This window comes from Mycobacterium sp. SM1, from assembly GCF_018361265.1.
In the GTDB taxonomy this organism is placed as follows: domain Bacteria; phylum Actinomycetota; class Actinomycetes; order Mycobacteriales; family Mycobacteriaceae; genus Mycobacterium.
In genome coordinates, this window is sequence record NZ_JAFLNH010000006.1 from 57,672 (window position 1) to 115,079 (window position 57,408).

Genomic DNA, 57,408 nt, shown 5'->3' on the forward strand with positions numbered 1-57,408 from the left:
AGTCCTTAAGCTACCCCCTGACGGACGTGGCTTGCAGCGCGGCACCATTTGACCCGCCCCTATGTCAACGACAACGCCGACGGCGTACTCAAGGGGTTGGTTTCGGCATTGTCGGCAGGATGGGTGGTTCTGGAGGGAGCTGACCGGGGGGAAGTTCGATGACCTTCTGTAACAGGCGACAGTCGCCGGTGATCTCCAGTGCGGCGAATTTGATTTGCCCCAGGCTGAAGTCGTAGCCGTTGCCCGACACGGTGTAGTCGCGTTTGGACGCCTCGTTGAACAGCGAGGACTGGTCGGTGGCGCCGTACTTGGCGGCTTCCTCACGCACGATGCCGGCGGCGGTTTTGAACTCGTTCGCTGTAAACGTGCGCCCGAACACGATGCCGTCCGCGATGGGGCGACGCGCAATGTCGGCCTCGAGTCTGTCACACGGCAACCCGGCCCGGGCGGACTCGATCAAGTTGGGGTCGTCGTCGAATTTCCAGGTCTGGCCAGGCACGGCAGCGCTGATCCGCTCGCCGATCACGCGGGCGGTGTTGTTGAGGCGCTGGCGCGCGGCCTCGTAGGAGCCCTTGGCGCGCATACTGTCGATCAGCGCGATCTCCTGCTGCTCGGTCAAGCGCTGGGTCTCATAGGGGTTGCCCAACTCCTTGCTCACCTTTCTTGCCTTCTCATACAGCGCGCAGCCGCCCGTCAACAGCCCTATCAGGGCGGCAGCGAGGACCGGGGCCAGGGCCGCAGCCGCCCGCGCACGCACCGGCGGGGCCATCATTGGTGGGGCTGCACCTGCACGGTGAGGTCGGGCCGGTTCAACAGCACCGCCGCCAGGTTGAAGCCGGTCATCTGCCGCATCGCGTCGTGAGGGTATCCGCCGTGCCCATGGGAGGCGCTCTTGTAGATGTCCCCATCGCCCAGGTGCACCCAGCCCGCCTCGGTCTGCAGGTGCGTGAATCGGTAGCGCGGCACGGGCGGGCCGTCGATGATGTCGTTGGGGTCGGCGCCCCAGCCGTGCAGCGGCGCGGTGGCCGCGATGAACCGGATCGGGTCATCGGGGGCGGTCATGACGAAAAAGTTGTGGTCGGTCATGCCCAGCTTGGCCGGGGAGGTCGCCTCAAAGCCCGGCGAGCCGTACATCACCGCGTTGGTCACCGCCGAGCTGGCGCCGTCTTTCAGCGCGATCCCCGAGACCAGCGACCCGTAAGAGTGCCCGAACAACGCCGTGCTGTGGTTCGGGTTGTGCGACGCGAATTCAGGTTCGCCAGGAACGACTCCAGCCTAAGCGCCCCGGCGTGCGCCAAATCGGTGGACGAGGTGTCCCCCGAGACCAGCGTCGGCGGGGGCTGATATCCGGTCCACGCGACCGTCGAGACATTCTGGCTCTCACCGACCCTCCAGGCCACGAATTGCGCTTCCTGTCGCAGCCCGGCAGCTTCCTTCGTCATGGTGGCGAGGGCTTCCCGGGTGGTGCCCGACACCCCGGGAACGGTCACCGACACGTGGTCGGCGGTGAACGGGTCGCCGATGGCGACAGCGGCCGGGATCATCTGCGAGGGGTCGTCGGGGCGGGCCAGATACAGCAGGTGCGAGTCGGGCACCTTAAGCGCCGAGCGGATGCCCGCGATGTCGGCCAGCCGGTCGGTTTTGACCTGGCCGTCGGGCAGCGCCCGGTATTCCCGCTCGAGTTGGTCGAGCAGGCCGCGGTTGGCGTTGTCGATGGCGGTGATGTCACCCGAGGACATGTCGGTCGCGCCGGACGCCGGGTCTGCGTGCTGGTTCCCGCCGGTGCCGGGCACGTCTTCGGGAAAGCCGAACTCGGCCAGCCCGGCCGACGCCGCGATGACCTGCTCACCGACCTCCCGTCGGCGGCCACCAGCAGCGCCACCCGGTGGCGGATGTCGGCCCGCAGCACCGCGCCCTGTTGCGCCCGGGCCGCGTGCTGCTGCTCGCTGCCGCCGCGGCGGGTGTCGGTGACGCTGTAGTCCTCACCGACCTCGAAGCCCTCGCGTTCCGCCTCATGGACCTTTTCCAGCGCGTACTTCTTGGCCGCCCTGATGCGCTCCGCGCCGCGGCGGGCCGTGCTCGCGGTCTCCCGCAGCTGATCAGCCGCCCCGTCCACCCGCGTCTTGGCGATCGCCGCGCGCTCGACGGTGGTGTCGCGGAAGGCGCCCTTCCAGCCGGGCGCCGACAGCACCGTGTAGGCCTCAGAAAAGCACGCCTCGCAGCGCTCTGCCCTCGCCTCCAAATCCGCGGCAAGCGAGAGCAAGGGGGAGACCGACCAGAACCGCACCTCCGAAAGCGGCGGCAGACCGCCCGGCACCGCGGGCACGCCTACCCCGCCTTCGGGTCCACTGCGCGCAGCTTCGCGGCGGACAGGGCCTCGCTGGCCAGCATCCGGTCGGTGTAGCCGCTGACCCCGCTGGCGGCGGCCCGCAGCCAGTCCACCATCGCCGTCGTGGCATGCTGGGCCGCCAAGCGGGCGGTGTGCGCCGCCGCCGCGCTCGCCTGTCCGGTGGTCAGCTGTCCCAGCGCGGTCTCCCCGCAGCTGCCCACCTCGGCGGCCAACGCCCCGCACCGCGACGCCCGCCCCCGCAGCTCGGCAGGGTCAAAGGCCAGCAGCGCGGGCATGGGGCAAGCCTAACCGGAAACCAGGCTCGGGTGTAACGGTGACGGTTACCCGGTGGTGTCCGGCCAGCGACGGCACGCCTTGATAGCAGCAAAGATAGCAGCAAAGAAAGTTCTCACACCGCAGGTGAGAACCGGTTTCCTCCGCAAGCCGACCTGTGGTGACCCTCGTCGTCGTGACGCCCCAGCGGTCGTCGCGGTCATCCGCTCGACACAAAGCCCCCACACGTCGCGCTGGATGACACCATTCGGCTGAACACGGCGGTCGGGCTGGCTGGGTCCGTGGCGGCGCACGGGAGCGCAGCGGACGGGAGCCGCCACGGCGTGGTCCTGAGATGCCCCGTGGTTTGGGACGTGGCCGGGTCGAGTGCCGGGGCTGTTGAAGCGTTCGTCTGCTGTTGGCTGCGCCAGGCGGCGACCTGTGACGAGCGCACGAGCAGCGTGAGCGCTGGGCGATCACCGGGTGGTCCAGCACAGCGCGGATGATGGCGTACTGGCGACTCAGGCCATTGCCGCGGAACGTGTCGCAGTCTTCTAATTGCCTTGCGCCACAGGGCATTTGCTCCTCATCTAAGCGGCGCAGGGGCATAGATCACCGCCGCGACCACTGGCACATCCACCGCCGTGTATGAGGGTAGATTCGCAACGGCGCTCACCTTCCACGGACCGCTATGTCACGATCCGCCCAGTATGACCAGCGAATTCCCGTGTGCGACACAAATACTTGGGGTTGGTTACGAGTCGTTAATCTACCTGCTGTTCGGCCAGATTCACGGCCCGGCGAACGGGCTGCGTGCGGGCGCCTCGGGTCTGTCGATATCACCTCACTCAGATCGGCAGCCGGCGAATCCGCATTGTCTCCTCGCCGAGCACAACGACGGACCCATCTTCCAGGCCGGCCTCCGCTACTGGAAGGTTGTCGATGAGTAGACGCGCCTGTTGGGCGGCTCGTCGACCGACTGCACGTCGTATCAGGACAATCGACGGCTCGGTGGTACCTGACCGGGCCAGCGAGGTGCCAAAATCCGTATCAGCGCTGATTAACACACGCCTTTCGGATGCGGCCAGCGCGAGGACCCATCATCGGCCGCGTTGGCGAGTCCGCGATCACGAACATGGACGACATCGTGACCAGCTTCGACGAGAAATGGGGATAGCGTCGGCGACAGGTTCGCGTCCAGCAACAGCCTCATGCGGTCGGACGCAACGGCAGCTCTCACTCCCGCACTGCCTCAGCCGCGTAGCGCAGAGCCTCGGCAATGTCTTCCTCAAGGTCAGGAAGCTCGGCAAGAATCTCAGCCGGGATCATCTGGTCAGCAACCATCGCGACCACGGTCGAAACAGGGATACGCAACCCCCGGATGGGGTTGACTCCTAATGGTGGACACCTGACTGGTGGGAGTGCTGGACCCGCGGGAAGGATGTCCGTATGTCGGGCAAGCGTGGCAAGTACACCCCGGAGTTTGGGGAGCAGGCTGCCCGCCTGGTGATTGAGACCGGCCGCCCGGTGGCTCATGTGGCCGCCGAGATCGGGGTCGGTGATCCAGTGCTGGGGCGTTGGGTGCGCCTGCAACGCCACGCGGCCGAAGCTGGCGATACTGGCGCGGTGTTCGATGCTGATGAGCGCGCTGAGTTGGAGCCTCTGCGTAAAAAGAACGCCGAATTACGTTTGGATCGTGAGTTTTTGAAAAAGCCGCGGCCTTGTTCGTCTGCGAGCAGCACCGGTAGCAGACTAGTGGGTGATCGAGGCGCAGCGGGCCACCGACACGGTTAAGCGGATGGGCGAGCTGCTGGAGGTGTCGCGCTCGGGCTACTACAAGTGGCGTAAATCCCCGATCGCGTACCGAGTCCAGGCTCAGCGGCGGCGCGCAGTTGGATGCCACGCTCGCCAAGGTCCACGCGGCCTCCGACGGTGGCTGCGGCGCCCCGCGTATCCTGGCCGATCTGCGCGATGAGGCTGAGCGGGTGTCGCGCAAGACGGTGGCGGCCGCACTGCGCCGGCGGGGTTTGGCCGGGATCTGTGCGCGCCGGTTCGCGCCGGCCACCACGGTGGTTGACCTGGATGCTGCGGTGCCTAAAGACCCGCTCACGCGCCGCTTCGACACCGCGATCCTCCACCGGGTGGGGACCAGCGATATCACCTATTTGGGCACGGGTGAGGGCTGGCTTTATCTGTGTGCCGTCCGCGACGGCTGCTCACGGCGGGTGATCGGCTGGGGCAGCCACGATTGCCTGCACACCGATCTGGTGCGGGCCGCCGTGCAGAGGGCTGTGGCGATGCGCGGCGAGCGCGCCCAGCGGGTCGTGGTGCACGCCGATCGCGGCTGCCAGTGCACCTCCGCGCAGCTGGCGCGGTTGGCCCGCGAGCACAACCTGGCTCGCTCGGTGGGCCGCACCGCGGTGTGCTGGGACCACGCCCAGCAGGAATCATTCTGAGCGACACTGAAAGTCGAGTTCTACGACCGATACCTGTGGCCGACCAAGACGGCCGCCAAGCTCGCCGCCGGCGATGGGATCGAGCGGGTCTACAACCGACGCAGACGTCATTCGGCCCTCGCTATGATGAGGCCGGTCGAGTTCGAAGACCGACTCACTCAGACGGCACAAGCCGCCCGACCCTGTGCCCACCAAACGGGGTCAAGCCCACGGATGCAGGGTATGCCCCCATCACGTCAGCAGTCGCTTGAACAGCCATTTTGTCGATGATGAAGGGCGAAACGACATAGCCACCCGACCGCTAGCCCCTCAGTAAGCGTGTCGGCTGGGGTGGATAGGGCAAAGGCCTTACCCTGACTGGGTTTGCGACATCAACGCAGCCCAGCAAGAAAGGCCTTTGTGGTGAAGAAGATACCGCATGAGCAGAGTCGGCGAAACATTGCGCGGCGGCGGCGTCGGGTGGCGGCGCGGCACGCGCGGGCGGGGCGTTGGGGCGCGCGGCCCAAGCCGATGCTGAACTCGGGTCCGGTGCGCTACGAGGTTGGCGCCAACATCGACGCCACCGCCTTCGGGGGGATCGCCGCAGTGCACCGGCTGGTGACCAAGCTGGGGCTGGTCGAGCGGATCGACGAGGATCTGCAGTTGTTGAAGGTGCACCTGCCCTATCACGAATCCGACCATGTGTTGAACTTGGCCTACAACGTGGCCTGTGGCGGCACCCGCCTTGAAGACATCGAGCGGCTGCGCCACGACAGCGCCTACATGAACGCTTTGGGCGCGCAGCTGATCCCGGATCCGACCACGGCCGGCGATTTCTGCCGCCGGTTCAGCGAGGCCGACGTGGCCACGTTGATGGAGGCCATCAACGCGGTGCGCCCGCAGCTGTGGGCGGGCCGGGGCGCTGAGCTGCTGGGCCCGATCGCCTACCTTGACGTGGACGGCACCATCGCACCCACCTACGGCCAACACAAGGCCGGGATGGACATGTCCTACAAGGGCATCTGGGGGTATGCGCCGCTGATCGTGTCGCTGGCCAACACCAAGGAAGTGCTCTACCTGGTCAACCGGCCCGGCAACGCGCCCAGCCACGCCGGGGCGGCGCAGTGGATCGACAAGGCCATCGAGCTGGTCACCCCGCACGCCGCACGGGTGTGTTTGCGCGGGGACACCGACTTCTCGTTGACCGCGCACTTCGACCGATGGGCCAAGCAGGTCGACTTCGTGTTCGCCATGGACGCCAGTGCCGCGCTGCGCTCGCGCGCCGAGGCGCTGGCCGAGGCCTGCTGGACACCGCTGCAGCGGCCCGCAGCCGCGCCGCCGCGCAGCGGGCAGCAGCGCCGGCGCGAGCCCAACCACAAGCGGCGCATCGTCGCCGAACGCGGCTATGTCAACCTTGAACTCAACGGCGAGGATGTCGCCGAGTTCACCTACCAGCCCGGCAAGTGTGGCCGACCCTACCGGGTGATCGCGCTGCGCAAGAACATCAGCAAGACCCGCGGTGAGCAGGCGCTCATCGACGAGGTCCGCTACTTCTTCTACATCACCACCCGCACCGATCTGACCCCCGCGCAGGTCGTGGCCTGCGCCAACGACCGCTGCGACCAGGAAAACGTCATCGAGCAGCTGAAAAACGGTGTCAACGCGCTGCGGGTGCCCCTTTATGACCTGGTCTCCAACTGGGCCCACATGGTCATCGCCGCCCTGGCCTGGAACATCAAGTCCTGGTTTGCGATGATGCTGCACCACAAGGCCGACCGGCGCGACTGGATCAACATGGAGTTCCGCCGCTTTTGCACCCAGGTGATCCTCATCCCCGCCATGATCATCCGCCGCGCCCGTGCCATTACCGTCCGGATCATCGGCTACCACCCCAGCCTGGACCGATTCTTCAGCGCCTACAACACCATTGAGCGCACTCGCTTCGGCTGACACCCACACCCGCCACTCGCCTACGGCCCTGCCGCACCCCACAGCACGCCAGCCCTGTCTCCGTTGCCCAAACCAGCGCACCTGGCGGCGTCCCCGCATGCCCTCACACCCGAACAACCCACGCAGAAGCAATAATCCAGCCAATCGACGACCGCTCACCCATCCGAAAACAGTCATCGACGCCCCAGACACCGCCCGACCGCCAAACCAAATCGAACTCCCGCACAATCCTGCAATCCGCTGGCAGCGACTCGCTTATTTAAGGGCTAGCGGCGTTGCTTTGCCAGGAACGCGCGGAGCCGGTCCAAAGGCCAGGTGTTGATCACTTCGCCGGGCGACACCCAGCCGCGCTGGGCGACGGCGATGCCGTAACGGATGTAGTCAAGATGCCGGATAGCATGTGCATCGGTGTCGATCGCGAAGACAACCCCGTAGTCGCGAGCGCGGCGCACCAGCTCGTCGTTGAGGTCTAGCCGGTCGGGGAAGGCGTTGATTTCCAACGCGGTACGGGTGCGTGCGGCGGCGGCGAACACGGCGTCGACGTCGAAATCAACGGGCGGACGGCGGCCGAGCAGGCGGGTGGTGGGGTGGCCGATGATGTTGACATAGGGGTGCTCGATGGCGGTGATCAGGCGCCGGGTCATCTCCTCGCGGGTTTGGTTGTAGTCGGAGTGCACCGAGGCGACCAAGACATCGAAACCGGCGAGAAAGTCGTCATCCCAATCCAGGGACCCGTCGGCGGCGATGTTGAGCTCGGAGCCGTGCAGCACCGCGATGCCGTAGCGGCGAGCCAGCCCGGGCAGCTCGCCGCGTTGGTGCAGGGCCTTGTCCCGGGTCATCCGTTGCATCGCCAGCAGCGGGGCGTGATCGGTGATGGCGCAGTAGCGGTAGGGGTGACGCGCCGCGGCGGCGACCATATCCTCTAAGCTGGCGAGGCCGTCGGTGAGGTTGGTGTGCAGGTGAAGGTCACCGAGGATGTCGGCCACCTGCACCAGATCGGGAAGCCGGCCCGCCAGCGCGGCTTCGATTTCCCCGCGGTCTTCCCGCAAAACCGGTGGAATCCAGGGCAACCCGAGTGCGGCATAGATTTCCGCTTCGTCGGCCGATGCCAATAACTGGTCGTTATCGACTCGAAACAGCCCATATTCGGATAGCTTCAGCCCGGCTCGCACAGCCAGTTTACGGATACGGATGTTGTGCGCTTTCGACCCGGTGAAATACAGCAGTGCCGCACCCCAGACCGCCGCAGGCACCACCCGCAGGTCCACCTGGATACCCTGTGTGGTCACCACCGATGACTTGGTGGGGCCGTGTGCCAGCACATGATCGACCACCGGCAGGGCGCAGAACTGCTCCATGACCGATTCGGGGTTCTCATCTGCCGCCGCCAGCAGGTCGATGTCACCGACGGTGTCGCGCATTCGCCGCAATGATCCGGCATAGCCAACCCGGTCCACCTGCGGCAATGCGGCCAGCCGCGCGACCAGGTCCTCGGCGATATCCAGCGCGACCGCCAGCGGCATGCGTTCACCCAGTTCCTGCATTCGGCGGATCGCCCGGGCCAGGTTGCGTTCGCTGGTCGCACCCCAGCCTTTCAGGTCGCGCAGCCGTCCGTCCTGCAGGGCGGCCAGTAGCTCCGGCATCGATGAAATGCCCAGCTCCACATAGATTTGGTGAGCTCGCTTAGGTCCCAGCCCGGGGATCCCCAGCAAAGCGCGCAGACCGGCGGGCAGCTGGGCGTGCAGTTCCTCCAGGGCACCGATGCGGCCGGTGCGCCGGAACTCGAGCAGCTTGTCGGCGGTGTGCGCGCCGACCGCCGGGATCGCCATCAACCCTTTGCGGTCCAGGGTGTCCAGGTCAACGGGGTAACCGGCGACCGCGCGGGCCGCCTTCTCATACGACCGCACCCGATATGGATCACCACCGGAGATGGCGGTCAAATCGGCTAACTCTTGAAGCGCCTGGGCCGCGGCATCATTGGAACGCATAAGGTACAGAATCGACCCTGTGCCGCGTGATCGGCAGCGGGCCTAAGACCTCGTTCTCGGGACTTCCGGCCATCGGTGGATGGGACCTCCGCACGTCTCGCCGTCGAGATCATGGTTGGCCGCCCTCGACGACCTTCGCGCAACAACGGATGCGCCGACGGCTCGAGCCCGCCGGGTGATCCATGCAGTCGACCGCCGTGAACAGCCACGGGAGGTGACAACTGCCCGTGGCAATGGTGTCTTTGCGCCCTACCGGCCGGTCGGGCGCCGGCGCAGCATCGAACACGTCCGTAGCGCGGTGGCACAGACGGGAGGTAACACCATGGAGTCGCTCGTTGTCCCGGGGTCGTGGACGTTCTTCGTGCGTGAAGTACCGTGGGTCGCCGGTTGCGGGGCTGCCTCCTGAGCGATGGCAGCCAAAGAGCCCGCCGACTCCGTTCTCGCTCTGGTGAGGGGCCTCGTCGCCGAGGTTCACCCCCGCGCCGCGCCGCCGGTGACACTGGATACCGCGTTCGACGACCTGGGCATCGGCAGCCTGGAGCTAGCGGAGCTGCTGCTGCGGATCCAAGACGAATTCGGAGTGGCGCTTCCCCCGCACATCCTGGCCAGCGCGGAGACGCCGCGTGACCTTGTGCAGGCCATCGGCCGCGGTCGTCCGCTCGCGGGCGAGGGCCTCGGCATAGCGCCATCGCCCGCCATCGCTCCGGGCGTTCTGGCTCCCGACGAGGCATCCACACTGAACGACACGATCGACTGGCACGTGCGCGCTACCCCGGATCGAACCCACATCCGTATCCTCGATGAGCCGGGCGGCCCCGTTGACATCACCTATGCGGCGCTACACCGGGAGGCGGTTGCCGCGGCGGCCGGGCTGCTGGCGCACGACATCATGCTTGGCGAAACGGTCGCGATCATGTTGCCGACCAGCCGGGCGTATTTCGTCACGTTCGCCGCCGTGCTCCTCGCCGGTGCCGTGCCGGTACCTCTCTACCCGCCGGCCCGGCGTTCTCAGCTGGCGGAGCACCTGCGCCGCACCGCCGGGATCCTGGCCAACGCCCGCGCCGCACTGCTCGTCACCGTGCCCGAGGCCGTGACGCTCGGCCGCCTACTGCGCTCCAACGTCGAAAGCCTGCGTCACGTCCTGGTCCCCGAATCCCTCACCGGCGCGGCCGGGGGTGCTCTTCCCCGGCCGCGGCCCGGCGACCTCGCGCTGGTGCAATACACCTCGGGCAGCACCGGTCAGCCCAAGGGGGTGGCGCTCACGCACCGGAACCTGCTGGCCAACATCCGGGCATTGGGCCAGGCCGCGGCGGTGTCAAGGGCGGACAGGTTCGTCAGTTGGCTGCCGCTGTATCACGACATGGGCCTGATCGGCGCATGGCTCGCGCCCCTCTATTTCGGCGTGCCGCTGGTGGTGATGACTCCCCAGGCTTTCCTGATCCACCCGTCGAGATGGCTCTGGGCTATCCACGAAAATCGGGCCACCATGTCGGCCGCCCCGAACTTCGCCTACGAGCTGTGCCTGGCCAAGATTCGCGACGCCGAGCTCGAAGGACTCGATCTGAGCTCGTGGCGGTTGGCTTTCAACGGCGCCGAGCCGGTCAGCCCCGCGACGATCGAGCGGTTCGTCGAGCGCTTCGCCCCCTACGGGTTTCGGCGGGAGGCGATGACGCCGGTGTACGGGCTGGCCGAATCCTCGGTGGGGCTGGCTTTCCCGCCTCTGGGCCGGGGCCCGCTCATCGACCGAATTGCCCGCGACGCATTCGTGCGTTCCGGGCGGGCCCAGCCGGCAAAACCGGACGGGCGCGACGAGCTTCGTTTCGTCGCCTGTGGCCAACCCCTGCCGGGTCATGAGATCCGGATCGTCGATGCCGCCGGCAACGAGCTGGGCGATCGCCGTGAAGGCCGCATCGAGTTCCGCGGCCCCTCGGCGACCGCCGGCTACTTCAACAACGCCCAGGCCACCCGGGCGCTGTTTCACGACGACTGGCTGGACACCGGAGACCTCGGCTATCGGGCCGGCCTCGACATTTACATCACCGGCCGGATCAAGGACGTGATCATCCGCGCAGGCCGCAACCTGCACCCGGTCGAGATCGAAGAGGCGGTGGGCAACCTCAACGGTGTCCGCAAGGGTTGTGTGGCCGTGTTCGCTTCTCCCGACCCCGCGGGGGGCTCCGAGCGACTCGTCGTCGTGGCCGAGACCCGAGTGACCGAGGATGCGCCTCGGGCCGTGTTGCGCTCCGAGATCGTCGCGACGACGGTGGACTTGCTGGGGGTGCCCCCCGACGACGTGGTCCTGGCACCGCCACGCACGATCCCGAAAACCTCGAGCGGCAAGATCCGGCGGGCCGCCAGCCGGCAGATCTACGAGACCGGGAAGATTGGTGCCCGACGGCGGGCATTGTGGTGGGAATTGGCCCGCTTTCGCCTGCACGGCTTGGTGCCGTCGGTGCGCCACGCCGGTCGCGCGGCAGCCGCTGTCGCGTTCGCGGCCTACGCGTGGACCGTGTATGCGGTCCTTGGGTTGGCGGTGGTCGTCCTACTGGCGCTGATACCCACCGAGCGGTGGCGCTGGCGGGTAGCTTCCGGGGCGGTCCGGCTGCTGGCCCGCTTCACCGGGACCGCGGTCACCGGGCACAATCTTGACCGCCTTACGCGCGGGCCTTCGATCGTTGTGGCCAACCACCCCAGCTGGATCGACCCGTTCGCCCTCGCCGCGGTGCTGCCACCCTCGTTTCACTTTGTTGCTGGCGAGGTATTTCGGCGTCAAGTGCTGAGCGGGTTCGTGCTCCGCCGGCTCGGTGGTCAGTTCGTCGAACGCTATGAACGCGAAGTCGGTGTCGCCGACACGGACCGCCTCGTCGGCCTCGTGCGAGCGGGGCGGTCACTCGTCATCTTCCCCGAAGGCCGCCTTGCCCGCGCCCCCGGGTTGCGGCCCTTCCATATGGGCGCATTCGTCGCGGCTGCCGAAGCCGGTGCGCCGGTCATTCCCATCGCCATCCGTGGGACGAGGGCGATACTGCGGCCCGAGCGCCACTTCCCACGGCGAGGAGCGATCGACATCGCCGTTGGTCAGCCGCTACAGCCTGAAGGCACAGGTTGGGCTGCGGCAGTTAAATTGCAGCGTGCCGCCCGGGAGGCCGTGCTGCGCCTTTCGGGTGAGCCGGACACCGCATGAAGGTGGTGATCAAGGCAGTTCGGCTCTATCACGGTGGAAGGCAAGCGTTTCGCGCTGGTGCTGCCCGGCCGGCCGATCACTCACGTCGCCGCTGTTGACCACGGCTGCCCGGGTCCGGCGACAAATGGCAGCTGCCGATGGGACTTCGGTCTCCCTACCGGCCGCCCGCACAGAGCTTGAAGAATCGTGACGGTACGTCACGCAGCACCCCGACAACGTAAGGATGATCATGGCCAATCTCCGTGCGCTGCGGCACCGCTGGCCGCGGCGCACCGCGAAGCAGAATGCCGGTCTCGGGGTCCCGGGTGAAAGCCGTTTCCGGGATCACGGGGTCGCCTCCTGCGTTACCTGCGATGCGCCGCCGTCGCGACCAAGCGCTGGCCGTTATCGGCGGGAGAAATTCGCATACGGGATTTCCGAGCGCTGTGGTGTCACAGTAGTTTAGGTAACGACAGGCAGACTCATGCCCAGCCAACGTTATTGGTGCGCGCCAGGTCACCAACGTGTGGGCGCACTCGTTGAACGGCTCCAGCTGATGTTCGAGTGGTACAAGGGAATGGCCGACCCGAGCACTGGACGGCTGCTCTACCTTTATGACGCCGAGAATGACGTGGCGATCAGCGACGGTGAGCCCATTCGCGACATCGCCGCGGTGTGGGATGTCGAGGTCTTGAGCGCATTTCTCGGGCGTGATGAACTGCGGGACGTGATCCGGGGTTCACTGGAGCATTTCGGCCGGCTGGTGATCCGTCAAGAAGGCTACGCGATGGTGGCACCCCAGGGAGAGCCTTCGTCCATCGCGCACAGCGCCTTTCTGATCCTTGCGTTGGCTTGGTCGGATCTCCCGGACAAAGTGCAGCGGCTCACACCGCTTGCCGAAGGCATCCTGCGGCAGCAGCGCCAGGATGGCTCGTATCAGGTATTTTTCGGCGCCTTGCCGGATCGCGGCGAGGAACTGTATCCCGCAGAGGCGATGCTCGCCCTTCTCGAGGCCCACCGCCTCACCGGAGAGATCCGCTATCTTGACAGCGCAGAGCGCGGGTTCGACCACTACAAGCGCGACTACTACGAGCGCGGGCGCCTCGACCCCGACGTGCTGGTTTTCTTCGCGAACTGGCAGTCACAAGCCGGCCGGGCGCTGTTCGCCGCCACGTCGAGACTCAAGGTCAAAGACCTTGTGCGCGGCTTTGTGTTCGAACTGCACGACCGGATCATCGCCAGCGGATTTTACGATTGCGTGGCCCGCAGCCCGGAACGACAGGCGGTCGTGGAAGTCGCCTGCGCACTCGAAGGCCTTGCCGACGCCTACGCGATAGCGGTTGCCGGCCGTGACCAGCGCACCGCCAATTATCGTCGATGCATCAAAACCGCGCTCGGCTTCCTGGCTCGCGCCCAGCGGGCAACCCACTGCACCGACCGAGAGCGGGGTGGATTCGCAAGCACGCTCGGCGGTCGTGAACAGCGCATCGACGTCACCGGACATGTCGCCAGCGGGTTTATCAAGTGCGTCGAGCACGGGATCGCTGAGCCGGGGTAGGTTCTGCGTTGTGGTCACCATTGATGGCGCGCGAATGTCTGGCAGCGGCACCATTATTCGCTATGCGGTGGCGCTGGCTGCGCTGAGTGGCCGACCCGTCCGGATCGTCAATGCCAGGCAGCGACGGCGGGTGCCGGGTCTGCGGCCTCAGCACGTGACGGCCGTTCGTGCGTGCGCGCAGCTGTGTGGAGCCACCATTGACGGTGTTGAAGTAGGGGGCCGAACAATCGATTTCGCTCCCGGATCGGATATCCAAGGCGGGAGCTTCGAATGGGACATTGGAACCGCGGGCTCAGCCACCATGTTGGCGTTGAGTGTACTTCCGCTGGCGTGCTTCGCCGCCGAGCCCGTGCGGGCGCGGATCACCGGCGGCTTATTTCAAGACTTTGCCCCGTCGGCGTTTCACATGCATCGCGTGCTCGCCCCGCTGCTGGGTTTAATGGGTGTCGAGGTGTCATTGGACGTCATCCGCCCCGGGTATGTGCCCGGCGGCGCGGGCGTCATCGAGTTGAACGTGGCGCCCAGGCCCCAGGGCCTCGACGCGTTAGTGCTCAGTGCCGCCGGTGGGGTCGCTGACGTGCATGGCATTGCCTTGTCGAGCCATCTGGCCCGGCAACGGGTCAGCGAGCGGATGGCGGTCGCCTGTGAGGCACGGCTTCGGGACGCTGGCATGGCCTGCGCCATCGAGCGGGTAAATGATGACACCGCGGTGCATCCGGGCGCATGCCTGGCGATTTGGGCGAAAAGCAGCACCGGGAGCTGGTTCGGCGCCGACCGCGCGGGAAAGCCCGGACGATCCTCCGAGCAGATCGGCCGCCTCGTGGCGGCGACGTTTCTTGAGGATCTGCGCAGTGGGGCGACGGTGGACCGCCACGCAGCCGATCAGCTTGTGCTGTTTTGTGCGTTGGCCCACGGGACATCGGTCTACTTCGTGCCATGTATAAGTGAGCACCTGCGGAGCAATCTTTGGCTCGTCGCCCAATTCGGGGCAGGGGCGAAGGTGAACGCCAAACGGGTGCAGATTCACGGGATAGGACTGACCCGGTGAAATCCACACCGTGGCTGGGGGTGGTGAGCTGCTGGGTGTGGGGTGTGGGTGACAACTAGTTCTTTATAAATCGGCGCTTCGCATGGGTGTCTGTATGGTAGGTGCTGCTATTTTTGGTGACGTTGTCGGAGTGTGTGGCCCGGAACGGGATCAAATACCGTGCTGCGTGATCGTCGGGTTGCGCACCCGGGCGCAGGCTGCGGACACCGACTCCACCGCCGCCCGGTGCACCCCGAAATCGTCACCCACATCGACATACCGCGACAACCCCGGTTTCCCATCGGGCTTCGGCTTACCAGCCAGATGCGCCCCATCGGTGGCCGCGGCCCTGTTCGGCCTTGATGGCGGTGACGCCGGGGGTTTCGCCCAGATGGGCTGCCCGGGTGCGCCGTTGCCGACCGGCTGGGCGGTGACGGCAGCGAAGTTCGAGGTGCGGTGGCCCTCCGACCCGGAGCGGGCGGGGTTGGTGCGTTCGCATTTCGGCGCTCGCCGCAAGGCGTTCAACTGGGGCCTGGCCCGGGTGAAAGCTGACCTGGACGCGAAAGCTGTTGATTCGGGCCGTGAGTCGGTGGGTTGGGATCTGGGGTCGCTGCGCTGGGCGTGGAACCGCGCCAAGGATGAGGTGGCGCCGTGGTGGGCGGACAATTCCAAGGAGGCCTACTCCTTAGGGCTGGCGGATCTGGCGCGGGCGCTGGAGAACTGGTCGGCCAGCCGCAACGGCACCAGGCGGGGCCGCCGGGTAGGGGTTCCGCGGTTCAAATCCGCGCGCCGCGACCCGGGGCGGGTGCGGTTCACCACCGGAACGATGCGGGTAGAAGCCGACCGTCGCAGCATCACCGTGCCGGTGATCGGCGCGCTAAGGAGAACACCCGCCGGGTGCAACGGCATGTCGCTTCTGGCCGCGCCCGCATTGTGAACATGACGCTCTTGCAGCGCTGGGGCCGGTTGTTCGTCTCGATCAGCTACGCACTGCGCACCCCGGCCACCGCGCCGACGGTGGTCGGGCCGACCACGGTCGCCGGGGTGGATCTTGGGGTGCGCACGTTGGCCACCGTGGCCACCCTCGACACCGCCACCGGCGCTGCAACTGTTGTCGAGTATCCAAATCCGGCTCCGTTGAAAGCCACGCTTGCTGCGCGGCGGCGGGCCGGACGTGAACTTTCTCGCCGCATTCCCGGATCGCGCGGGCACCGGGCAGCGAAAGCCAAGCTGTCCCGCCTAGACCGCCGATGCGTGTACCTGCGGCGAGAAGCCGCCCATCAGCTCACCACCGAGCTGGCAAGCGGTTATGGCCACATCGTGATCGACGACCTCCACGTGGCCGCGATGAAACGCAGGATGCGACGACGCGCCCACCGGCGCGCCGTCTCTGCTGCGGCGATGGGTGTGATCAGGCCGATGCTGGCCGCCAAGACCACCCGTTACGGCACAGTGTTGACGGTGGCGGATCGGTGGTTGCCGTCCAGCCAGATCCATCACGGCTGCACCACACCCGACGGCAGCCCGTGCCGGCTGATCGGCAAAGGACGCATCGACAACTTGCTGGTGTGTCCGCGCACTGGTGAGGTCGTCGACCGCGATCGCAACGCCGCGCGCAATCTCCGTGACTGGCCGGGTAACGCCGCCAGTTGTGGTCCAGTAGGGACGACGGCCCCATCGGTACCCCGGCCAACCACACCGGTTGGTACCGGCCATGGCGCAGACACCCGACCATCCGGTGCTCGCGGAGCATCCCTAAGACCCCGCCCACGCGGGACCGCAAGCGGAAAGGCCAAAACCCAAACCCCGCAAGGGGACGCCGCATCAGCATGCGCAACTTAAACACCGTCACCGGCAAGGTTCGCGGCCAAATGCTCGCTCAGGTACCCGAACACGGTATCCGGGGCTTCTTCGGCCAGAAAATGTCCGGCGGCGACGCTGGCCCCGGTGGCTTTGGGGAAGTGCTTTCGCCACCGTTGCAGCGGGTCGCATTTGGCCCCGACGACCCCGTTGGCTCCCCACAGCACCAACGCCGGTATGTCTAGCGTGCGGCTCAGGTCGGCGCGATCGTGGTCCAGGTCCTCCCCGGCCGCGCTGCGGTAGTCGGCGCACCAGGCGGCGACGACCTCCGGACGCTGGGCGGCACGCTCGTACTCCTGCAGGGCGGCGGGATCGAACACCACAAGCGAGCCGGAAAGCCCCCGCAGGGTGTGGTGCAGGAAGAAGATCGGGTCATTGCTGATCAATCGCTCCGGCAGCCCGCCCGGCTGCGCCAAAAAGGCCCAGTGGTAATAGCGCCGCACCAGCCAGGCGTCCATCAGCTCCCACACGTCCAGCGTGGGCAAAATGTCCAGCAAGGCGACCGACGCGACACGATGGGGGTGGTCGAAAGCCATCCGGTGCGCGACGCGAGCGCCCCGGTCGTGCCCGACGACATGAAACCGCTCATAGCCCAGCTCGTCCATCAGCAGGATCAAATCCCCCGCCATCGCCCGGAAGGTGAACTCGCCGCCGCCACGCGATGACCCGTATCCGCGAATATCGGCCGCCACCACCGTGTTTTTTTCAGCCAGCCGCGGCGCGACACGGTGCCACATGGCGTGGGTTTGCGGGAAGCCGTGCAACAGCAGCACGGGCGCCCCCCGGCCGCCGACCCGGGCATGCACAACACCCTGCCCGACCGGGTGGTCTACCGTGTCAAAACCGGTGAAGAGGTCGGCCACAATCCCTCCGTGTTTCGCTGCCATGGTCTGACGGCCGCAGCCAACTGCCCGCGGCCCGGCCTCGGGCCCAACCGTGCCACCCACCGGTCGGCGACGGCCCTCGGCCACCCCACTATGGCAAAACACGGCTCACTGCGACAGCAGAAAAACCCGCCGTCGCCACGGATGCGTCAACGGGTCGCCGAGGGCACCTCGCGGCGCGCGGCTAACCGGGGCTCGCTGGAGCCCACCGGGTCGCCAATGACACCATGGGAAGATGACGAGCATTCCTTCCGCGGGGTCGATCCCCGTCTCCACCATCACAGGCGACCCCGTGATTCGCGTCGCCGCCGACGCTACCGTCGCCGACGTCGCCGAGGCGCTCGTCACCGGCGAGGTCGGGGCGGTTGTGGTGGGCGAGGGCGAGCGGGCCACGGCGCTGGTGAGCGAGCGTGACATTGTCCGGTTGGTGGCCGCAGGAAAGGATCCGGCATCAGTCCCGGTCCTCGACATCGCCAGCACCAACCTGGTGTGGTGTGACGCCGAAGCCACGGTCGATGAGGTGGCGGTTCGGATGATGGACCGCTACATCCGCCACATTCTGATAGAACGCGACGGTGCCCTGGTCGGTATCGTCTCGGCCCGCGACCTGCTGGGTGTCTACAGTGCGGAAGCTGACCTGGGTTTCGGCTCGGCCTGAAGCCCTGCGCACCAAGACTGGCCGCCGCGACCTGCACGTCGACCTCGAGGCCCGCTGAGGACCAAAGCCTCTCGCGCCGGCGTTCGCGGGGCTCGATGCTAGTCCTCAACGGCATGCCAGGCCGGTGAGGCTAGCTAGATCGGTGAGGAGTGACGCGTGGGCCAACCGTTTCGAAGCACGCTTCGATGACCGTTCTTCGAATCGTCTCCGGGAGCGCCAATCCCGCCCTTGGCGCTGCGACCGCCAACCACCTCGGTGTCGAATCCGATGGCTGCCGCCTGGTGCGCTACCCCGATGGTGAGTTGCGCCCGACAATCGAGGAGGTCTGCGGCGCCGATGTTTACGTCATTCAACCGACAGCTCCCCCGGTGAATGACCATATCCTCGAGTTGTTGTTGCTGCTCGACGCCTGCCGGCGATCCCGTGCCGCGCGGGTGACCGCCGTGGTGCCGTACTTCGGCTACGCCCGCCAGGATCGCCGCACCGCGGTGGGTCAGGCGCTGGGCTCTACCGTGGTGGCCGATGCGATCGCCGCCGCCGGAGCCGATCGCCTGATGGTTGTCGACCCGCACACACCCAGCCTGGAAGCGGTGTCGCGGGTTCCGGTTGAAACGCTCACCGCCGTTCCCGCCTTATGCGATGCGCTCGCCGGCGAACTGCCGGCGCCACCGGTCATCGTCGCCCCCGATTTAGGCGCAGCCAAACTCGCTGCGCGCTACGCGGCGCTTCTGCACGGTCCGGTGGCGATCGTGCGCAAGCAACGCGAAAGCGGAACCGCGGTCATCGCTTTGGACATCGCCGGAGAGGTGCAGGGCCATCCGGTGCTGATCATCGACGACATGATCACCACCGGGGCAACCATCGAAGCCGCGGTCGGGCTGGTGCGGCTGCACGGTGCCGCGCCAGATGTCGTTGTCGCCGCAACGCACGGGCTGTTGGTCCATGGCGCCGCCAGCCGCCTACGTGACCTCGGCTTGCGGCGCATCATCGTCACCGACACCGTCGCGCCCAAGGATGGGGGCACCCTGATCCGGGTGTGCTCCATCGCGGCGACTCTCGCGAGGGCCATCGCCTGCCTGCACGCCGATAAGCCACTGCGCCAGTCAGGCGCCCTGAGCGCGGCATCCGACGGGTAATTCAGCGTGACTTCGGCCGACCGGCACCAGGCAGACAGGACAAGGCTGTGGCGTTTTTTCAGGTGGTAGCCCTCGATCTCGATGGCACGCTCACCTCGCGGGGCAAGGTATGCGCCAAGGCGTTGGACGCGATCGACCAAGTCCGGCGAAACGGGGTGGTGGTCGTCCTTGTGACCGGGCGCATCGCACGAGAATTAGAGGCCGCTTTCCCCCGGATCGCCGACCGTTTTGACGTGCTGATTCTCGAAAACGGCGCGGTCGCGGCAATTGACGGCAAGGCTCGCGCGCTCTCGGCGCCCGTCGATGCCGCGCTCGATGACGTGCTCGCCGCTCGGGGGGTGCCATACCGGCGGGGCACGGTGCTGATGGCCGTTGACGGAGACCACGCCGCAACCGTTGTCGGGGCGATCGGCGAACTGGGCTTGGACTGCCAGGTGATCCGCAACCGGGACGCGTTGATGGTGCTGCCGGCCGGTGTCACGAAAGGTACCGGGCTGGGTGCGGTGCTGGCCGAGCTGAACCTTTCACCGCACAACGCCATCGCGGTCGGTGATGCCGAGAACGACTTGTCGTTGTTCGGAATGGCCGAGATCGGCGCGGCCGTGGCCGATGCCGTCCCTTCGGTGCGAGAGCACGCCGATCTCATCCTCGAGGGTCCCGACGGGCTTGGTGTCGCCGGCCTGCTGACCGGCCCCTACCTGAGTGGGGCGCGACGTTACTGCCCGCCACGGCGGTGGATCCGCATCGGCACTTTCGACGACGGAACGCCGGCGCGAGTGCCGGGAAGCCAGGCCCGAATCCTGGTGACCGGCCCAGCGGGGGCGGGCAAGAGTTACCTCGTCGGACTCATGGCAGAAAAGTGGATCCTGGCGGGTTACTGCGTTCTTGCCGTCGACCCCGAGGGCGATCACGTGGAATTGCGCGAGCTAAGCCAAGTGCAGGCCGTCGATGCCCGGCACTACCTTCCCGAGCCGACGGAGCTGCTCGACACGATGCTGCGTCCAAACAACAGCATCGTGGTGGATTTGTCGGCGCTCGACGAGCCAGACAAGATCGACTATCTGCGCCGATTGCGATCCATCGCCGAAGCCCATCGGCAACAGCATGGGTTTCCGCACTGGGTGATCTACGATGAGGCCCATCTGCTCGGCACCGACCAGGTAGCCCGGTGGACGCGACGAGGCGGATATGTTTTGTGCTCGTTCGCACCGGCGTCACTGCCGGCCCGTGAGCTCGACAGCACTGACGTGGTGCTGGAGCTCACCCGTGACGACCTATCAGGGGCGGGGGCGTCTCAGACAAAGCAGTGGGCCACATTGCGTTTCGGGTCTCGCCCTGCTCGTCGGCTCACCCTCGCAGATCGCAGGACCACACATGTGCGACACCGCCACAAATACGCCGACATCTCGTTGCCCGACGAGCGACGGTTCTACTTTCATCCGGTAGACGGCCAGTATGTTGCTCCGGCGGCGACAATGCACGACTTCGGCACCGCGATTCGGCATCTGGACCCACAAGCGCTTCGCTTCCACCTGGAACGGGGGGACTTCTCCCGCTGGCTGGAAAGCACCATCGCCGACAAGGACTTCGCCGCGCATGTGGCGGCCTGGGAGGATGAGCTGCTCGCGCACCAAGCTGCGGAGCTAGAGCGCATTCGCCACCGCTTGGCTCAGGCGGTGGAGGAAAGGTATCTTGATACCCCAAAGCACGACTAAAACCGCGCGCAACGAGTCCTACTGCACTCGAGTATGTTTCGGCGGCAGAATATTATTCCCAGCGCCTTGGTGTCCCGAATGGCCTGCTGATCAGTCGATGCGCCAGGGGATCTCGGAAATCGCCAACCCCTCGAATAGCGCGTTGGCGTCACGTCGGCCTAATTCGATGGAGGCCCGGATGAATTCCTGGTCGAAATACAGGTAGCTGATCAGGTCGCCCCCGCGCGGTCCGTCGCCCTCGAAAGCACGTGCGAGCAGGCGCAGCTCATGCTGCCGCAGCCTCGCCAGCGGTCCACCCGAATACCCGGATTTACTGTGCAGTACCGCATGCGCCAACCGGCCCAGTGCTTCACGGTGCGGCGGGCCGACGAGCACGTAGGGGATTTTCCTGCGCAGCCGGCCCGTCGCGGTCACCACTACCTCATCTTCGGGCAACAGCGCATTGATTTTTGCCAGCGTCCGCAGGTCCTCAACCAACCGGCCGGTGAGGGCGACGTTGAAAAGTTCGACGAGAACGTCGCTAACATCGCGGGCGAGCCCACCGGGCTGCGGCGTTGTCGTGCTGTCGCGCATCGGGTGGGTGGCGACGATAACCAGAGCATCCGCCTCCAGCGCCAGCGCAGGTTTTAGGGGAGCGTCGAGCCGCAGCCCGCCGTCGAGATACCAGCCGGTCGCACCCGATGGTTTGCGGATCCGCACGGGCGGGAACACCACCGGCAGCGCGGCCGAGGCCAGCACGTGCTCGGGTCGCATCCGTACCGCGACGTAGTCGATCGGCCGCTCATCATCAGCGGCCGGTACCGGAACACCGTCCGCGCGCTCGACGAACACGACGCTGCGATCATCGTCGCCGGACGTCGTAACCACAGCTAACGTGAGACCCTTGCCGGCAATGTTGTCACGGAGCTGCTGGCTGTCGACTGCTGCGTGAATTTTGCGCCGCAGCGGTGCCGTATTCTGCAGCGGTGCCGTATTCAGCAGATGAGTGAGCCGCATACCGGGCAGGCGCAGGGTCTGGCCCACGAAGCGCGCGGTCGCACCCGGCACAGCGAAAAGCGGCGATCGGCGCACCTGTGTGATCGGCATGCTGTGCCACAGGGCGAGGACTCGACCGGCCTGCTCGGCCGGTTCGAGATGGGCGAACGCGGTCAACAGTGCGGCATTGACCGCGCCGGCGCCGAAGCCCAGATACACCTTGGGTTCACAGCCGGCCGCCCGTAGCCGCGGCACCAGCACCGACAACGCCCCCGCTTCATAGCCGCCGCGTGCCCCGGCGGCGCCGAGGACAACCGCGACTCGTTGACGCTGCCGCGGCATCAGCGTGCGCGGAGGTGAAGCCTGGACCGAGTTACGGGCACGTGCGCGACGACTTGTTCCGGGGGGCGGCTGCCGCGCGCGGACCACCCGGGGCGATCATCGGCGCACACATCGCGGCGGGGGGCGTGACGTCATCGTGGCTTCTGCTCGGGGCCGGGTTGTTGCGGTTTGCGCTCGTTGGCTTTCTCCCGCATCCGCAGATACGTCTCCGCGGAGAGCAGGCGCTTGATGACTTCGAGGTAGCGGTTGTTCGCCATATCAACTCCTAACCTGTCACTGGCAGCTGCAACCGTTGCACCACAAGTGTTCGCCTATCCGGGGTGGTGCCGAAAGACTATGTGCCTAATGGTGACTTTTGACAGTGGGCCAGGGACTTTCGGCCTTGGGTCGATGCCGGCATCGAGGCGGTGCCGGCGGCATCGTTACCGGCCTCGGCGCTGCGATCGCAGCGTCGCGCCGACACCGGCGCCGGCAAGGACCATAACCGCCATCCCCGGCACCCAGTCCCCGAACCGTTGGTAGCCGGTATCGAAGGAGCCCAGCGGCACCGCGACTACGGTGGCGCCGCGATATGTGGACGGGCACCAGGCAAGTTCGCTGCCCCCCGCGTCGAAGGCCGAGCTGTCACCGGATAGCCCGGCGTGGACCGCCGGATGGCCCACCTCGACCGCATGAACCGCGGCCTGGCTGGCCAGCTGGGGCTGCGCCCAGCTGCCCTGGAATGTGGAGGTGGAGCTCTGGTAGACGAGAAGCTGCGCGCCGAGCTGCACCTCGCGGCGGGCGAGATCGGAAAAGGTCGCTTCGTAACTGATCAATGGCCCGAGGGTCAGCCGGCCGGCATGCAACACCGCCGGCCCATTGCCGCGGCGCCGGTCTTGGGCCGCGGCTTTGGTGTGCCGGGTGACCCAGCCCAGCACCGCCCGGAACGGGACATACTCCCCGAACGGCACCAGCCGGAGTTTGCGGTAGGTCCCCAGCCGTCCGTTCGGTCCGATCAGGACAGCGGATTTGTAGATGCCCCCGCTCGGCGCGGGCGCGTCGACGTTGACAAGCAAGTCCGCGCCGATTCGCCGCGACAACCGCGTCAAATCCGCCATGACCGCGGAATCGCTGGAAAGATCGGACCCGACGCTGCTCTCTCCCCACACGACGAGGTCCAGATGCTGGCCAGCCAGGCTAGCGGTGATGGCCTCCCCGGCCGCCAGACGGGCGCCCGCGTCCGCGATGTTACCGGGCTGCACCAGCGCAACCCGCACCGTTGGGCCGGGCAGCGGAGCGGGCCGCAGCAGGTAATAACTCGGCCCGGCCGCCGCGCATGTCAGCGCCGCGCCCAGCGCGAGAGCCCGACGCGGCATTCCACGGCACAGAATCATCGCGGCGATCGCGGTGTTGGCCGCGACGAGCAGGAAGCTCGTCAGCCACACCCCTCCCAGTGAGGCCGAGGCCAGCGTGACGGGCTGGTTCCATTGCGAGGCGCCCAGCAGGGCCCACGGGCCGCCCAGGCTTTGCCAGGACCGCACCGCCTCGGCGAGCACCCAGGCGCTGGGCAACACGATCACGGCTGCCAACGCCCGCGCGGTGGTCGGCCGTCCCGACAGCAGCCGGTGGCTGGCCCAGCCCCACGGGATCCAGAACGCTCCCAGCAGGGCGGCCATCACCACCAGCAGCGGACCCGCGCTGGGCAGCAGCCAATACTGGGTCGTCACTACGAAGCCGCCAAGCCCGCACCATGCCCGCACACCGCCCTCACCGGGCGTCGGCGCGGCGCGCACGATCAGCAGCAGCGGCACCACACCGACCCAAGCCAGCCACCACCACGACGGCGCCGGAAAGGCCGGTGCGAGTAGCGCGCCCGCGGCCAGGGCCGCTAGCCGCCCGAGCGCCCGCCCACGGCCACGGGCTCGCATTCCCGCGCGCCATTTCCAGCCCAGCAGCAGTGCGCCGACCACGACCCAGCCGAGCAGGAAACCGATGGCGATCAGCCACAGCAGCCAGCGTTCGCGACCGGGTCCCCACAGCGGCACCAGGGCCAGCCCGGCCACGACGAACGCGACGTTGTAGAGCACGTCGTACACGGCGAACACCCGTCCGCGAACCACATCGGAGGCGGTGCCGCCGACCAACGCGTCCACCGAGATCTTGAGCACCTGGAAAGCGAACGCCACCACGCTCACGCAGCACACCAGCATCGCTAGCGACGGAACCAGGCCACCGACATATGCCGCCGCGGCGGCGGGCAGGAACGCGGCGGGCACCAGCGCTACGGCGGTGTAGCGTCGTGCCAGCGGCGGCGCGGCCAGGGTCCCGGCGAAGGCGGCCAGCCCGGTCGCCGCCAGCGCCACCCCATACCCCGAGATGCGCAGGTTGTACCGGGAGTCAGCGATCAGCACCAGCACCACGAAACCGGCTCCCAGAAGCGATCGATGCGCCGCGACAGCGAGCAGCGGCCAGCGGATCATGCTCACGTCGGCCGCCGCGCGCACCCCCTCGGCGAGTTCGGCGGCAAGCTGTCTCAACCGGGTCAGCAGCCCCGCACGCTGCCGGCCACCGACGTCGGGCAGCCGGGTGAACACGACGGCGGCGCCCAGGTAGCACCCCGCGGCCAGCAGAAAACCCGCCGCGGTAAAGCGGCCGACAATCAACGAACCCCCGACGGCTCCCAAAAACGATGAGGCCATCCCCCCTAACGAGGAGACGGCGTTTCCGGTGACCAGGTCGGCTAGCGGCACCGTCCGCGGCAGCGCTGCCCCTTTGGCCGCCAACACGAACCGCGAAAACGACAGCAGCACCAGCACCCCGGCGAACGCAGCACCAGTCGACCGGGTCACTAGGGTGCCGGCGCCGACCACGGTGAGCGTCGCGCGGAGCACCGAGACGGTGATCAGGGTGCGTCGCCGGTCCCACCGGTCGATGAGCACCCCCGCGACGGGCCCCACCACGCTGAACGGAAGCAGGGTCACGGCGAGCACCGCGGCGATCCGGGCCGGCGTCGCGCCGCGCCCGATGTCGAACAGCACGAACTGCGCGAAAGTGATCTGGGCCAGCCCATCGGCGAGCTGCCCCAGACATTGCCCGCCGACCAACCATCTCAGCGGGCCCGCCAGCAGTGTCCGCGCCCCGTGCCAGCTGTGCTCGGCACCGACGGCGCCATCCATGCCTACTGCGTCGGCCACCGTCGGCCGGTCAGCCACGGCCAGCCGGCAAAGGGCGTTCCAGCGCCGTCTTCGCAGTGACTTGAGCTGAGGCCCCGTGGATTTCATACGATTTATGCATCCATCGCGCCACCACGCAGACAAACCGCTGCAAGCAAGTCACCCAAAGCAAACTAGTTGCGGCTGGGCTGTGACACCAGAGCCCCGGATTCGCGGCCTCATGGCGGGCGGTCTCATCGGGTGCAACATCGCGATTTGCAACGGTTGCAACGTCGGTTGCAAAGGACGCCAGATGACAGCAAGCGTGAATCTGCGGGGTCGACTGCCGTTGCGTTGTAGCCGGATTGACGGACACGCTGAGGACCAAAGGCCCTGGCAGGACCGCCACCGGTTGCCCAGACTGACTTTCATGGGACCTGCCACAGCCGGATCGCGCCGGGTTTGCGGCGCCGCGCGGCGCGGTATGCCGCGCGATCGTATTACCGCAAGTGGGGTGCCACCACGGAGGAGTGCCGGCCCACGTTTTGACGGCCGATCAACGAGGAGAGCACGATGACGGATAGCGGTCGCGGTATCAAAGCCTGGCACATCGACGTGCTGGTCGACGAGCATGAAAAGCGCACCAGGGCCAAGGTGCGACTATCGTGGCACGGCAACGAGTTAGTGGGCGTGGGTTTGGCGCGGCTCGATCCGGCCGACGAACCGGTGGCGGCGATCGGCGACGAACTGGCGATCGCTCGGGCGTTGTCGGATTTGGCGCACCAGCTCCTCGAGCAGACGGTCAGCGACATCGAAGCCGTGACTCACAAACCCGCTACCGGTGTGCACCTTTAGACCTTTGGGTGTAGACCGTTGCCAGGGATACGTGCGATGCTTGGTCCCGTCGGCCAGGCTGCCGGGTTACCGCGTCGCCGCAAGGCGCCGGTGCCAGGCGGAGTCCGTCGCCGGCGCCTGCCACGTTAGGGTGAGGCGATGGCCATCAGCGATGAGCCGGTGACAATTCTCAGCGACGATGAAAGCTGGGAGCTGCTGAGCAGCGTGCAGCTTGGCCGATTGGTGACATGTGTGGGCTCCCGGCCCGATATCTTTCCGGTCAACTTCGTCGTCCAGCGTCCCACCGTGCTGTTTCGGACCGCCGAAGGCACCAAGCTGTTGAGCGTGGTGATCAACAAAAACGTTGCATTCGAGGCCGACGGGCACTCACTCGATGCCGGCTGGAGCGTCATAGTCCAGGGCACGGCCGAAGTGTTGTCGACCAGCGCGGAGATCGCCGAGGCCGATCGCGCGGGGCTGCGGCCCTGGGTGGCAACCCTAAAGCTCAACTATGTTCGTATCCACGCCTCGGCCATTAGCGGCCGGCGATTCCGTTTCGGTCCCGAGCCCGAACGGGAAGCCACCTTCGCCTAAAGCGCTTAAAGCGCGTCTAATCCCAATGCCGGGTAGTTAAGGCGTTGCCGGAGTTGTCAAGGTGACTCGCGGTGCCGCATTCCGCCATGCCCGGATCCACCCTCGCCCGGTCCTCGCCTGATATGGGGCTAATCGGCTTTAATCTGCTTTAATCCGGATTTTGCAGTAGTTGAGTTGCACTCGAGGCAGAGGTGGACAACGGAAAGCCCTTACGTTGCAAGGGAAAGGTCCGCAGGCCTAGAACTGCAGGGCGGCCACCAGAGCCGCACGCCGCCTGCTCAGCCGAAAAAATTGCTCCCCCAGACGGATCCACAGAGATCCAGGGCTCGGTCCCCGGTGGCCGGCAACGGATAGGCGCCACCGACAAAGCGCCACCAACAATTAGCGCCCGTAAGCAACATCGGCCCGTTCGGACGCCAACTGGTACACATCGATCAGTCGGCTCAGATCGCTGGCGCTGACGATACCGGCCAGACGGCCCGCGTCGATAACCAGAGCGCGGTTTCCGACATCGGATCTGAGGCGCTCGAGCAGCGCGGTGAGCGGTTCGTCCGGAGTAGCGGTGGGCACCCGTGGCAGGGGTATGGCGGCCTCCCGAACCAGGGTGGCGGGTCGCTGGTTCGGCGGAATCCCGCGCAGCTGTGCCAGGGTGATGAGCCCGATGATCGAGCCGTCGCGGCCAGCGACCGGATACGCCGAATGGCGGTCGCCCAGCAGATAATGCTGAATGAAGTCCTCGATGGTGATGTCCGCGGGTGCGGTGTGCGGGTTGGCGGTCATGACGTCACCGACACGGACGTCGGCGATGGCCTGCCGGGCTGTGACCTGGGCCTCCTCTTCGTGGGACGCGGCGAAAATGAACCATCCGATGAACGCCAGCCACACGCCGCCGACCATGGCCCCTGCCAGGAACTCCACCAACCCGAGCGCGATGAGGATAAAGGCAAGGACGCGTCCGGCGTGCGCGGCGCCGATCGTGGCGCGCACACTGTCGCCGTAGCGGCGCCACAGGTAAGCCTTCAGCACCCGCCCGCCGTCCAAGGGGGCTCCCGGCAGCAGATTGAACACACCCAGCAGCAGGTTGATGCCGGAAAGCCACCACGCGACGCCGAGCACGATGGGCGCGATCCCCAGCGTGCCGAGCAGGTAAGCCGCGCCCCCGAAGGCCCCCGCGAGTGCCAGGCTCATGAGCGGGCCCGACACCGCGATCCGAAACGCTTCCTTGGGTGTCTTCGCTTCGCCCCCGAGGCGGGTGACGCCCCCGAACAGCCACAGCGTCACGTCGATCACCCGGACGCCGGCGCGGCGTGCCAGAATCGCGTGGGTCAGCTCGTGGGCCAGCAGCGAGCCGAGCAGTACCAGCGCGCCGCACGCCCCGGCCAGCCAGTAGGCCCCTTTCGAATAGTTCGGCACGGTGGTCGGCAACGTGGAGGCAAGGCTCCAGGTAAACAGCCAGAGGATGACCAGCACGCTCCAGTTGACGCTGACCGGAAATCCGGCGATGCGTCCTATCGGAATGCCCTTCATGTCAGATAACCTCCACAGATGGTGGTGGACAAGGTCTTAGTGTGATCGCAGGCGCCTCTGCGGCGCGCGGCGCGAGTTCCCTATGATTCCCCGCGCAATTCCCCAACAATTGCCTGATATCGTTGCCTGATATCGGCTGCGACCAGACATTGTGCCGTCCTTGTCAAGGGATGCCGGTATGACGGACGTGATGTCATCGACACTAGCCGCCCGGCGGTCTGCGGACAGGAGCCCTTGGTCCCGACGGGGGTGGCCCTAGGACCTTTGGCGTGGCAGCACCCGTCGACCGCGACCGGCGATTCGGATGGTGCACGGCGTGCCGGTTGGCCGTCGCCGACCAGCATGTGCAGCCGGGCGCGGTGTCCGGGAACCCGACCCCTTTAGATTCGAAAACCCGACCAGATCGGAAACCCGGCCAGATCGGAAACCAGCGAAAGAAGGCACCATGGCCGCCTCCCCCGCCCGCCTCGTCAGAGCACCCCGCGGGCCCGCGTTGTCTTGTCGGGGCTGGCCGCAGGAGGCCGCGCTGCGGATGCTGATGAACAACCTCGATCCCGAGGTCGCCGAGCATCCCGAAGATCTCGTGGTCTACGGCGGCACCGGGCGCGCCGCGCGCAGCTGGGACGCGTTCGACGCGATCGTGCGGACCTTGCGGCGCCTGGAAGCCGACGAGACGCTGCTGGTGCAGTCGGGCAAGCCGGTAGGTGTGCTCCGCACTCACGAATGGGCACCACGAGTGCTGATCGCTAACTCGAATCTTGTTGGTGATTGGGCGAATTGGGACTACTTTCGCAAGCTGGAGGCCGAGGGCCTCATGATGTACGGCCAAATGACCGCCGGTTCCTGGATCTATATTGGCACGCAGGGCATTCTGCAGGGCACCTACGAAACCTTCGGCGCGGTCGCCAAGAAGAGGTTCGGGGGCACGTTGGCCGGCACCATCACTTTGACCGCCGGCCTGGGCGGCATGGGTGGCGCGCAGCCACTGGCCGTGACGATGAACGAGGGCGTGGCGATCTGCGTGGACTGCGACGCGACCCGGATCGATCGCCGTCTCGCGCAGCACTACCTCGATGTCAAGGCCGCCGACATCGACGACGCGCTGCGGCTGGCGGTTACGGCCCGCGACGCCAGGCGGCCGCTGTCGGTCGGGGTGCTCGGCAACGCCGCGGAGGTCATTCCCGCGATGCTGCGCCGCGACGCCCCGATCGACATCGTCACCGACCAGACCTCGGCGCACGATCCGCTGTCGTACCTGCCGGTCGGTGTGGCATTCGAGGACATGAAGAAGACGGCCGAGAAGGATCCCGGCTATTTCACCGAGCAGGCCGAGCAGTCGATGGCCCGGCATGTCGCGGCGATGGTCGGCTTCATGGACCGTGGAGCCGAAGTCTTCGAGTACGGCAATTCCATCCGCAGCGGGGCACGTAACGGGGGATATCCGCGGGCTTTCGCCTTTCCCGGCTTCGTGACCGCCTACCTCAGGCCACAGTTCGAAGAGGGTCTCGGGCCGTTCCGCTGGGTGGCGCTGTCGGGTGATCCGAAGGACATCGCCGCCACCGACCGGGCGATCCTCGAGCTGTTTCCGGACAATAAGCACCTCGTCCGGTGGATCACCCTGGCCGGGGAGAAGGTCCCCTTCCAGGGGCTCCCCGCACGCATCTGCTGGCTGGGATACGGAGAGCGCCACCTGGCCGGGTTGAAGTTCAACGAGATGGTGTCCGCCGGCCAACTGGCCGCGCCTATCGTGATCGGCCGTGACCACCTGGATTCCGGGTCGGTGGCCTCCCCGTACCGGGAAACCGAGGCGATGCTCGACGGCTCCGACGCGGTCGCCGACTGGCCCCTGCTGAACGCTTTGGTCAACACCGCCTCGGGGGCGACCTGGGTATCGATTCACCACGGCGGCGGCGTCGGAATGGGCCGCTCGATTCACGCCGGCCAGGTTATCGTTGCCGATGGCACCGAACTTGCCGCGCAGAAGCTCGCCCGGGTGCTCACCAACGACCCGGGAATGGGCGTGATCCGCCATGTCGACGCCGGCTACCGGCGCGCTGCGCGCGTAGCGGCCGAGCGTGGGGTGCGTATTCCGATGCAGGAAAGCGCATCAGCGCCCACGACCAGGTAGCGGCACGGTGACAGCAACCTGGTGGTGTGAACACGCCTGGCGCGGCGGGGATTTGGTAGATGACGGGGTGCTGTTTACCGTCACCGACGGCCGGATCACCGCGATCGACACCGGCACCGCCCCGCCGTCGCATTCGAACCGGCTGCGGGGACTGGTTATTCCGGGCCTAGCCAATGCGCATTCCCATGCGTTTCACCGGGCACTGCGCTCGCGCGCCGAGCGCGAGCGCGGCTCGTTTTGGACTTGGCGCGACCTGATGTACCGGGCAGCGGAGCGCCTGGATCCGGATCGCTATCGACGGCTTGCCCGCGCGGTGTACGCCGAGATGGCGCTCGCCGGGATCACCGCGGTCGGCGAGTTCCATTACGTGCACCACGATGCCGGGGGAGCCCGGTACTCCGACCCTAACGCGATGGGGCGCGCGGTGATCGACGGCGCCGCCGACGCCGGAATCCGGCTCACCCTGCTGGACACCTGCTACCTGAGCTCCGAGGGCTCACCGCTGGCCGGTGTGCAGCAGCGGTTCGGCGACGGCAGTGGCGAGGCCTGGGCGCAGCGGGTGGAGGCTTTGCACCGGCAAATGGGTGATGTCACGACCGTCGTGATCGGCGCTGCCCTGCATTCGGTCCGCGGCGTCCCACTCGAGCACATGCCTGCGGTAATCGAATGGGCTGCGGGACACAATGCTCCGCTGCATGTGCACTCGTCGGAGCAGCTCCGCGAGGTCGAGCGATGCCTTGCGGTTTACGGTCGCACCCCTACCGCGGTGCTGCGGGACGCCGGCGCGTTGGGGCAGCACACCACGGTCGTGCACGCCACCCACCTCACCGCCACAGACATCGACGATCTCGTCCGCACGTCGACCGGGGTGTGCATGTGCCCCACCACCGAACGCGACCTCGGTGACGGTATCGGCCCTGCGCCCGCGCTGCTGGCCGGTCGCGGTCTGTTCAGCCTCGGATCGGACAGCCACGCGGTGATCGACATGTTCGAAGAGGCCCGCGCCGTCGAACTCGATGAGCGTCTGGCCAGCGGTCAGCGCGGCGTCATCGCGGCGGAGCGCCTGCTGCGGGCGGTCACGGTCGACGGCCAGCGCGCGCTGGGCTGGACCGACGCGGGTGTGCTCGCCGTCGGGATGCGCGCTGATCTCGTTGCGGTGCAGATGGATTCGATTCGCACCGCTGGCGGTGGGCTGACGCCCGAGAATGTCGTTTTCGCCGCCACCGCGGCTGATGTCACCGACGTGGTGATTGACGGGCGCATCGTCGTCGCCGGAGGCCGGCATGTCACCATTCCGAACGTGCCAGCCGAGTTGGCCAGCACGGTAATCGAACTCATGGATACATCGCTCAAAGCACCGCCATGAGCACGCTGTACACCGATATTCGCGAGCTGGTCACCAATGATCCCGAACACGTCGACGGGGATCCGCTCGGCGTCATTAGCGACGCCGCACTCGTCGTCGATGACGGCGAGGTCGCCTGGGTCGGGCACCGCGCCGACGCACCCCACGCCGATCGCCGAGTCAGCTGCGCCGGCACCAGCGTCATTCCCGGATTCGTCGACAGCCACTGTCATCTGGTGTTTGCGGGCGACCGCTCGGCGGAATTCGCGGCCCGCATGAGCGGCCAGCCCTACGACGCCGCGGGAATCGCCGCGACCGTGGCCGCCACCCGAGCGGCCAAGGATTCGACGCTGTCCGCAGGCGTCGCCCGACTCGCCGGCGAGCTGCTGCGCGCCGGCGTCACGACCTTCGAGTGCAAGAGCGGCTACGGGCTCACCGTCGCCGACGAAGCCCGCTCCCTGCGCATCGCGAAGGCCTTCACCGAGGAGACCACATTCCTTGGCGCCCACGCCCTTCCCACGGAGTTTCGCAACGATCGCGCGGCCTACATCGACCTGGTGACCGGGCCCATGCTCCAGGCCTGTGCACCGCATGCCAAGTGGGTAGACGTGTTCTGCGATCGCGGGGCATTCGACGTGGACGAGGCTCGTCACATCCTTCGCAGCGGTATGGCGGCGGGGCTGACGCCCCGGCTGCACGCCGGGCAACTCGGTTTCGGTGGGGGCATTCAGCTGGCTGTGGAATTGGGTGCGGCCTCCGTCGACCACTGCACCTACGCCACCGAGGCCGATATCGAGGCGCTGGCCGCGGGCACCACGGTCGCCACCTTGCTGCCCGGCGCCGAATTCTCCACTCGCGCCGAGTATCCCGATGCCAGGCGGCTCATTGACGCCGGAGTCACGGTGGCGCTGGCGACCGACTGCAACCCGGGCACCTCGTTTACCACAAGCATGGCGTTTTGCATCGCGGTTGCCGTGCGCGAGATGCATTTCACACCCGCTCAGGCGTTGTGGTCGGCCACTGCGGGTGGCGCGGCCGCGCTGCGCCGCTCCGACATCGGAATTCTCGCCCCCGGCCGGCGCGCAGACTTCGTTCGGCTGGACGCCCCGTCCCACCTGCACCTGGCCTATCGGCCGGGGGTCTCGCTGGTTCGCGACGTGGTCCGGGCGGGCCGGCGCTACCGGTATCCCGACCGGCCATGCCCCGACGAGAAAGGGGAGTCCTGATCATGAGTAGCCAACCCGTCGTCGTGGATGTCGGCCCGGTGACCTTCGACGAGGTGGTGCGGGTGGCCCGCCACGGCGCACGCGTGGTGCTGTCCGGCACGGCACTGGACGCGATCGCCAAGAGCCGCGCCGTAATCGAGCATCTTGCCCGGCATCCTGGCCCGGTCTACGGCGTCTCCACCGGTTTCGGCGCGCTGGCTACCCGCTATATCCCACCGGAACTCCGTAGCCTCCTGCAGCGCAGCCTTATCCGCTCCCACGCCGCCGGCTCCGGCGCTGAAGTCGAGCGTGAGGTCATCCGCGCCATGATGTTGCTGCGGTTGTCGACATTGGCCACCGGCCGCACCGGGGTCCGGCCCGAGCTCGCGCAAGCCTACGCGGGCATGCTGTCGGCCGGGCTGACTCCGGTCGTCTACGAATACGGCAGCCTGGGCTGCTCCGGTGACCTGGCGCCGCTGGCACATGTCGCGCTGGCGCTGATGGGGGAAGGCCAGGTGCGCACCGCCGAAGGCGAGCTGCTGGCCGCCGCGGACGCGCTGCACCGCTACGGGCTCGCGCCGGTGCAGCTCGCCGAGAAGGAGGGCCTGGCCCTGATCAACGGCACCGACGGCATGCTGGGGCAGCTGGTGCTCTCGCTGTGCGACTTGGACGGGTTGCTCAAGCTGGCCGATGTCGCGGCGGCGATGAGCGTTGAAGGACTGCTCGGCACCGCTCGAACGTTCGCGGCCGATCTGCAGGCGCTGCGCCCGCATCCCGGGCAAGCGGCGGCGGCCGCCAACATGACCAAGCTGCTGGCTGGCTCGCCGATCGTCGCCAGCCACAGCGGACCCGAGGACCCCGTGGTGCAGGACGCGTACTCGCTGCGCTGCGCACCGCAGGTCGCCGGCGCCGCCCGCGACACCGTCGAGCATGCCCGCGCCGTCGCCACTCGGGAGCTAGCCAGCGCCATCGATAATCCGGTCGTCACCCCGGACGGCCGCGTGGAATCCAACGGCAACTTCCACGGCGCCCCGCTCGCCTATGTGCTCGACTTTCTCGCCGTCGCCGTCGCCGACGTCGCCAGTATCAGCGAGCGGCGCACCGACCGGTTCCTGGACGTCGCCCGCAGTCGTGGACTGAAGCCGTTTCTGGCCGATCATCCCGGGGTTGACAGCGGGCACATGATCGCCCAATACACCCAGGCCGCCATTGTCTCCGAACTCAAGCGGCTGGCCCACCCGGCAAGCGTGGACTCCATTCCGTCATCGGCGATGCAAGAAGACCACGTCTCGATGGGCTGGTCGGCAGCGCGTAAACTGCGCACGGCCATTGCCGGGCTGACCCGAGTTTTGGCTATCGAAATCCTCACCGCCGCACGTGGTATCGAACTACGCGCACCGCTGAGCCCCGCGCCCGCCACCGCCGCCGTCATCGCCGCCCTGCGGGAGCGGGTTCCCGGACCCGGTACCGATCGCTACCTGGCGCCGGAGATCGACGCCGCCGTGCAGCTTGCTGCCTCGGGGGCACTGCTGGCGGCGGCCGAGGCCGTCACCGGCCGGCTGCGCTGACACTCGCCCGGTCCGGGGCGACCGGGCGAGACCGGCTACCGGCAACCCGTTGCGAGTGAGTGATCTTTAGTGGTCACGCGACTCGCGCCCCGTCTCGGGGTTGTTCCCGGGCCGGGTGGCCGGTTCCCTTGCGCGCTTCACAGCCACCAGCCGGGCGGGGCCCGGTCTCAATGGTCGGCTCCACCCGTGATAGCGGCCCCAACTGGGCCGACGACGCCAGCTGTGTCCTCGTAGCGCGCGAGGGTGATCGCGGCGTTGTCATCGCGCTGATGGACCGCCACACACGCGGCGCATCGCCAGGTTTCGTCCCAGCCGATGTCTTGGACCTGCCCACACAGCTGGCAGGTTTTGCTCGACGGGAACCATCGGTCGCCCACCCCCCTCCTGCGACCCGTACCAGCCGGTCTTGTAGGCCAGGTGCTGGCGCGGGGCGCCCAGGGCGGAGCCTAGCAGCAGTTATCGGTAAATGAAATCTGTTTGTAGAACACCGTATTAGCCTATGATCTGCCATAATCGCGCTTATCAGTATCAAATACTGACATCGGATTCAGTTGCATAATGTGCTACCATAGACGGCGTGGGTGACCATCCGATGACGGTGCGGCTCGACGAGCAAACGCGTCAACGGTTGCAGGACATCGTGGCCGGGCGATACCGCAGCGCTAACGCCGCAATCGTCGACGCCATCAACAAGCGCTGGCAGGAGCTGCAGGACGAGCAGCTCGACGCGGCGTATGCGGCTGCCGTCGACAACAATCCGGCCTACCCGTACGAATCTGAGGCCGAACGTTCTGCCGCGCGGCTGCGGCGCAACGCGCGGCAGAGGGACTCTGGGTAGTGGCTAGTCCGCTGAGGGGCCAGGTCTATCGTTGCGACTTGGGATATGGCGCTAAACCCTGGCTGGTCGTGTCAAACAACGCACGCAACCGCCATACCGCGGACATCCTGGCGGTCCGCGTGACCACGACGCAGCAGAGCTTGCCGACGTGGGTTGCGCTAGCACCCAACGATCCGCTGGTCGGCTATGCGAACACCGACAATATCGAAACCATCTGCAAAGACGAGCTCGCTGATTATCTGGGATCGCTCACGCCGGCGACCATGGTCAAAATAAATGCCGCGCTCGCAATCGCCCTTGCCCTACCGTTGTCCCGCCAGGGCCCAATTACGTCACGGTGACGTAATTGCCGTCCTTGCCTTCACCCGCCTCGCCGGCTGCGCCGAAGTCCTATCTAGCTCGCGCTCAATGACTGCGTTGATTAATCGTGAGCACCCTGTTTAGGGCAGCGAGATCTGGTGCGGGCCCGCGAAGACTGCCGCGGCGATTTGATGAGTTCCAGGCAGGCGCGCAATGTGGATGCAGCTAACGGGAATTAGGGAGCCGGCGGAAATAGTCGGCGACCGGGCGGCCATCGCGCAAATGCGGTCGCACCCAGACCCGGCCTGGCCGGGCAGACGGCTCGCCAGCGCGTTGCCACACGCCGGAGTGGTGATCCCAGACACATCCGGTTTCGAGATCGCCGGCCAGCACTAGGTTAAGCCAGACGCCGACGGCCGCAGCGGCTGTGGTGGCGTTTGTAACGCAGGCTGCAGTGTTGTCTTGACGGCCACGTGGCGATACGGCACCGCCCAGGTGGTGGGGTTGCGAACTGTTGCGTGTTGAGTGTAGTTAAGTGTGCGTAAGTGTGTTTGAATTGGTGTTGTGAATCTGGCGGATTGGGCCGAATCGGTTGGGGTGAACCGGCATACGGCTTATCGCTGGTTTCGGGAGGGAACGCTGCCGGTGCCCGCCGAGCGGGTGGGCCGGCTGATTCTGGTGCGCGCGACGCCGGCCGGCGACGGCGCGGTGGACGGTGTGGTGATCTATGCCCGGGTGTCCAGCCATGATCAGCGCGCCGATTTGGATCGCCAGGTGGCCCGGTTGACGGCGTGGGCGACCGAGCGGGATCTGGCGGTGGGGCAGGTCGTTACCGAGGTCGGGTCGGGGCTGAACGGCAAACGCCCGAAGCTGCACCGGATCTTGTCGGACCCGGATGCGAAGGTCATTGTTGTGGAGCATCGCGACCGGTTGGCCCGCTTCGGGGTGGAGCATCTGGAGGCGGCGTTGGCTGCGCAGGGGCGGCGGATCGTGGTGGCCGATCCCGGGGAGACCACCGATGATCTGGTGCGCGACATGATCGAGGTCCTCACGTCGATGTGCGCCCGGCTGTGTGGGCGGCGCGGGGCACGGAACCGGGCGATGCGCGCGCTGACGGCCGCTAAACAGGGACCGGGCCGGGCGGCATGATCGTCGGGATGCGCACCCGGGCGCAGGCCGCGAAGGTGGCCGCGGCCACCGGCGGGGCGCATCTGGCGGGTAAGCCGAAACCCGATGGGACGCCGACGTGGTCCCGGTATGTCGATGTGGGCGCCGATTTCGAGGCGCACCGGGCGGCGGTGGAGTCGGTGTCGGTACTGTTCGAGCTGTTCGATGGGGACGCCGAGGGCTATGCCACGACCGGGTCGCCGGGTGCAAAGTTGCCCACCGGGTGGACGGTGACAGCAGCCAAGTTCGAGGTCGAATGGCCCATAGAGCCGGATCGGGCGCGGTTGGTGCGCTCGCATTTCGGCGCGCGGCGCAAGGCGTTCAACTGGGGCCTGGCCCAAGTGAAGGCCGACCTGGACGCCAAAGCTGCCGATCCAGGCCACGATCCGGTGGGCTGGGACCTGGGTTCGCTGCGGTGGGCGTGGAACCGCGCCAAAGACATGGTCGCGCCGTGGTGGGCCGAGAATTCCAAAGAGGCCTACTCCTCAGGGCTGGCCGATCTGGCGCGGGCGCTGCAGAACTGGTCGGCCAGCCGCAACGGCACACGGCGAGGTCGCCGTGTGGGCTTTCCGCGTTTCAAATCCGCGCGCCGCGATCCCGGTCGGGTGCGTTTCACCACCGGAACCATGCGAGTCGAGGACGATCGGCGCACCATCACCGTGCCGGTGATCGGGCCGCTGCGATCCAAGGAGAACACCCGCCGGGTGCAACGGCATGTCGCTTCCGGGCGGGCCCGCATTCTGAGCGTGACGCTGTGGCAGCGGTGGGGCCGGTTGTTCGTCTCGATCGGCTACGCGCTGCGCACACCGGCCACCGCGACCACGGTGGCCTCGCCGACCGTGGTCGCCGGCATCGACCTCGGGGTGCGCGCTTTGGCCACCGTCGCCACCCTCGACACCGCCACCGGTGAAAAGTCGATCATCGAATACCCAAATCCGGTCCCGCTGAAAGCCACCCTGGCGGCGCGGCGGCGGGCCGGGCGTGAAACTTTCCCGCCGCATCCCCGGATCGCGCGGCCACCGGGCAGCGAAAGCCAAGCTGACCCGGCTGGATCGCCGGTGCGTGCACCTGCGGCGGCAAGCCGCCCCTCGGCTCACCACCGAGCTGGCCGGCGGCTATGGCCACATCGTGATCGAAGACCTCGACGTGGCCGCCATGAAACGCAGCATGGGACGACGCGCCTACCGGCGCGCCGTCTGCGATGCGGCGATGGGTTCGATCAGGCCGATGCTGGCCTACAAAACCGCCCGCCACGGCGCGGTGCTCACGGTGGCGGATCGCTGGTTCCCATCCAGCCAGATCCATCACGGCTGCGCCCAACCCGACGGCACCGCGTGCCGGCTGATCGGCAAAGGGCGCATCGACAAGCTGCTGGTGTGTCCGCGCACCGGCGACGTCGTCGACCGTGATCGCAACGCCGCGCTTAATCTCCGTGACTGGCCGGATCACGCCAGTTGTGGTCCAGTCGGGACCACGGCCCCACCGGTACCCGGGCCAACCGCATCGGTTGGCACAGGCCATGGCGCGGACACCGGAACATCCGGTGCCGGCGGAGCATCCGTAAGACCCCGCCCACGCGGGGCCGGATGCGGAGAGGCCAAAACCCAACCCCGCAAGGGGACGCCGCATGAGCGTGCAACTCAAACACACTCTCAAACACACTCAACGGCAACGGATCGAGTGCGGCGGTTATCGCGCGCACATCGACCATCGCGCGAGATAGCGCATCGTGCACGATGTCGCCGAGATGGCCGGCGTCGATGCCGTCACGGTAGATGTCGGCAATGCTCTGCGCGACTGGTGTGACTGGTAGGCCGTCGACGAGCTGCCATGTTGGCGGCCAGGATGTGGCGACGTGGACTTCGACCCAGGGGTTGCTGGTCCGCCGGGGCGAAGCGATGGTGTAGTCGAGCCGGTCAGGCTGTAGCGAGCCGAGGCCGAAGAGTAGTGAGCGGCCCGCAGATGGGAAACGACGGCGTTGCCCACCCCGCCAGGTTCATATCTCAGCTCCTACAGCACACCACCGACAACTACCGACCCCTCAATACCCGCAACAGCTGGTTACCCCGTTGCAGGGCACTCCGGTTGGGTCGCAATATCGGCAATATCGGCACCACAACTGCCGGTTAACGAGCGAACCCTCCCTTTGACCTCAACGTTGTGGTCTTTAGGCCCTACAGACCTAGCGGGTCAACGGTGACACTGATGCCCATCTTGTGTGCTTTTCAAGGAATTGGAGCCATCGATAAGCCCATGAATAAGCTAACGAATAAGCCCACGAATATCAGGCGCACCGCATGACCGGCCCGCAGCGGCTGCGCGTGGCCCTGGTCGCGCCACCTTATTTCGACGTCCCGCCGAGATCCTACGGTGGGGTAGAGGCGGTGGTAGCCGACCTGGCCGATGCGCTGGTTGCGCGCGGGCATGACGTAACGGTCTTGGGCGCCGGGGAGCCGGGCACCACGGCGCGGTTCCTGGCATTGTGGGAGCGCCCGATTGGTGAGCGCCTAGGTGAGCCCTATCCGGAGATTATGCACGCGCTGAAGGTGCGCAGCGCTATCGCGCAGCTGGCAGCCGGGCACGGGCTGGACATTGTGCACGATCACACGTTCGCCGGGGTGCTCAACGCGCCCAGTTACCATCGGCTGGGTGTGTCAACGGTGGTCACCGTGCACGGCCCGCTCGACAACGACCTCTACCCCTACTATCGCGAACTCGGCGACGACGTCGCCCTGGTGGCCATCAGCGACCGCCAACGGGAGTTGGCGCCGGACCTGAGTTGGGTGGGGCGGGTGCATAACGCGCTGCGTGTCGAGCACTGGCCGTTTCGAGCCGACAAAGGCGATTACGCGCTGTTTTTGGGCCGGTTCGCCCCGTATAAGGGCGCGCATCTGGCGCTACGCGCCGCGCATCAAGCGGGCATCCCCTTAGTACTAGCGGGCAAGTGCAGCGAGCCGTCCGAGAAGGCCTATTTCCATGAGCGGGTTTGTCAGCTACTCACCGACCACGACCGGCTCGTCGGTGAGGCCGACGCCGCCAGCAAACGTAACCTGCTGGCCGGGGCGCGGTGTCTGCTGTTTCCGATCCGGTGGGAGGAACCGTTCGGGATTGTGATGATCGAGGCGATGGCGTGCGGTACCCCGGTGGTGGCGCTGCGCGGTGGCGCGGTCGCCGAGATCGTCGTCGACGGGGTGACCGGATTCATCTGTGACGATCCGGCGGATCTTGCCGGCTTGATCGCCCGGGCGTCGACAATCGATCCAGCCGCCTGTCGTGCGCATGTTGCGGCGAATTTCGGGGTACGGCAATTCGGATCTAGCTATGAGCGTATCTATCGGCGGGCGCTCGGCGGGCACCATGGCCGGCCGGGCACCGCCACGTCGGATAGCCCTCGGCTGCAGTCGATGGAGGCGAGCGCATGACACTTCCCGCGTCGACCCGCGACGGCCGTGAGGCGCTCGGCCCCGGGGACGGCGCCGGCATGGTCACCTTGGTGGAGGGGCCAACCTTCTGCCTGTCCAACGCCCACGGCGACATCGTCCCCGGGGCAGCTCACGGGTTGTTCTTTCGCAACACCAGGGTGCTGTCGCGCTGGGAGCTGCTGTTGGACGGTCACACTCCCGAAGCGCTGTCGGTGCAGACCCCCGAGCCCTTCACCGGGCAATTCATCCTGCGAAAGGCACCGCGCGCAGGACTGCGTGATACCAGTCTGTTGCTGGTGCGGGAACGCTTCGTCTCCGGTGGCATGCGGGAAACGCTCACGCTGGAAAACCTCGGCCACGAAACCGCCGTGGTCCATCTTGACATTCACGCTGACGCCGACTTCGCCGATCTGTTCACGGTCAAGGAGGGTCGCGCAGCCCTGCATGGCGCGGAACCGGCCGTGCACGGCGGCGAGCTGGTGCTCAGCGATCTCGCCGATCCCGCCCACCGAGTGTCGATCGACGCCACCGCGCAGCCGAGCCTGACGCCGGGTGTGCTGGCCTGGCAGATCGTGTTGCCGGCACACCAACGTTGGCAGGCCGAGATCGTGGCGCAGCCGGCACCGGCGCATCGTCCGGTGCCAACGCGCCGCGACCACATCAAGAACCACGGTGCAGGCTGGCCCATCGAGGCCTGGCGCGACACCGCGACCCGCCTGACCGCCGAGGATGAGGTGCTTGCCCGGGTGCTGCGGCGAACCGAAAGCGACCTCGGGGCGCTGTTGATCCGCGGTGGGGGCGAAGACGTCCGGCCATTCGTCGCGGCGGGCGCGCCGTGGTTTATGACGTTGTTCGGCCGTGACAGCCTGCTGACCGCGTGGATGGCGTTACCGCTGGATGTCGGCCTATCGATCGGGACGCTGCAGCGGCTGGCACGGCTGCAGGGGCGGCGCGTCGACCCGATGACCGAGGAGCAGCCGGGGCGGATCATGCATGAGCTGCGCCACAGCCCGGGCGGCGGCGGTGCGCTAGACGGCACGCCGTATTACGGCTCGGTCGATGCGACCCCGCTGTTTGTCATGCTGTTAGGCGAGTGCTGGCGGTGGGGGGCCGATGACGCTGCGGTGCACGCCCTGCTTCCCGCTGCCGACGCCGCGCTGGCCTGGGCCGACGAGTACGGCGACCGTGACGGCGACGGTTTCATCGAATACCAGCGTGCGACCGATCGCGGGCTGATCAACCAGGGCTGGAAGGACAGTTTCGACGGCATCAATGACGCTAAGGGCCGCATCGCCGAGCCGCCGATCGCGCTGTGCGAGGTACAGGGTTACTGGTATGCGGCGCTGCTGGCGCGCGCCGAGCTGGCCGACGCGTTCGGCGATCCAGGCACCGCCGGCCAGCTGCGCGAGCGCGCCCAGACCCTGCGCAGCAAATTCCTCGACGCATTCTGGCTACCCGAAAAGGCCTGCTACGCGGTGGCTCTTGACGCCAACAAACGCCCCGTCGACGCGCTGACCAGCAACATCGCACATTGTCTGTGGACCGGGATCGCCGCCGATGAGCACGCCGCCGAGATCCTCGGGCGACTTGCGAGCCAAGAAATGGACTCCGGCTTTGGGCTGCGCACCCTGGCCACGTCGATGGGCGCCTACAACCCCATGAGCTACCACAACGGCTCGGTGTGGCCCCACGACACGGCCATCGCGGTGGCCGGCGTGCTGCGCTACCGGCACCTGCCCGGCGCGGTGCAGCTGGCCGAACGGCTCGCCGACGGCCTGCTGGAGGCGGCGGACGCATTCGATGGGCGGTTGCCCGAATTGTTCTGCGGATTCCCACGCTCACGGTTTTACCGGCCGGTGCCCTATCCCACCGCGTGCTCACCACAAGCATGGGCCAGCGCCGCGCCGCTTCTGCTGGTTCGATCGTTTCTGGGGTTGACCCCGCAGGTGCCCCGGCGAACGCTGACCGTCGCTCCGCACCTGCCGTCGCGGTGGGGCAAGCTGGCGCTCACCGATATGCGACTCGGCGCGGCAACCGTGCACCTTGAGGCCGAGGGCGAAACGGTGACCACCCGTGGGCTGCCCGCGGGATGGCGACTGGTCACCGGTGATTCGAGCCGACCATAGGCGCGCCCTGCTTCGTCGACACGATGACCTTCGCGCATGGGACTTCGGTCCCTAGCGCGTGAGCGCCCGTTGTTGAAACATTGACACCGTAAGCCGTAACAACCGTTCGCCCACAACACGAAGGAGGAATCATGACCGATCTTCCCGTGCGCCGGCAATCGCGCTCGTGGCTGCCGGACCTGTGGTCTGATTTCTGGTCGGATCTATGGACCGGATTTCCGTCCTTGCCGGTGCTTCGTCCCGGCAATCTGATGCGCCTCGAGGAGGAGATGCAAGATGGCCACTATCTGCTGCGCGCCGAACTGCCCGGCATCGACCCAGCCAAGGATGTCGACATCACCGTGAGCAACGGCGAGTTGACGATCAAAGCCGAACGTGCCGAGAAGAAGGAGGCCAAGGGCCGCTCGGAGTTCTGCTACGGCTCATTTGTCCGATCGGTTACCCTGCCGGCAGGTGCCAACGAGGACGACATCAAAGCCACCTACGACAAGGGAATCCTGACCGTGGACGTGCCGGTAGCCACGGAGGCTGCGAAGGCCACCGAAAAGCACATCGCGGTGCAAGCCGGCTAACGCCGTCCACCCGGGGGTCCCGGAGCGTGACAGGGCTTCGGGACCCCCGCGCTTCATAGGGGTATTAAGGAGCACACTATGGCCACAAGAACCATGGTCTGCGGCGTCCTGCGCACCGGGACAATGTATCTGGGACAACATGAGATGACCGCGATAACTCAACGTATCGGCCGCCTTATGCGCGGCCGGCAAGCGGCTGGGAATCCGCGAATGCCGGCCGGCCTGCGTTATCGGCGGAGCCGCCATCACCTGCCGCACCCTTGCCGGTTACCGGCCCTCGACAACCCTTGCCAGTCATGAGTGCTCCTTACGGTGAAACCGCTCCGGCAGCAGGCGAATACAGCGTGGAGGACGACAACCAGCTCCAGCCGGCGGATACGCTCATCGATCGTGGTGTCGACGACGTGCTCGACGAGGGATACTCGCCTCCCGAGCGACCCTACGCGCCTGGCGCTTTCGGTCCTCCTGAGAACATGGATCAGCTGCTCGCAGAAGAAGAGCCAGACCCGGTGTCGCGGCTCAATGTCTTGCTGGATCACGATGACCAACAGCGGTCCGACGAGGCCGAGCGGGAAACTGAGTTTCCCGGACACGATGAGGTCGGACGCACACGCGCCGGACGACTTGTCGCGCCAGACAGGGGATTTGGCGAAGATACCGAGGCAGAGCTGGTCGCCGAGGATGTCGGTATCGACGGCGGAGCTGCATCCGCCGAGGAGGCCGCGGTGCACATAATAGCAGATGAGGAGTAAGCCTAACCCCTATTTACCTGCCTTACCTGCCGGCCAGCCAGATCAGCTATGGGCTGGTATTGCCCGATAATCCCCAACCGGGGAGTCACAATTAACGGTATTTCCCCCTGCAACACCTGCCTTTTTGCGATCCCGCGAATACTTACGTGCCAACTCGGCGCTGCCTGGTTGGTGGGCACGCATGGCGATGTAACCTCAGCAATCGAATAACTGTCTACAGGCTCATTAAGGAAAGGCAGCTTATGTCTTACGTGATCATTCAGCCAGAAACGCTGATTGCCGCAACGAGCGACTTGCAGAGGATCGGTGCTGCGATGAGCGCCGGAAATGCGGTGGCAGCGGTACCGACGACGGAGGTGATGCCCGCCGCTTCCGATGCGGTATCAGTGCTGACGGCAACGCAATTCGCTACACATGCCGCCATGTATCAGGCGGCGGGCAACCACGCGGCGGTGGTTCACGATCTGTTTGTGGCGGCAATGGGGGCCAGTGCCCGCTCGTATGCGGACACCGAGGGCGCCAACGCGATAGCGGCCAGCTAAGGGGTTGATGCGATAATGGATTTTGCGATGCTACCACCGGAGATCAACTCCGGGCGCATGTACTCCGGTCCGGGATCTAGTCCCATGATGGCTGCCGCGAGCGCGTGGGAAGATTTGGCTGTTGAATTGCACTCGGCAGCGGTCTCTCTCAGTGCGGTAATCTCAGGGTTGACCAGCGAGGCGTGGCTGGGTGCCGCGTCGGCCTCGATGGCGACGGCCGCCGGGCACTACGCAGCGTGGCTGACCGCTACCGCTACCCAGGCCGAGCAGACGGCCGCCCAAGCGAGGGCGGCTGCGGCGGCGTACGAGACGGCCTTCGCGGCAATGGTGCCACCGCCGGTGATCGCGGAGAATCGCGCGCTGGTCAGGGCGCTGGTCGCGACGAACTTTCTGGGGCAGAACAGCCCAATGATCGCGGCCACGGAAATGCAGTACGCCGAGATGTGGGCACAGGACGCGGCGGCAATGTATGAGTACGCCGGTGCGTCGGCGGCTGCGGCGGCGTTGACGCCGTTTAGCCCGCCGCCACAGAACACCACCCCGGCGGGGATAGGCGCACAGGCCGCTGCGGTTCGCCGGGCCGCGGAGACGGCGGGGGTGACCCATGGTCAAACCGTCGTGTCCCAATCGATGTCGGCGGTGCCCCAGATATTGCAGCGACTGGCGTCGGTGGGCTCGTCTAGCGCGATAGCGGCGCCGAGAAGCCTCACCGATCCGCCGTCGGGATTAAGCACCCTGGGCGGGGTTATCGGGGCTATAGGGGAGGCACTGACGTTCGGGAGCGGCGGAATGTTTTTGCCCACGTCGATCTTGTTCTTGCTGGGCCCGTTGCTGCAAGCGCCGGTAGCCGGGGCGATGTCGGGATCAACGCTGGCAGAGTGGTACGGGTCCGGGGTGGGTTCCCCAGCAGGGGTGGGCCCGTCGGGAGTGGGCACGTCCGGATGGGGCGGTGCCGGGGCGCTTGCCGGTCAGGGTGGTAGCGCGGTGTTGGCGGGCATGGGCCGGGCAGTGGCGATCGGTGAATTGTCGGTGCCGCGCAGCTGGGCCCTGGCCACACCGGCGGTCATCCATGCAGCCGCCCCCTTGCCGAAGGTCGCTCTGGTCGGTTTGCCGCAAGCCGGGTTAGATGGCCTGGACCCCGGATTCGGCGGGATGATCCCGGCGGGTCTCATGGCCGCGGCGGCAAGCGGTGGCGGCGCTGCGGGTGGTAGTTGGGGCGCCCAGCGCGCCGGGGAGACGGCTCAAGGCGGCGCGCAGGCTGATGGCCGTTACGCTTCCCGCTTTTCGGCGCTACCGCAAGTGGCTCGCGAACCAGGCCGGTACGGGGGCCGGTCGGGGCAGTGGGTGTCACCTGATCAGCAGGCGCGAGATAGCGAGAGACCGTTAAGCAAGGAGGTCCGCGACGAGATCGATGATTTGCGACGGCAGATCGCCGAGTTGGCGATGGAACGTGATGTGCTCATGCGCTCGGCAGCACTGTGGGCCAGGGAAGCCATGGGCCGGTAGCAGACCCGGCCGCGCTGAGCGCGACCCAGCTACGACACAGCTATGGCTAATCGACCCGAACGCGCGTCAGCAGCTGCCCCCGTCTGCCGGCTTGTCCCGTTTCTGGTTGGGGCACCTGAAGCAAAGCGGTCACAGGTGGATGTGTCAGGCCACCGCCCGGTGACCGTGAGCAGCATTCGGATCACCCATGCCAGGCCCACCTGGGGCGTCATGAGACCAGCCGAGAACAACTGGCCCCCAAAATGATTGGCCCTGCATGACCCATTATGTGTCAACTTTAGGGCAGGGTTAGGTCGTCAGCGCACCCAGCTCGCGGCTTTCGGGGTCACTCAGGTCGCGTTGGAGAATGTCAACTGCTGCTTGTAAACCGGCGTCTCCCTGACGCAGATAGGTCGCCGCCTGCTCGATGTCATTAGCGTCGCGATTTTGCACACCCTGCACGCAGTAGCGCAGCCCGACGTGGTAGTCGCCGAGAGCCTGTTGCAAGGCGGTGTTCAGCCACGGATCCGGACTTGGCAGGTGATGTTGTAAACGCGCGACCGCGTCGTCGGCGGTTCGACAGGCCGCGCCCGTCCCCGCGAGGTCATGGTTGGCGGCGAAAAACGCGATATCGTGGCGCGCGGCAACCAGCGCATTCATCGATGGCTCAGTTTGCATGCGCCATGCGTGCAGTTGCGCGCGCATGGGCGGGGACGCCGGCGGCCTAGCAACGCCGTTTGCCGGTGGCGTCGCAGCGCTGATCGGCACTGCCGGCCGCGCAGTTGACAGGCTGTGATGAGCCCATCCCGCAAGCGCCCCGATGATGACCAACAACACGGCACCGCTCGCCGCGGCGATCAGCTCTTGGCGCTGGAAGCCGTTCGGTTTGTCGCGTGGGATGGCCCGCCCTGTCGGGCAGGGATGCCGCGCTGTGCGGCAAAACATGGACATGGTCACGATAAGCCTCCCAGATCAGGCCGACTGGCAATTCGCCCGCCTGCTTGCGATGTTTCCCGTTTGGCGCCGGTCCGGCGAGGGTCTTTAGGCCCAGGGGTGCGGACCATAAGGCCCCGCTCGGCGGGGCCTAAGAGTTGACCCGCGTGCATGTGAAAACTGACCCCTGGCGGGTCGGCGGATTCCAGCGAACGTCGCAACACCGAGGCTATGCGGAGGTTGCGGTGGAAGCACAGCGAAAGACGCGACACGGCGACGTGGAGAAGCAGGAGTGGTTCGATGCCGCCAGGGGTCAGTTTTCACGTGCCGTCGACAAGCCGGTTGCCGAGCAGGTGGGCCGCACGTTGGCCTTCGATCGAGTCTTGGTGCGCGGCTTTTCCCGACCGGAATGGCGGGCAGCGCGAGGTCCTGACACGGCACGCCACACGGTGTGCGGTCAACCTCGCGATGACGAAATGCCCGTTGACCTTCGGTCACAACCTCGCAGGGACCGCTACCCGGGCGAGGTCTTCGGCCACCACAATGTCGCCGGTGAACACCTCGGCCGCCTCCTCGAAGTGGCGGGCCGCGGTGGCATACCGCTGCGAGAAATGGGTGAGCACGAGCCGCCGCACCCCACACTCCGCAGCTACCTGCGCAGCCTGGCGTACGGTCAGGTGCCCGTACCGGTGCGCGAGCAGGGCATCTTGGGCCAGAAACGTCGCCTCGATGACCAGCAAGTCCGCCCCCTCGGCGAGGGCGTAGACGGCGTCGCACAGCCGGGTGTCCATGACGAACGCGAATCGTTGCCCGCGCCGCGGCGCGGTGACCTCCGCCAACCGGATGATGCGCCCGCCCACCGAGATTGCGCCGGCGCGCTGCAGTTCACCAACAGCGGGCCCGGTGATGCCGTGGTGAGCCAGCAATTCCGGCACGAAATGCCGGCCATCCGGCTCGACCAGCCGGTAGCCGATCGCATCGATGGTGTGGTCCAGGCGCCGGGTCTCAAGGACTCCAAACGCGCCCTCGGCAACCAGCTCGTCTCCCACGAGCGGCTGCTCGCGCAGGTCGACGGCGTCGTAGAACACGCAGGCGTGCCGCAGCCGGGCGAAGAACTCCCGGCCCGACGTGGGAAAGTATGCCGTTATTGGGTGCTGGACCCGATCCAAGGACAAGCGCTGCACGATGCCCGGTACACCAAGACAGTGGTCACCGTGGAAATGGCTCAGGCACAGCCGGGTCACACGATTTGCCGCGACACCGGCCAGCACCAGCTGCCGCTGGGTTCCTTCTCCTGGGTCGAATAACAGTCCCTCGCCGTCCCAGCGCAGCAGGTATCCGTTGTGGTTGCGATGGCGGGTGGGCACTTGGCTAGCGGTGCCGAGCACGACCAACTCCCGGATCGACACGAATCGAGACTACGGCTAATTCACCGCGCTGGCGGGCCGGTGAGATCGGGCAGCCATCTGCATGCTGTCGGCATCGGCGTTCAGGCCTCAATGTGACTTTGGGCCACTACGACTGTGACCTGCGGCCCTGCCGATGAGATGACCGCCAGCCCATGATCACAACCGGGGTGACTGGAAGGGAGCCTAGGCAATGAAGGCTCAGGCGCGCCGGCTGGCAGCCGGCCACGCGGGCACGGTGATTCCCGGCCCGGACACGGAAATCGTCACGCCGTCGGACGAGAAGCCAGCAGGTGCCATCGCGGTTTGCGCGGACACCCACTGCGCGTCACCTCCACCGGGGTAGAGCGGGACTCGCAACGGAAAGTACGCCTGGTGACCGACGTACGTGACGGCTGGTGAGGAGATGCGCCCCGCCTATCGCGAGCAGCTGGCCGAGCTGAGCGCACAGCTGGGAGAGATGTGCGAGCTGGCCGGTTTGGCGATGCAACGCGCGACTGACGCATTGTTGCAGGCCGATCTGGTGCTAGCCGAGCAGGTGATCAGCGACCACGAAAAGATTTCTGCAATGAGCGCGCGCGCCGAGAAGAAAGCGTTCCTGCTGCTGGCCCTGCAGGCGCCGGTCGCCGGCGACCTACGCGCGATCGTCAGCTCGATCCAAAACGTTGCTGAACTCGAACGGATGGGCGGGTTGGCCTTACACGTCGCCAAGATCGTCCGGCGCCGCCACCCACAACACGCTCTGCCGGAAGAGGTCAATGGATACTTCGCGGAAATGGGTAGGCTGGCGGTCGAATTAGCGGCCAATGCCCGAGAGGTGTTGTTGTCCAGGGATCTAGACAAGGCCGCCCGTATCCGCCGAGAAGACGACGCAATGGATGATTTGCACCGGCAGCTATTCGCGGTCTTAATGGACCGCCAGTGGAAGCATGGCGTGGAGGCTGCCGTCGACATGACGCTGCTGGGCAGGTTCTACGAACGTTTCGCCGACCATGCTGTCAACGTCGCCCGCCGAGTCATCTTCCAGGCCACCGGGGCACACACCAACGACGAACGCCGATTCACAACCGGCTGACACGCACCAGCAGTGGGGGCTGGCGCACGCCGAAAACCACACCATACATCCGGCGCGACAAGCGCGTTGGCACGCAAGCAGTGACCCATCAGCTGCCGGCATCCGCCGGGCTCATCTGGGGATGCATGGTACTGCCCACGGGTATGACTTCCAGCAGGTCGTCGTCGGGTCGCGCCACGACACGAATCCCGAATCGGCGACTGGTGCGCTCCAGGGTGGCGCGAAGCCATTCGGCGTCGGTCTGCGAGGCACGCTCGAGCCGGATCCGCCGCACGCGCAGCGGGATCATCTGCAGCGAGACCAATGCACCGCTGACCGGATCGGTGCTGATCAAATACAGCAGGCCGAGATCGCCGCGGAATGACTCGTGCCCGCCGATGCCCTCATAGTCGTTGATGACATCACCGCAGCCGTACAGGATGGGTTTGCCGCGGTATATCTCGATCGGCCTGGGATGGTGTGAGGAATGTCCGTGAACAATGTCGACGCCGGCGTCGATCAGGCGGTGCGCGAACCCGATTTCGTCTGCTGTGACCGCATAGCCCCAGTTGGGCCCCCAATGCACCGAAACGATCGCAACGTCGCCGTCACGCTTGTGCACGAGCACCCCTGCCGCCACGTCATCGGCGACATGGCGTGACAGATCCCGGATTAACCACACCCCGGCCCGGTCGCGCTGCGCGGCCCACGATTCGGGAACACCGGACGATTTCGTCGCCACCGAGCCAACCAGCACCCGGTGTCCGCCATGAACCGTCACCGCCGCCGGGCGCCTCGCCATGAGCACATCGGTTCCTGCCCCGGCACCCTGGATTCCGGCGGGGCTGAGGGCCATGATCGTATCGGCTAGTCCCTGATAGCCGAAATCGAGAATGTGGTTGTTGGCCAGGGCGCACACGTCGGGCCGAAACACCGTGAGCGCCAGCAGGTTGTCGGGGTGCATCCGGTAACACACCGCCTTGTGCTCGGCAAATTCCCCGTCGGCGGTGATTGTTGTTTCGAGGTTGATTACGCGAACATCGGGGGCGATGTCGTCAAGGAACGCCAGTACGTCACCCCAGGGCCAGCTCCAGTCCACCGGACGCGGAATGGGCCCGTTCGCCTGCTCGGCCAGATGAACATATTCCCGCGCATCCCGCACATACGGCTCCCGCAGCTGCGGGTCACCGGGGTGAGCCAAAATCTGGTCGACGCCCCGCCCGAGCATCACGTCGCCACCTAGCAGCACTGTCACCACAGCGGACTCACCAGCCATGCCTGATCACCGCCTTTTCACAGCTTAGTCGCCGACATCAATGCCGCCACCTTCGCATCCCGGCCCACCGAGGAGAGAGGGGCCGAATGTCCTCAACACCGCGCCTAAGGTCACATTGCCCGCACGACTGCACGCGCTGCACGCAGTCAACGGGTCAAACGCCGGTGGTTAAAAGGCATAATGGCCCTACCCCGGCTGATCGCCCACGCCTAAATTATGGGCTGTCTTTCCTCAATCACCCAGGCACATCAGGAGTTTCAGGAGAACACCATGACGATGGCCAAAGACATCATGCACCGCGGGGTGACCTATGTCGGTGAGCATGAGACGGTGGCCGCCGCGGCCCGGCACATGCGTGACTTCGGCGTGGGTGCGCTGCCGATCTGGGGAGACGACAACCGCTTGCACGGACTGCTCACCGACCGCGACATCGTGGTCAAATGCATCGCCGTCGGCCGTGATCCCAACACCACCACGGCCGGGGAGCTGGCGCAGGGCCGCGTCTATCACATCGGCGGCGAGGCCACTATCGAACAGATGCTCACCATGATGGAAGAGCACCGGGTCCGTCGGCTGCCGGTCATCGAAAACCACCGGCTTATCGGCATCGTCAGCGAAGCCGACATCGCCCGTCACCTGCCCGAGCACGCCATCGCCGAGTTCGTCAAGGCCATCTACGCACCCTGAAGGCAGGCGTTCACCCCAAGCCTCACCACGATGACCTGCGTCATCAGTTGCTAAGGGCAGCTTCGTTTAATGGGTCACAGTGGTTGTCACAGCGTTCACGACCTTGCGCCCACCGGAGCGGGAAAGCGATCATTGACTCCGCTGCTGCCGGCTATGCGGGCGCAGTGCGCACCGCAGTATATCTTCCCATCGGCCTCCACCCCGTGGCCCAGAACGCGACACCCGCAGTTAGCGCACGTGGGCGCCAATTTCATTGCCGCGCACTCAATGCTGTCGAACGTTGAGCTGTGACCATCCACCCAGGTGACCGTGAATGCCTTGTCGTAGTCATTGCCGCAGGTAGCACAGATCGCCATCTCAGTCGACCCCTTTCCTAGTTGCTTTCCTAACCGGGTCGTGTCCCTGCGGCGGTGTAAAAGGGTTCGGACGTAGGTTCCCTCCAAGACGGGAAGTCTGAGGAAAGGAGCCCACGTCCGTGTCGAAGAGGATATCGCCTGCGCAGCGGTTGCAGGCAGAGATTGATGGGGTGTTCGCCGGTGGTGAGGATTTGTCGCGTGCAGTCGAGCGGGTGGCCCAGTTGGGCGCGCAGCTACTGCTGCAGTGCGCGTTGGAGGCCGAGGTGAGCGCGTTTTTGGGCCGGGATCGCTACCAGCGGGCCGCTACCAGCGAGGATCCGCGGGCTGGGATGCGTAACGGGTATTGCCCGACCACGGTCAAAACGACCGCCGGCCCGATCACGCTGCACCGGCCGAAGGTGCGCGGCACCACCGAGCGGTTCGCCAGCCAGTTGTTCGGCACGGGGGTGACCAAGACCAACGCGCTGGAGTCGCTGGTGATCGCCGGTTTCGTGCGCGGGTTGTCGACCCGCGACGTGGAGGCCACCTTGGTCGAGGCGCTCGGCGAGGGCGCGGCGGTGTCGAAGTCGACGGTGTCGCGGGTGTGTGAGGACATCAAGACCCAGTTCGAGTCCTGGAGCCGTCGGCGCCTCGACGAGGTGGAGCTGGACTACCTGTTTTTGGACGGCAGCCATTTCACGTACCACGCCAACGCCTCGGCCGAGCCGGTGCTGGCGGCGTGGGGCATCGACACCGACGGCAAACCGGTGTTCGTCGGGCTGGAGGCCGCCGCGAGCGAGTCCGGGGACGCCTGGGAGGGGTTTTTGCGCGGGCTCGGCGAGCGCGGGCTGGCCTGCCCGCTGCTGGTGATCAGCGACGGCGCACCGGGGTTGATCGGCGCGGTGGAGCGCACCATGGGTGCCGCGCTGCGCCAGCGGTGTCTGGTGCATCGCGCCAGAAACATCCTTGCCAAAGTGCCCAAAAACGCCCAAGCCGAGGTGAAGGCCGACTACTGGGCGATCTTCGATGTGCCCGAGAACATCGCGCCTGGCATCGACGCGGTCACCTACGTGCACAAGAGGATCGACGCGTTCGCCAAGCGTTGGCGCGACTCGTATCCGGCGGCGGTGCGGTGTCTTCTTGATGACCGTGACTCGCTGACGGTCTACCTGCGGTTCCCGCGGGAGCATTGGGCCCGGGTGCGCCACTCCAATTTCATCGAGCGGACCTTCGGGGAGACCCGCCGCCGAGTCAAGGTCATCGGCCGACTGCCCGGCGAGCACTCCTGCCTGAAGCTGGTGTGGGCCGTGCTCGACCGCGCCTCGGCCGGCTGGCGCGGGTTCACCATGACACCGGCCGGGCTACGGCTACTACAGGACCTGCGAAGGTCGTTGCATGACCCACCGAACCAACTGCCGCAACGAAATTCGGAAGTACGCGCCGAAACCGGAGCGGCGCCGGCCGATGCTGTCGGCGCCATCGCCTAAAATCACAATCGCAAGTGAGCGGAATCTATGCCCGAACTTTTACACCGCGATTGAGACGCCACCCCTAACCGTAAGGAACCGTAAGGAACCGTAAGGACGCTTTCCTAACCGTAACGACCACCAATCTGGTGATCGCGCCGGCGAACGACAAGGACGGAGAAATCGCTGCTGCGCAACGCATGCGCGCCCGCTGGACCAACAAGCTGCCGTACCTGGCCGGTGTGTGCGCCGCTGATCACAACCCACCCAGTGGTCTTTGCGTGCTCGGTGAGGTAGTTCAGGAACGTGCCGTAGGCCGCAATGGCCTGGACTTTGACCTCGGGATAGCGGGGCATCCACGCCGCCACATCGCGATCGAGTGCGGTTCGCGCCTGGCGGTCACGCTCGTCGATGATGCGGTCGTCCTGAAGGTCGTTGAACCCGGACTCCCAGGCTGAGATCACCGCCAGCGGAGCGTTCAGCCGCTGGGCCTCCTGGAACGCCATCTGCAGGACGTCGCTGTTTTCTGCCGACTCGCTGACCAGCGCGACAATCGAACGGCCGTCACCCACCGGGGCGTTACCGCGGCTCCTGATCACCGCCACCGAGCACGCCGCGGACTGCGCCAACTCAGCGGCGGTAACACCGACGCCGTCGGACTCGGGATGGGTGGTTCCGGTCCCGCCGACACAGAGCAATGCCCCGGCACCTGACGCTTCGATCAGCACAGGCGCCGGGCTGCCACTCACGATTTGCGTCTCGACCTTTACCGGCTTTCCCAGGGTGGCGACGGCGCTGGATGCCTCGTGCAGCGCCCGCTCCGCGGTTGCGAGTGCCTGCTTGCCGGTGTGGTTTTGCTCCCGGACGTAGAGCAGCCGCAACGGGATATTGGAACCCGCCACCTTCTCGGCGGCCCACCGGGCAGCGCGAACCGCTGCCTGCGACCCGTCGATGCCAACGACGACCGATGTCGCTGGAAGATACTCCAACATGTGCACCCCGGGCAGTCGACGACGGGAGAACGCAAGAACCCTATCGAATGTGTGGTGGCCGATCAGGAGGCATTAGTCCTCACTTGCTGATCCGTTGTGCCTTATTTGCTTTATTATTCCGGCGGTCCGAGCCCACGACCGCAGCGCTCGTATGAGGCTTTAGCCGCGGGGGCTGGCACGCTTCAGTTTGACGAAGCTGGTGATTCCCGAGCGCTGAAACACCAGCCGACGTACTGGCGGTAGTTGCGGCGCGGCCGATGCGGCGCTGATGATTTCGGGCTCGACGACGCCGTAAGTTTGGCCACTGACCTGGATCGTCGCCCGGCCTGCGCTCAGCACATTGCGCAGCCAATCGACGTTTGTGCCGTAGGGCAGCGGCACAATGAATCCGTCCGGCACTTTCACCGCTACCACCGGTGTCGCATACTGCCGGCCCGAGTTACGTCCCGTGTGCCTGATCACCGAGGCGTACCAGAATTTTCGACCAGCCAGTCGCATCATCGCCGGGTTGAGCACGAACTTGTTGAACACACGTACCGCGTCCCGGACCGAACGATGTGTGCTGGTGCTGTCCATGCCCCCATGTTGGCCACCTACCGGCTCCTCGGGCAGGGCCCTCCGGCCGCAACCTTTGGTGACCTTTGTCCCTATCGCGGCTTGCCCGGCACGGAAACCATGAAGGCAATACCCGGCTAGGACCCAGCATGCAGATCATTCACAAGACCTCCGACGATCTCGTCGTCACGCCGAACCTCACCAACTATGAGCAGATCTGTTCGACATTCGACTGGGCCGACGTGCCGCCGTTATGCGAGGGCATGGGCGGCGGCGGCTGCAACATCGCTTACGCCGCCGTCGACCGCCACGCCGAGGGACCGGCACGAACCCGTACGGCACTGCGGTTCATCACCGATGCCGGCCCGGACGGCCGGATCGCGACCAGGCAATTCAGCTATGGCGAGCTGGCCGAGCTGTCGCGGCGGTTCACCAGCGCCCTACGCTCGCTCGGCATCGGCAAGGGCGACCGTGTCTTTACGGTCATGGGCCGACTCCCCGAGCTGTATATCGCGATCATGGGCGCCCTGCGCAACGGCAGCGTCGTGTGCCCGATGTTCTCGGCCTTCGGGCCCGAACCCATCGCCACCCGGGTCGGCATCGGCCAAGCCGATGTCCTGGTGACCACCGCCTCGATCTACCGGCGAAAGATCGCCCCGGTCCGCAACCGCCTGACATCGGTTCGATACATCCTGCTGGTCGACGGCCAGAACACCCCCGATGGGGGGCTCAGCTTTTGGCATCTGATGAGCGCAGCCGGCGAGAACTCCCCGATCGAGCCCACAACTGGCGACGACCCGGCACTGCTGCACTTCACCAGCGGCACTACCGGGACGCCAAAAGGCGCCATCCATGTGCACGGCGCCGTCGCCATGCACTACGTCACCGGCCTGTACGCGCTGGACCTGCATTCCGACGATATCTTCTGGTGCACCGCCGACCCGGGCTGGGTGACCGGGACCTCTTACGGTGTGATCGCCCCGTTGCTGCACGGCGTGACCTCGATCGTCGACGAGGCGGAATTCGACGCCGAGCGCTGGTACACCATCCTGCAAGATCAGGGCGTGACGGTGTGGTACACCGCGCCTACCGCGATCCGGATGCTCATCAAGGCTGGTCCCGAACTCGCGTCGCAGTATCGGTTTCCGCGCCTGCGTTTCATCGCCAGTGTTGGTGAGCCGCTGAACCCCGAGGCCGTCTGGTGGGGGAAACGCGTTTTGGGCCTGCCGATTCACGACAACTGGTGGCAGACCGAAACCGGTGGAATCATGATCGCCAACACGCCCGCGTTCGATATCAAACCGGGGTCGATGGGCCGGCCACTGCCCGGCGTGCACGCATACATAGTGCGACATAACGACAACGGCAGCGTCTCGGTGATCGACGAGCCGGATAGTGAAGGTGAGCTTGCACTCCAGAGGGGTTGGCCGTCGATGTTTCGGGGCTATCTGCACGACGACGAGCGCTACCGCAAGTCATTCACCGACGGGCTCTACCTCACCGGGGACCTTGCGAAAAAGGATGCTGATGGCTATTTCTGGTTTGTCGGCAGGGCCGATGACGTCATCAAGTCGGCCGGGCATCTAATCGGCCCGTTCGAAGTCGAGAACACCCTGACCGAGCATCCCGCGGTCGCCGAGGCGGCGGTCATCGGCAAACCGGATCCGGTGGTAGGCGAGATCGTCAAGGCGTTCGTCACGCTGAAGGATGGGTTCACCGGCGATGACGCGCTGCGGCTGGCGTTGCTGGCCCACGCCCGCAAGAAGCTAGGCGCTGCGGTCGCCCCCAAGGAGATCGAATTCGCCGACTCGCTGCCGCATACCCGCAGCGGGAAGATCATGCGGCGGTTGCTGAAAGCGCGTGAACTCGGGTTACCCGAAGGTGACACGTCCACGGTCGAGACACCGGCAGGGCCGCACGTCCAGGGGGTGTCGGCGTGACCGATGTCGAACTTGCCCGCAGGCTGCTGTCGGATATGGTGCGGGTGCGCAGAATGGAAGAAAAGTGCGCAGAACTTTACGGGGAAACCAAGATTCGTGGATTTCTGCACCTCTACGTCGGCGAGGAGGCCGTCGCGGCCGGCTCGCTGCGAGTGTTGGACGCCGACGACGCGGTGGTGGCGACCTATCGCGAGCACGCGCACGCGCTGCTGCGTGGCGTGTCGATGAACGCGATCATGGCCGAGATGTTCGGCAAACAAGAAGGCTGCTCGCGAGGCCGTGGTGGGTCGATGCACCTGTTCGACGCGGCTACCCGCTTTTACGGCGGGCACGCGATCGTGGCCAGCGGCTTGCCGCTCGCGGTCGGCCTTGCCCTGGGCGATGCGATGATGCACCGCAACCGCGTTACCGCATGCTATTTCGGTGACGGCGCTGTTGCTGAGGGCGCTTTCCACGAGTCTTTGAACATGGCGGCGCTGTGGCAGCTGCCGGTGCTGTTTTGTTGTGAGAACAACTTTTATGCGATGGGAACCGCATTGGAGCGGGCGCAATCGCAAACCGACCTGACGGCCAAGGCCGCGGCCTACCGCGTGCCGACGCTCGCCGTGGATGGCATGGATGTGATGGCGTGTCATGCGGCCGCACAACAGGGCGCCGCGCAGGTCCGCGACTCGGGTGGCCCGTTCTTCATCGAATTTCGCACCTACCGTTTTCGCGCCCATTCGATGTTTGATCCCGAGTTGTACCGGGACAAGGCCGAGGTGCAGCGGTGGCGCAAGCGCGACCCCATCCCGGCGTTCAGTGAGCGCTGCGTGCGTGAGGGCACACTCACGCGCGCGGATATTGCCGGCATCGAAAGGGCGGCCGATGCCGAGATCGAGGCCGCGGTAGCCTTCGCCGAGGCCGGGACCTGGGAGAATGTGGAGGATCTCGAGCGT

General features: G+C 66.4%; 51 protein-coding genes and 4 pseudogenes (2 of these 55 running past the window's edge). 34 read left to right on the plus strand and 21 right to left on the minus strand.

What is annotated here, in order from left to right; genetic code table 11:
- Positions 1–52, plus strand: the end of a protein-coding gene (locus MSM1_RS21020; protein WP_236057422.1) for a hypothetical protein. 491 nt of this gene lie to the left of the window's left edge; 52 of the gene's 543 nt are visible here — the last part of the coding sequence; the start codon falls outside the window, past its left edge; its stop codon occupies positions 50–52.
- A gap of 36 nt (positions 53–88) precedes the next feature.
- Here the strand turns inward: MSM1_RS21020 and MSM1_RS21025 are convergent, their stop codons facing one another.
- From MSM1_RS21025 to MSM1_RS22335, 3 genes are read right to left on the minus strand one after another with little or no spacing between them, the layout of a single operon-like run.
- Positions 89–772, minus strand: a complete 684-nt coding sequence (locus MSM1_RS21025; RefSeq protein WP_213446164.1) for an LppA family lipoprotein — start codon at positions 770–772, stop codon at positions 89–91.
- Positions 769–1,215, minus strand: coding sequence for an alpha/beta hydrolase (locus MSM1_RS22330; protein ID WP_236057423.1), 447 nt, complete (start codon positions 1,213–1,215; stop codon positions 769–771). The genes MSM1_RS21025 and MSM1_RS22330 overlap by 4 nt, the downstream gene beginning before the upstream one ends.
- Entirely contained in the window at positions 1,170–1,739 is a 570-nt protein-coding gene (locus MSM1_RS22335; protein WP_236057431.1) for an alpha/beta hydrolase, read from the minus strand. Before MSM1_RS22335 ends, MSM1_RS22330 begins: the two co-directional genes overlap by 46 nt.
- 27 nt (positions 1,740–1,766) lie before the next feature.
- Here MSM1_RS22335 and MSM1_RS22340 point away from each other — a divergent pair, with 27 nt between their 5' ends.
- On the plus strand, positions 1,767–1,979 hold the full coding sequence (locus MSM1_RS22340) for a hypothetical protein (protein ID WP_236056878.1): 213 nt from the start codon (positions 1,767–1,769) through the stop codon (positions 1,977–1,979).
- A gap of 349 nt (positions 1,980–2,328) precedes the next feature.
- Here the strand turns inward: MSM1_RS22340 and MSM1_RS21035 are convergent, their stop codons facing one another.
- Positions 2,329–2,625 carry a hypothetical protein gene (locus MSM1_RS21035; protein ID WP_213445070.1) on the minus strand — a complete coding sequence of 99 codons (297 nt, stop codon included), beginning with the start codon at positions 2,623–2,625 and terminating at the stop codon, positions 2,329–2,331.
- Positions 2,626–3,312: 687 nt separating this feature from the next.
- Here MSM1_RS21035 and MSM1_RS21040 point away from each other — a divergent pair.
- Entirely contained in the window at positions 3,313–3,552 is a 240-nt protein-coding gene (locus MSM1_RS21040; RefSeq protein WP_213446286.1) for a hypothetical protein, read from the plus strand.
- On the opposite strand, the gene MSM1_RS23140 is transcribed toward MSM1_RS21040, so the two are convergent.
- Genes MSM1_RS23140 through MSM1_RS21055 form a run of 3 tightly spaced genes read right to left on the minus strand, consistent with a single transcriptional unit; the run spans position 3,451 to position 4,045 of the window.
- A complete protein-coding gene (locus MSM1_RS23140; RefSeq protein ID WP_213446166.1) occupies positions 3,451–3,669 on the minus strand; it encodes a DUF5615 family PIN-like protein in 219 nt (72 codons plus the stop codon). The two genes, MSM1_RS21040 and MSM1_RS23140, sit on opposite strands and share 102 nt — an antisense overlap.
- The gene (locus tag MSM1_RS23145) at positions 3,663–3,815 is read right to left on the minus strand and encodes a DUF5615 family PIN-like protein (protein WP_213446168.1); all 153 of its coding nucleotides are present in this window, start codon (positions 3,813–3,815) and stop codon (positions 3,663–3,665) included. Before MSM1_RS23145 ends, MSM1_RS23140 begins: the two co-directional genes overlap by 7 nt.
- 23 nt (positions 3,816–3,838) lie before the next feature.
- The gene (locus MSM1_RS21055; protein WP_307857477.1) at positions 3,839–4,045 is read right to left on the minus strand and encodes a DUF433 domain-containing protein; all 207 of its coding nucleotides are present in this window, start codon (positions 4,043–4,045) and stop codon (positions 3,839–3,841) included.
- 6 nt (positions 4,046–4,051) lie between these two features.
- Between MSM1_RS21055 and MSM1_RS21060 the strand changes: the two genes are divergently transcribed.
- The 3 genes from MSM1_RS21060 (at position 4,052) to MSM1_RS21070 (ending at position 6,987) form a co-directional block, all read left to right on the plus strand.
- A complete protein-coding gene (locus tag MSM1_RS21060; RefSeq protein WP_213446170.1) occupies positions 4,052–4,396 on the plus strand; it encodes a transposase in 345 nt (114 codons plus the stop codon).
- Positions 4,397–4,494: 98 nt separating this feature from the next.
- A complete protein-coding gene (locus MSM1_RS21065; RefSeq protein WP_213446172.1) occupies positions 4,495–5,058 on the plus strand; it encodes a DDE-type integrase/transposase/recombinase in 564 nt (187 codons plus the stop codon).
- Between the two features lie 402 nt (positions 5,059–5,460).
- Positions 5,461–6,987 (plus strand): IS1380 family transposase, encoded by a 1,527-nt coding sequence (locus MSM1_RS21070; RefSeq protein ID WP_374101691.1) that lies wholly within the window; start codon positions 5,461–5,463, stop codon positions 6,985–6,987.
- A gap of 266 nt (positions 6,988–7,253) precedes the next feature.
- Here MSM1_RS21070 and polX read toward each other — a convergent pair whose 3' ends face one another.
- The gene (gene polX / locus MSM1_RS21075; protein WP_213446174.1) at positions 7,254–8,975 is read right to left on the minus strand and encodes a DNA polymerase/3'-5' exonuclease PolX; all 1,722 of its coding nucleotides are present in this window, start codon (positions 8,973–8,975) and stop codon (positions 7,254–7,256) included.
- 409 nt (positions 8,976–9,384) lie between these two features.
- Between polX and MSM1_RS21080 the strand changes: the two genes are divergently transcribed.
- The 3 genes from MSM1_RS21080 (at position 9,385) to rtcA (ending at position 14,741) form a co-directional block, all read left to right on the plus strand.
- Positions 9,385–12,156, plus strand: a complete 2,772-nt coding sequence (locus MSM1_RS21080; RefSeq protein ID WP_213446176.1) for an AMP-binding protein — start codon at positions 9,385–9,387, stop codon at positions 12,154–12,156.
- Between the two features lie 505 nt (positions 12,157–12,661).
- Positions 12,662–13,693, plus strand: coding sequence for a hypothetical protein (locus tag MSM1_RS21085; protein WP_213446178.1), 1,032 nt, complete (start codon positions 12,662–12,664; stop codon positions 13,691–13,693).
- A 10-nt stretch (positions 13,694–13,703) separates the two neighbouring features.
- Positions 13,704–14,741: an RNA 3'-terminal phosphate cyclase gene (gene rtcA / locus MSM1_RS21090; RefSeq protein WP_213446180.1), complete on the plus strand. Its 1,038-nt coding sequence runs from the start codon at positions 13,704–13,706 to the stop codon at positions 14,739–14,741.
- Positions 14,742–14,942: 201 nt separating this feature from the next.
- Here rtcA and MSM1_RS22800 read toward each other — a convergent pair.
- Positions 14,943–15,113, minus strand: a pseudogene (locus MSM1_RS22800) (hypothetical protein); the annotation flags it as partial.
- Here MSM1_RS22800 and tnpB (MSM1_RS21095) point away from each other — a divergent pair.
- A pseudogene (gene tnpB / locus MSM1_RS21095) lies at positions 15,064–16,562 on the plus strand (IS607 family element RNA-guided endonuclease TnpB); the annotation flags it as partial. The pseudogenes MSM1_RS22800 and tnpB (MSM1_RS21095) sit on opposite strands and share 50 nt — an antisense overlap.
- Here tnpB (MSM1_RS21095) and MSM1_RS21100 read toward each other — a convergent pair.
- Positions 16,559–17,443, minus strand: coding sequence for an alpha/beta hydrolase (locus tag MSM1_RS21100; RefSeq protein WP_307857475.1), 885 nt, complete (start codon positions 17,441–17,443; stop codon positions 16,559–16,561). The pseudogene tnpB (MSM1_RS21095) and the gene MSM1_RS21100 overlap by 4 nt on opposite strands.
- A 256-nt stretch (positions 17,444–17,699) precedes the next feature.
- On the opposite strand from MSM1_RS21100, the gene MSM1_RS21105 reads away from it, so the two are divergent.
- From MSM1_RS21105 to MSM1_RS21115, 3 genes are all read left to right on the plus strand, one after another.
- On the plus strand, positions 17,700–18,122 hold the full coding sequence (locus MSM1_RS21105) for a CBS domain-containing protein (RefSeq protein ID WP_213446184.1): 423 nt from the start codon (positions 17,700–17,702) through the stop codon (positions 18,120–18,122).
- Positions 18,123–18,307: 185 nt separating this feature from the next.
- Positions 18,308–19,258: a ribose-phosphate pyrophosphokinase gene (locus MSM1_RS21110; protein WP_213446186.1), complete on the plus strand. Its 951-nt coding sequence runs from the start codon at positions 18,308–18,310 to the stop codon at positions 19,256–19,258.
- A gap of 47 nt (positions 19,259–19,305) precedes the next feature.
- On the plus strand, positions 19,306–20,973 hold the full coding sequence (locus MSM1_RS21115) for an HAD hydrolase family protein (protein ID WP_213446188.1): 1,668 nt from the start codon (positions 19,306–19,308) through the stop codon (positions 20,971–20,973).
- 90 nt (positions 20,974–21,063) lie between these two features.
- Here the strand turns inward: MSM1_RS21115 and MSM1_RS21120 are convergent, their stop codons facing one another.
- From MSM1_RS21120 to lnt, 3 genes are all read right to left on the minus strand, one after another.
- On the minus strand, positions 21,064–22,290 hold the full coding sequence (locus tag MSM1_RS21120) for a patatin-like phospholipase family protein (protein WP_213446190.1): 1,227 nt from the start codon (positions 22,288–22,290) through the stop codon (positions 21,064–21,066).
- A gap of 131 nt (positions 22,291–22,421) precedes the next feature.
- Positions 22,422–22,547, minus strand: a complete 126-nt coding sequence (locus tag MSM1_RS22625; RefSeq protein ID WP_282101028.1) for a hypothetical protein — start codon at positions 22,545–22,547, stop codon at positions 22,422–22,424.
- Positions 22,548–22,712: 165 nt separating this feature from the next.
- Entirely contained in the window at positions 22,713–25,550 is a 2,838-nt protein-coding gene (lnt, locus tag MSM1_RS22805; RefSeq protein WP_213446192.1) for an apolipoprotein N-acyltransferase, read from the minus strand.
- A 444-nt stretch (positions 25,551–25,994) separates the two neighbouring features.
- Here lnt and MSM1_RS21130 point away from each other — a divergent pair, with 444 nt between their 5' ends.
- Positions 25,995–26,276 (plus strand): DUF1876 domain-containing protein, encoded by a 282-nt coding sequence (locus MSM1_RS21130; RefSeq protein ID WP_213446194.1) that lies wholly within the window; start codon positions 25,995–25,997, stop codon positions 26,274–26,276.
- A gap of 138 nt (positions 26,277–26,414) precedes the next feature.
- Entirely contained in the window at positions 26,415–26,849 is a 435-nt protein-coding gene (locus MSM1_RS21135) for a pyridoxamine 5'-phosphate oxidase family protein (protein ID WP_213446196.1), read from the plus strand.
- 381 nt (positions 26,850–27,230) lie between these two features.
- Here MSM1_RS21135 and MSM1_RS21140 read toward each other — a convergent pair whose 3' ends face one another.
- Entirely contained in the window at positions 27,231–28,376 is a 1,146-nt protein-coding gene (locus MSM1_RS21140) for a site-2 protease family protein (protein ID WP_213446198.1), read from the minus strand.
- Positions 28,377–28,821: 445 nt separating this feature from the next.
- Between MSM1_RS21140 and hutU the strand changes: the two genes are divergently transcribed.
- The 4 genes from hutU to hutH are packed head-to-tail and all read left to right on the plus strand — an operon-like array spanning position 28,822 to position 34,622.
- Complete coding sequence (gene hutU / locus MSM1_RS21145) at positions 28,822–30,504, plus strand: urocanate hydratase (RefSeq protein ID WP_213446200.1); 1,683 nt, start codon at positions 28,822–28,824, stop codon at positions 30,502–30,504.
- 7 nt (positions 30,505–30,511) lie between these two features.
- Positions 30,512–31,870 carry a formimidoylglutamate deiminase gene (locus MSM1_RS21150; RefSeq protein ID WP_213446202.1) on the plus strand — a complete coding sequence of 453 codons (1,359 nt, stop codon included), beginning with the start codon at positions 30,512–30,514 and terminating at the stop codon, positions 31,868–31,870.
- Positions 31,867–33,075, plus strand: coding sequence for an imidazolonepropionase (hutI, locus tag MSM1_RS21155; protein WP_213446204.1), 1,209 nt, complete (start codon positions 31,867–31,869; stop codon positions 33,073–33,075). Before MSM1_RS21150 ends, hutI begins: the two co-directional genes overlap by 4 nt.
- A 2-nt stretch (positions 33,076–33,077) precedes the next feature.
- Entirely contained in the window at positions 33,078–34,622 is a 1,545-nt protein-coding gene (gene hutH / locus MSM1_RS21160) for a histidine ammonia-lyase (RefSeq protein WP_213446206.1), read from the plus strand.
- A 73-nt stretch (positions 34,623–34,695) separates the two neighbouring features.
- Here the strand turns inward: hutH and MSM1_RS21165 are convergent.
- Positions 34,696–35,075 (minus strand): annotated as a pseudogene (locus tag MSM1_RS21165) (zinc ribbon domain-containing protein); the annotation flags it as partial.
- Positions 35,076–35,214: 139 nt separating this feature from the next.
- On the opposite strand from MSM1_RS21165, the gene MSM1_RS21170 reads away from it, so the two are divergent.
- The 10 genes and pseudogenes from MSM1_RS21170 to MSM1_RS21215 all read left to right on the plus strand — a co-directional run bounded on the left by MSM1_RS21170 (position 35,215) and on the right by MSM1_RS21215 (position 45,847).
- The gene (locus MSM1_RS21170) at positions 35,215–35,460 is read left to right on the plus strand and encodes an antitoxin (RefSeq protein WP_213446280.1); all 246 of its coding nucleotides are present in this window, start codon (positions 35,215–35,217) and stop codon (positions 35,458–35,460) included.
- A complete protein-coding gene (locus MSM1_RS21175; protein ID WP_213446209.1) occupies positions 35,460–35,801 on the plus strand; it encodes a type II toxin-antitoxin system PemK/MazF family toxin in 342 nt (113 codons plus the stop codon). Before MSM1_RS21170 ends, MSM1_RS21175 begins: the two co-directional genes overlap by 1 nt.
- A gap of 523 nt (positions 35,802–36,324) precedes the next feature.
- On the plus strand, positions 36,325–36,909 hold the full coding sequence (locus tag MSM1_RS21180; RefSeq protein WP_213446211.1) for an IS607 family transposase: 585 nt from the start codon (positions 36,325–36,327) through the stop codon (positions 36,907–36,909).
- Positions 36,906–38,558: pseudogene (tnpB, locus tag MSM1_RS21185) on the plus strand (IS607 family element RNA-guided endonuclease TnpB). Before MSM1_RS21180 ends, tnpB (MSM1_RS21185) begins: the two are co-directional and overlap by 4 nt.
- 666 nt (positions 38,559–39,224) lie before the next feature.
- Positions 39,225–40,349, plus strand: coding sequence for a glycosyltransferase family 4 protein (locus tag MSM1_RS21190; protein WP_213446214.1), 1,125 nt, complete (start codon positions 39,225–39,227; stop codon positions 40,347–40,349).
- Positions 40,346–42,475: a glycogen debranching N-terminal domain-containing protein gene (locus MSM1_RS21195; RefSeq protein ID WP_213446216.1), complete on the plus strand. Its 2,130-nt coding sequence runs from the start codon at positions 40,346–40,348 to the stop codon at positions 42,473–42,475. The genes MSM1_RS21190 and MSM1_RS21195 overlap by 4 nt, the downstream gene beginning before the upstream one ends.
- A gap of 128 nt (positions 42,476–42,603) precedes the next feature.
- Complete coding sequence (locus tag MSM1_RS21200) at positions 42,604–43,047, plus strand: Hsp20/alpha crystallin family protein (protein ID WP_213446282.1); 444 nt, start codon at positions 42,604–42,606, stop codon at positions 43,045–43,047.
- 296 nt (positions 43,048–43,343) lie between these two features.
- Positions 43,344–43,799 (plus strand): DUF5709 domain-containing protein, encoded by a 456-nt coding sequence (locus MSM1_RS21205; RefSeq protein ID WP_213446218.1) that lies wholly within the window; start codon positions 43,344–43,346, stop codon positions 43,797–43,799.
- A 242-nt stretch (positions 43,800–44,041) separates the two neighbouring features.
- Positions 44,042–44,341 carry a PE family protein gene (locus tag MSM1_RS21210; RefSeq protein WP_213446220.1) on the plus strand — a complete coding sequence of 100 codons (300 nt, stop codon included), beginning with the start codon at positions 44,042–44,044 and terminating at the stop codon, positions 44,339–44,341.
- A 15-nt stretch (positions 44,342–44,356) separates the two neighbouring features.
- Positions 44,357–45,847, plus strand: coding sequence for a PPE family protein (locus tag MSM1_RS21215; RefSeq protein ID WP_213446222.1), 1,491 nt, complete (start codon positions 44,357–44,359; stop codon positions 45,845–45,847).
- 288 nt (positions 45,848–46,135) lie between these two features.
- Here the strand turns inward: MSM1_RS21215 and MSM1_RS21220 are convergent, their stop codons facing one another.
- Positions 46,136–46,486: a hypothetical protein gene (locus tag MSM1_RS21220; protein ID WP_213446224.1), complete on the minus strand. Its 351-nt coding sequence runs from the start codon at positions 46,484–46,486 to the stop codon at positions 46,136–46,138.
- A gap of 767 nt (positions 46,487–47,253) precedes the next feature.
- A complete protein-coding gene (locus tag MSM1_RS21225; RefSeq protein WP_213446226.1) occupies positions 47,254–48,168 on the minus strand; it encodes a ribonuclease Z in 915 nt (304 codons plus the stop codon).
- Between the two features lie 403 nt (positions 48,169–48,571).
- Between MSM1_RS21225 and phoU the strand changes: the two genes are divergently transcribed.
- Positions 48,572–49,240 (plus strand): phosphate signaling complex protein PhoU, encoded by a 669-nt coding sequence (phoU, locus tag MSM1_RS21230; protein ID WP_213446228.1) that lies wholly within the window; start codon positions 48,572–48,574, stop codon positions 49,238–49,240.
- Positions 49,241–49,328: 88 nt separating this feature from the next.
- Here phoU and MSM1_RS21235 read toward each other — a convergent pair whose 3' ends face one another.
- A complete protein-coding gene (locus MSM1_RS21235) occupies positions 49,329–50,495 on the minus strand; it encodes a CapA family protein (protein ID WP_213446230.1) in 1,167 nt (388 codons plus the stop codon).
- A gap of 270 nt (positions 50,496–50,765) precedes the next feature.
- On the opposite strand from MSM1_RS21235, the gene MSM1_RS21240 reads away from it, so the two are divergent.
- Positions 50,766–51,182: a CBS domain-containing protein gene (locus MSM1_RS21240; protein WP_213446232.1), complete on the plus strand. Its 417-nt coding sequence runs from the start codon at positions 50,766–50,768 to the stop codon at positions 51,180–51,182.
- A gap of 95 nt (positions 51,183–51,277) precedes the next feature.
- Here MSM1_RS21240 and MSM1_RS22360 read toward each other — a convergent pair whose 3' ends face one another.
- The gene (locus MSM1_RS22360) at positions 51,278–51,538 is read right to left on the minus strand and encodes a hypothetical protein (protein ID WP_236057449.1); all 261 of its coding nucleotides are present in this window, start codon (positions 51,536–51,538) and stop codon (positions 51,278–51,280) included.
- A 119-nt stretch (positions 51,539–51,657) separates the two neighbouring features.
- On the opposite strand from MSM1_RS22360, the gene MSM1_RS21245 reads away from it, so the two are divergent.
- Positions 51,658–53,004 carry an IS256 family transposase gene (locus tag MSM1_RS21245; protein WP_213441922.1) on the plus strand — a complete coding sequence of 449 codons (1,347 nt, stop codon included), beginning with the start codon at positions 51,658–51,660 and terminating at the stop codon, positions 53,002–53,004.
- Between the two features lie 104 nt (positions 53,005–53,108).
- On the opposite strand, the gene MSM1_RS21250 is transcribed toward MSM1_RS21245, so the two are convergent.
- Positions 53,109–53,975: a universal stress protein gene (locus tag MSM1_RS21250; protein WP_236057615.1), complete on the minus strand. Its 867-nt coding sequence runs from the start codon at positions 53,973–53,975 to the stop codon at positions 53,109–53,111.
- A 159-nt stretch (positions 53,976–54,134) separates the two neighbouring features.
- Complete coding sequence (locus tag MSM1_RS21255; RefSeq protein ID WP_213446236.1) at positions 54,135–54,551, minus strand: nitroreductase family deazaflavin-dependent oxidoreductase; 417 nt, start codon at positions 54,549–54,551, stop codon at positions 54,135–54,137.
- Between the two features lie 128 nt (positions 54,552–54,679).
- On the opposite strand from MSM1_RS21255, the gene acsA reads away from it, so the two are divergent.
- Both acsA and pdhA read left to right on the plus strand, forming a co-directional pair.
- On the plus strand, positions 54,680–56,470 hold the full coding sequence (gene acsA / locus MSM1_RS21260) for an acetate--CoA ligase (protein WP_213446242.1): 1,791 nt from the start codon (positions 54,680–54,682) through the stop codon (positions 56,468–56,470).
- Positions 56,467–57,408, plus strand: the 5' portion of a protein-coding gene (gene pdhA, locus MSM1_RS21265; protein WP_213446244.1) for a pyruvate dehydrogenase (acetyl-transferring) E1 component subunit alpha. The gene runs 36 nt beyond the window's last position; 942 of the gene's 978 nt are visible here — the first part of the coding sequence; its start codon is at positions 56,467–56,469; its stop codon lies beyond the right edge, outside the window. The genes acsA and pdhA overlap by 4 nt, the downstream gene beginning before the upstream one ends.

Excerpts from the sequence above, each read along its gene's own strand:
- MSM1_RS21025 (WP_213446164.1), bottom strand. The coding sequence starts at position 772 with ATGATGGCCCCGCCGGTGCGTGCGCGGGCGGCTGCGGCCCTGGCCCCG.
- MSM1_RS22335 (WP_236057431.1), bottom strand. The coding sequence starts at position 1,739 with ATGTCCTCGGGTGACATCACCGCCATCGACAACGCCAACCGCGGCCTG.
- MSM1_RS21035 (WP_213445070.1), bottom strand. The coding sequence starts at position 2,625 with ATGCCCGCGCTGCTGGCCTTTGACCCTGCCGAGCTGCGGGGGCGGGCG.
- MSM1_RS21040 (WP_213446286.1), top strand. The coding sequence starts at position 3,313 with ATGACCAGCGAATTCCCGTGTGCGACACAAATACTTGGGGTTGGTTAC.
- MSM1_RS23145 (WP_213446168.1), bottom strand. The coding sequence starts at position 3,815 with ATGAGGCTGTTGCTGGACGCGAACCTGTCGCCGACGCTATCCCCATTT.
- MSM1_RS21060 (WP_213446170.1), top strand. The coding sequence starts at position 4,052 with ATGTCGGGCAAGCGTGGCAAGTACACCCCGGAGTTTGGGGAGCAGGCT.
- polX (WP_213446174.1), bottom strand. The coding sequence starts at position 8,975 with ATGCGTTCCAATGATGCCGCGGCCCAGGCGCTTCAAGAGTTAGCCGAT.
- MSM1_RS21080 (WP_213446176.1), top strand. The coding sequence starts at position 9,385 with ATGGCAGCCAAAGAGCCCGCCGACTCCGTTCTCGCTCTGGTGAGGGGC.
- MSM1_RS21105 (WP_213446184.1), top strand. The coding sequence starts at position 17,700 with ATGACGAGCATTCCTTCCGCGGGGTCGATCCCCGTCTCCACCATCACA.
- MSM1_RS21110 (WP_213446186.1), top strand. The coding sequence starts at position 18,308 with ATGACCGTTCTTCGAATCGTCTCCGGGAGCGCCAATCCCGCCCTTGGC.
- MSM1_RS21120 (WP_213446190.1), bottom strand. The coding sequence starts at position 22,290 with ATGCCGCGGCAGCGTCAACGAGTCGCGGTTGTCCTCGGCGCCGCCGGG.
- MSM1_RS22625 (WP_282101028.1), bottom strand. The coding sequence starts at position 22,547 with ATGGCGAACAACCGCTACCTCGAAGTCATCAAGCGCCTGCTCTCCGCG.
- lnt (WP_213446192.1), bottom strand. The coding sequence starts at position 25,550 with ATGAAATCCACGGGGCCTCAGCTCAAGTCACTGCGAAGACGGCGCTGG.
- MSM1_RS21130 (WP_213446194.1), top strand. The coding sequence starts at position 25,995 with ATGACGGATAGCGGTCGCGGTATCAAAGCCTGGCACATCGACGTGCTG.
- MSM1_RS21135 (WP_213446196.1), top strand. The coding sequence starts at position 26,415 with ATGGCCATCAGCGATGAGCCGGTGACAATTCTCAGCGACGATGAAAGC.
- MSM1_RS21140 (WP_213446198.1), bottom strand. The coding sequence starts at position 28,376 with ATGAAGGGCATTCCGATAGGACGCATCGCCGGATTTCCGGTCAGCGTC.
- hutU (WP_213446200.1), top strand. The coding sequence starts at position 28,822 with ATGGCCGCCTCCCCCGCCCGCCTCGTCAGAGCACCCCGCGGGCCCGCG.
- hutI (WP_213446204.1), top strand. The coding sequence starts at position 31,867 with ATGAGCACGCTGTACACCGATATTCGCGAGCTGGTCACCAATGATCCC.
- hutH (WP_213446206.1), top strand. The coding sequence starts at position 33,078 with ATGAGTAGCCAACCCGTCGTCGTGGATGTCGGCCCGGTGACCTTCGAC.
- MSM1_RS21170 (WP_213446280.1), top strand. The coding sequence starts at position 35,215 with ATGACGGTGCGGCTCGACGAGCAAACGCGTCAACGGTTGCAGGACATC.
- MSM1_RS21190 (WP_213446214.1), top strand. The coding sequence starts at position 39,225 with ATGACCGGCCCGCAGCGGCTGCGCGTGGCCCTGGTCGCGCCACCTTAT.
- MSM1_RS21195 (WP_213446216.1), top strand. The coding sequence starts at position 40,346 with ATGACACTTCCCGCGTCGACCCGCGACGGCCGTGAGGCGCTCGGCCCC.
- MSM1_RS21205 (WP_213446218.1), top strand. The coding sequence starts at position 43,344 with ATGAGTGCTCCTTACGGTGAAACCGCTCCGGCAGCAGGCGAATACAGC.
- MSM1_RS21210 (WP_213446220.1), top strand. The coding sequence starts at position 44,042 with ATGTCTTACGTGATCATTCAGCCAGAAACGCTGATTGCCGCAACGAGC.
- MSM1_RS21215 (WP_213446222.1), top strand. The coding sequence starts at position 44,357 with ATGGATTTTGCGATGCTACCACCGGAGATCAACTCCGGGCGCATGTAC.
- MSM1_RS21220 (WP_213446224.1), bottom strand. The coding sequence starts at position 46,486 with ATGAATGCGCTGGTTGCCGCGCGCCACGATATCGCGTTTTTCGCCGCC.
- phoU (WP_213446228.1), top strand. The coding sequence starts at position 48,572 with ATGCGCCCCGCCTATCGCGAGCAGCTGGCCGAGCTGAGCGCACAGCTG.
- MSM1_RS21235 (WP_213446230.1), bottom strand. The coding sequence starts at position 50,495 with ATGGCTGGTGAGTCCGCTGTGGTGACAGTGCTGCTAGGTGGCGACGTG.
- MSM1_RS21240 (WP_213446232.1), top strand. The coding sequence starts at position 50,766 with ATGACGATGGCCAAAGACATCATGCACCGCGGGGTGACCTATGTCGGT.
- MSM1_RS22360 (WP_236057449.1), bottom strand. The coding sequence starts at position 51,538 with ATGGCGATCTGTGCTACCTGCGGCAATGACTACGACAAGGCATTCACG.
- MSM1_RS21250 (WP_236057615.1), bottom strand. The coding sequence starts at position 53,975 with ATGTTGGAGTATCTTCCAGCGACATCGGTCGTCGTTGGCATCGACGGG.
- MSM1_RS21255 (WP_213446236.1), bottom strand. The coding sequence starts at position 54,551 with ATGGACAGCACCAGCACACATCGTTCGGTCCGGGACGCGGTACGTGTG.
- acsA (WP_213446242.1), top strand. The coding sequence starts at position 54,680 with ATGCAGATCATTCACAAGACCTCCGACGATCTCGTCGTCACGCCGAAC.